The sequence below is a fragment of the Hymenobacter sp. BRD67 genome, assembly GCF_013256425.1.
Classification (GTDB): Bacteria; Bacteroidota; Bacteroidia; order Cytophagales; family Hymenobacteraceae; genus Hymenobacter.
In genome coordinates this window covers 4,319,661-4,374,512 of sequence record NZ_CP053904.1, presented here as the reverse complement: position 1 = coordinate 4,374,512, position 54,852 = coordinate 4,319,661, and the positions used below count along the sequence as shown (strand labels likewise).

The following is a 54,852-nucleotide window of genomic DNA, read 5'->3' as shown; positions in this document are numbered from 1 at the left end:
CTTTCAGCTTCGCATTGGCCTGCTTGGTCACGGGGCCACCGTGTCCAAAAACGGCTTGGTCAAACGAAAGCCCGGCGGCTTTCAAAAGGCTCTGCCGGCCCAGCGCCATATCCTCGTACACGGTGCTGTAGGCCAGCCCCGACATATTGGCGCAGATATCCCCCGCAATCAGCACCCCATCCTGCTCCAGCAGCAAGGCGATGTGCCCCGCGCTGTGCCCCGGCGTATGAATGACGCGCACGCCGCCCGCCACCGGAATCACGTCGTTATCAGCCACCTGCTCGTCTATTTTCACGGCGGGAATTGTCCGCGCCACTTTCTTAATAAAGATGTTAAAAACCAGCCAGTTCCTTACCCCTGGGGTCAGGTAGCGGGGCCGCTCGGCTCCTCCTTGCTCCAGGGCGGCTGCCTCATCGGCGTGTGCATACACGCGGGCCCCAGGCGCTGTTTCAGGTCGGCCGCGCTGCCGGCATGGTCGGGGTGCCAGTGCGTAAGAATAATCTGCTTGATGGCGTCCGGATTTTTACCTCCCTTGCGGATAGCCGCAAACAGCTTCTCGGTGCTGCCCGGCACGCCGGTATCGACCAGTGTCAAGCCATTGTCTTCGATTACAAAGGCATTGGATGCGCCCAGGCTGATTTGGTAGAGACGCTTGCTAATCTGTTTCATAATAGCGGGTAGTTACTGGCTTTCTGGCAGCTAAGCTAAGCGGCTAAAGTAGAAAGTGCGCCCGGCCCGCTAGCCACCAACGCCGACAGCCGCTACCGGAGGCGGCAGCGGTTATGGATAAGACTTGTTCCTGAATCAGTAAAAAGTTAAAAGAACGTCATGCTGAGCTTGTCGAAGCATGACCGACGTTTTTTCTTGATTTTCTTAATTCAGGAACAAGTCTATAGCCTAAATCCATGATAGTTCGAGTCCCAATTGCAGCAACTCCACTTTGTCGTCTTTGTATCATGCTCGCCCGATATGCTGCAAGTCCATAACAGGCTCTGGCCCCCAGAAACACGGCAGCCGCTACCAGGGCGGCAGCGGCTGGGAAACTGTCCTTACTTTAGCTCTATGGAAGCTGTCCTGTCTCGCATCACCACCAACCCGCGCCAGTGCGGCGGCCGACCCTGCATTCGGGCATGCGCATTCGCGTGGCCGATGTGCTGCAACTCTTCGCCGCGGGCCTTACTGCTGAGCAAATTTTGGCCGAAATGCCCGATTTGGAAGCGGCCGACTTACAAGCCGCCTTGCAGTACGCTGCCCGTCAGATTGATTACCCCCGGCTGGCGGCATGACCATCTGGCTCGACGCGCAACTGTCGCCCTTGCTAGCCGCTTGGCTCAATTGGAAGTTCGAGGTGCAAGCCATTCCCGTTCGCGACCTAGGCCTGCGCGATGCCGATGATGAGGAAATCTTTCAGGCCGCCAAACTAGCGGGCGTAGTGGTCCTGACCAAAGACGCCGACTTTCCGCGCCTGCTCGACCGCTTCGGCCCACCGCCGCAAGTGCTTTGGCTTACTTCGGGCAATACCTCCAACGAGCGCCTGCAACACGTGCTGCTGCCGGTGCTGCCCGCCGCCCTGGAGCTACTGGCAGCCGGTGAGCCACTGGTAGAAATCGGCAATACGCTGACCTAGAAACGCCACCTACACCCCACCCGCCAGCCCCAAAAACACGGCAGCCGCTACCGGGGCGGCAGCGGCTGGGGGCTTATCGATGCGTAACTAGCAGCGTCCGCGATATTTCTACGTAAGAATGATGCGCAAGCACTTTGGTAAGCTGCGGCAGAAACTGCCGAAATAGCTCTAGCAAATCGGTCGTACTAATGTTGCCTGTCGAAACCAACAGCAGCTTGTGGGGCTGGCCGTGCAGTAGAAAGCTATTGACAAAGTCAGCGTCCTTGGTAATCACAATGCGTTCTTCCTCCATCGACAGCCGCGTGATGGCGCCGTCCTGCGTGCGATTGGCGGCGGGCAGGTCGAGCGTATGCACACAGTCGTAGCCCGCGTGAAAAGCCAGGAAATGCGCCAAACGCCTGGGCAATTGCGCATCGACCAGCACCCGCAGCGGCGGGGCTGGCTCACGAGGCTAGCCGGTAGATGGAGCGCACTTGCAGCATATCGGCCGCGTAGGCCTGGCAGGCGCGGAGGTCCTCGGCTTCCAGGTCTTCGTAGTCAGCCAGGATTTCGGCCTCTGTCATACCCGAGGCCAGGTATTCGAGCACATTTTGAACCGGGTAGCGCAGGCCGCGCACTGTGGGCTGCCCGTGGCAGATGTTAGGGTCAAGGGTGATGCGCGGGTGCGCCGCCGAAGCCGGAGTTTCCATGCGGCTAAGTTACAAAGTGCGCCTTGCCCGCTAGCCCCAAAACACGGCAGCCGCTACCGGGGGCGGCAGCGGCTGGGGAAACTTAAGAATTCAGATGCGGATTAAGCGACCTGCCGCCACGGCTGCGCGATGGCGGCCACTTCAGCGGCGGGCAGCGTCAGGACGGCCTGCGTGTGCCCGTCAAGACCGATAAACTCTACTTCGTAGGCTTCGCCTTGGGCGTGCACTAGCACGACAGTACCCAATGCGCCAGCAGCCAAGCCGCACTCCGGGTGGGCTTTTTGTAACTGTACGGTATCCAGTTCGGCGAAGGGGTTCATTAGCGGTCGAGTAAATGGGCGGTGATTAGCAAAACGAGGATGCCCGGCGATTGTTCCATCCACACGGTGCGGATGGGGTACTCCCGGCCGTTGGGGGCTAGTAGCGGGCCATCTACCACAAACTTAACGCCGTAGGGCGATGCTTTTTCCTCCGTCACGGTGCCACTGTGGCCGTGCGCTACCAAGTCGGCTATCAGCTGCTCGTAGTGCTGCCGCGAATACCCGATACCTAGGAAAAACCGCGCCTTGGCCCCGCCAACCGGGTGGTCAGGATTAAGCAAGTAATCCTGCACCTTATTGGGTGCCACAAATAGCGGCTTGTCGTGAAGCGTCATGCGGCAAAGCTACCGCCCGGCCAGCCCGCCGCCGAAGCCGGCGTTTCCATGCGGCTAAGGTACCATGTGCGCCCCGCCCGCTAGCCCCCCAAAACGCGGCAGCCGCTACCGGGGGCGGCAGCGGCTGGCAAAACTCATGATGCTTGTTTTAATTCGGTGCCGGGTGGCACCTTACCAGTTTTCAGCAGAAACGCCAGAAACTGTTCCCGCGTGAGTGGGCCGCTTACGTGTCGGCGCTCCGCTTCTTCTACCAACTCGCCCCGGCTGGTATAATCAGCCGGCCTAAGCGGCGAGGAATTGGTTAAGGACGACTTCTCTAATTCGGCCATAGCTAGGGAGGTTTACAGATTCAACTACTACGGTGTGTTCGGTCAGCGTGAAGGTAACGGTCACAAACTTATGCAGCTTCGTGTAGCCGGTAATTTCATACTCGCCGCCTTCGCTTATATACAGCCAAGCCTGGGAGGATAATTCCAGTAGCTCGTTCAACTCCTCCAACTCAATGCGGACACTGTGCGCCCAGTTGAGGTTGAGTTTACCGAAATCGACTTCGTAGCTTTCAAACATATACAAATGTACCGCCCCGCTAGCCCGCCGCCGAAGCCGGCGTTTCCAGGCGGCTAGGGTACAAAGTGCGCCCCACCCGCCAGCCCCCAAAACACGTCAGCCGCTACCGGGGCGGCAGCGGCTGAGGATGCTTAGTGTTACTGCCACAAGGCTTCCTGTTCCCACCCCACTGGAAAACCCATTGCCTGCACAGGTACGGAGGCAAACATGCTGAATAGTGCCTTCATTTCCTGTATAAAAGCAATACCCTTTTGCTCATCAACTGCCCGCAACAAGTAAACAAGACATGCTAGCAGACCATACAGATTGGCATTCGTCTGAGGAACGGCAGTTAGCCAAGTGTTTGCTGCCTTTATAGATAGCACTGGCTTTACAGTCAGCTTACGGTTCCAGGTGCGGCTGTGGTGTGCGCAGCGATTACGCAAGCTGCATAAAGCCGTTATCCAACTCACCAATACTGGCTGGCCCACGCCAAAAAACCGAGCTACATCGTTGGTAATAGCCGGGCGCAAGTGGCTGAGCACTTTTGAGAGCGTACCAAACGAAACCACCTCAAACACCATCCAGGCAGGTGGAAGCGCGGGCGACGAATACCTATGATAGTAGTGCTGGATAAACGTTTCGCCCGAGCGCTTCACTTCCTTGCGAATGTGCCGGATGTTGCCGTTGTGAATATCCTGGCCCTTATGGTCGCGCCGGCCTAGCGTATACTGCCGGTCCTTGTACCAGAACGGCCCCGCTTTCAGTGCCCCTTGATAAGCCAGCTGCGCACGTAGCGCAATTTCAATCGGCACTATCCCCTTAAAGAGCAGCAGGCGCAACGCCTCATCGAAGTGGTACAGGTCCAACACCTCCTCCAGCGTAGTGCCTGCCCGAAACTGGTGCCCAGCACCCCCTTGAAAGTAAAGAAAGTACCCCGCTAAGCGATAGTAGCTCAGTCGCCCCAGCTCCCGTTCGGCAACGCCTACATCGGCAATCTGTAAGCCCCGACTTACCAACAGACTCACTTGGTCAGTTAGCGTCAGCGCGGGCTTTCTATACTTCATAAAAGGGCAAAAAATAACCCGCCTGGTGCGCGTAAGTCGTGAAACCTAGAGGCGTGGCGGGTTTTGTTGTTGCAAATATAGAACGGCTGGCCACGAAAACAAGTTTCGCCCCGCCCGCTAGCCCCAAAAACACGGCAGCCGCTACCGGGGGCGGCAGCGGCTGGCGTGCTACTTTAGTGCCCTTACTAATCACAATCAACATGCAAGCAGAAGCCTTTCGTTTGTACCTACGTAACAATGTAATAAATCCTCGCGCCAACCGACCGTTGACTGAGCGTACCATTGAGAAGTACGTGAGTGATATTGAAGACATTGAGAAGTACAGTAACCGAGACATAGATTCTATATCAATCAATCAGCTTTCTAATCTCATATTGGACTTGAACCAGTATATGCCAGACTTGTCCCAAAAGTCAGTCAACAACTATCGTTCACCAGCTAACCACTACGTTCGATTCCGTCAGCAAGCTGCATAAACACCCCAGCCGCCCCGGCGCCGTAGTGGCTGAGGAAGCTTTGGTTTTTATAAAAACAAACCAGCCGCTCATGGGGCGGCTGGCGAAATTTAGATTTTTTGCAAAAAATTATTTCTAACTGAAACCTCCGCGAGAGAACATCGTATTATCCCTCATTCAACACCCCTCGGTGGTGGAATTGGTAGACGCGCCGACCTGGAAAGTTGGTTTCTGAAAGGAAGTACGGGTTCGAATCCCGTCGGAGGGGCAAAGACCTGCTAATAAATTAGCAGGCCTTTTTTTATGATATGCTCCCCATCTTACGCCCCACGGCCCACAACCGCAGCGGCTGGCGAAGCTTAGGTTTCAAAAACCCACCAGCCGCTACCCGGGCGGCAGCGGCTGAGGAAGTTTAGAATCATCGAACTACTGATAAAACGTTGGCTTCTCTTTCGACTTTCTCCTCAAGACTTTTTAGAAGAAAGTCAGCTGTGGCACAAGCCAAATGAGCAACGTACTCGGCATGTCGTGTTGATGGTTTAGCTTGAGTAATCGCCTTACCATGAGCATCACCATAGCGGTTTCTGATGCTTGCTAATCCTCCAACTATGGATACGACCCCACTCAGAATCTTCTTGAATACTTGCTCTGTATGTTGCTCTGGTGCCATGTTTAGCTCTCTACAAGCCTTGCGGTACAAGTCCTGTAAATCATGAGCTTCCTCGCTCTCTTGTCCGCACTCCGATAGAATGTGTTTGCATACGCATTCCAGCAGTGTGCGCGCAGAAGTTATTGCTGCTTCTGGGTCTGTTAAGACGCGCGCCTTGATTTTAGTCCATTCGTTCAGAATGTAGTTCGAGTCTACGTTTTCGATAGCAATGAATAAGCTGGAACTATCCGAAAAAATAGTTCCTTGGTCCAAGAAGTTGATTAACTCATCAAACGAGTCGCGCAGGAATTTGCGTCGCTCTCGATAGCTTGGAATTTCCTTGATAAAGTACCAGAATTCCTTTATGTCTCGACACTGACGGAGAAACTCCGGTGCCTTATCCATAACATATGGAATACGCATCATTTCTGCCCGTAACTGAGCATACTGCTGTTCTTGTTCATCGGCAATATTCCCGATTGCTCTCTCAATTAATAATGAGCAAAGCTGATTGACCTTTTCTCTTGGCATGACTCAAGATTCTGTTAAATGTTAAAAAAAGAAGGCTGGCTTTTTCTGCCAGCCTTCTTTTTAGCCTACGACCCACACGCCTCGCAGGCGTCCGGGTTATCGAGCGAGCAGGCCATGTCGCTTTGGTTCTGGGCGTACATGGGCTCCAGGGTTTCGGCGGCTTGCTTTTCCACCGTGAACTTGATGGCGTCGGCGGCGGCTTTGGTGCGCAGGTAGTACATGCCGGTTTTGAGGCCCTTCTTCCAGCTGTGGAAGTGCATGCTGGTGAGCTTGCCGAAGTTCACGTTTTGCACGTGCAGGTTCAGGCTCTGGCTCTGGCAGATGTAGGCGCCGCGGTCGGCGGCCATGTCGATGATGGTGCGCTGCGAAATCTCCCACACCGTCTTATACAGGTCTTTGATGTGCTGGGGCACCCTAGCGATGTTCTGCACCGAGCCATTAGCCGCGATGATGTCCTGCTTCATCTGCTCGTTCCAGAGGCCCAGCTTCACCAGGTCCTTCAGCAGGTGCTTGTTCACCACCATAAACTCGCCGCTGAGCACGCGGCGCACGTAGATGTTGCTGGTGTAGGGCTCAAACGACTCGTTGTTGCCCAGAATCTGGGCGGTGCTGGCGGTAGGCATGGGCGCCACCAGCAGCGAGTTGCGCACGCCGTGCTCCATTACCTGGGCGCGCAGCGTGTCCCAGTCCCAGCGGCCCGATTGCGGCGTCACGCCCCAGAGGTCGAACTGAAACTTGCCCTGGCTGAGCGGCGAGCCGGGGAAGGTCTCGTAGTGCCCGTCCTTGATGGCGAGGTCCTTCGAAGCCGTCATGGCCGCGAAATATATGGTTTCGAAGATATCGGTGTTCAGGCCCTTGGCCTCGTCGCTCTCGAAGGGCATGCGCAGGGCGATAAACGTATCGGCCAGGCCCTGCACGCCCAGCCCGATGGGCCGGTGGCGGAAGTTGGAGCGCTCGGTTTCGGGCACCGGGTAGTAGTTCACGTCGATTACCTTGTTCAGGTTCAGCGTGGTCTGGTACGTCACGTCGTAGAGCGTCTGGTGGTCGAAGCGCAGGTTGCCGTGGCCGTCTTCCACCAGGTAGCGGGGCAGCGCCAGCGAGGCGAGGTTGCACACGGCAATCTCGTCCTTGTCGGTGTACTCCATTATTTCCGTGCAGAGGTTGCTCGACTTAATCGTGCCCAGGTTCTGCTGGTTGCTCTTGCCGTTGGCGGCATCCTTGAAGAGCATGTAGGGCGTGCCCGTCTCGGTCTGGCTTTCCAGAATGGCAAACCACAGCTCCTGCGCCTTGATGGTTTTGCGGCCACGGCCTTCGCGCTCATACTTGGTGTAGAGCTTCTCAAACTCGGGGCCCCAGGTGTCGCTCAGGCCGGGGCACTCGTGGGGGCACATCAGCGTCCAGTCGCCGTTGGCTTCCACGCGCTTCATAAACAGGTCGGGCGTCCAGAGGGCGTAAAACAGGTCGCGGGCGCGCATCTCCTCCTTGCCGTGGTTCTTCTTGAGGTCCAGGAACTCGAACACGTCGGCGTGCCAGGGCTCCAGGTAAATGGCGAAGGCACCCTTGCGCTTGCCGCCGCCCTGGTCCACGTAGCGGGCCGTGTCGTTGAAGACCTTCAGCATCGGCACCAGGCCGTTGGAGTTGCCATTGGTGCCTTTGATGTAGGAACCGGTGGCGCGCACGTTGTGCACGGCCAGCCCGATGCCGCCGGCCGACTGCGAAATCAGGGCGCAATCCTTCAAGGTGTCATAAATACCCTCAATCGAGTCGTCCTTCATCGTGAGAAGGAAGCACGACGACATCTGGGGCTTGGGCGTGCCGGCATTGAAGAGCGTGGGCGTGGCGTGGGTCATCCAGCGCTCCGACATCATGTTGTAGGTCTTGATGGCCGACTCGATGTCCTCCTTATGAATGCCCACCGACACGCGCATGAGCATGTGCTGGGGTCGCTCCACCACCTTACCATCAAGGCGCAGCAAATACGAGCGCTCCAGGGTCTTGAAGCCGAAGAAATCGTAGTTGTAGTCGCGGTCGTAGATAATGGCTGAGTCCAGGGTGTGCGCGTGCTTGTGAATGACTTCCCACACGTCCTTGGCAATCAGCGAGGCGTTGTCGCCGTTCTTGGGGTCCTCGTAGGTATACAGCCGCTTCATGGTGCTCGAAAACGACTTCGAGGTCACCTTGTGCAGGTTGCTCACCGCGATGCGGGCCGCCAGAATAGCGTAGTCCGGGTGCCGGGTCGTGAGCGAAGCGGCGGTCTCAGCCGCAAGGTTGTCGAGCTCAATGGTTGTCACGCCATCGTAGATGCCATCGATGACCTTTTTGGCCACCTCAATCGGCGACACGAAGTTTTGATTCAGCCCGTAGCAGAGCTTCTCAATGCGGGCGGTGACTTTGTCGAACTTGACCGACTCGCGGCGGCCATCGCGTTTGATTACGAGCATATTATCTAGAATGCTAGGGTGAGCAACGAATACTAAATAGAAGCTGCCGTGCTAAAGGCAGTGGCTTTCAAAGCTGGAAATTAGTTCCCAGGTTTTAGCAGGCCAAAGGAAATTTTTATAAGTTTTCCACACCCCCTGAAAATGAGGCCGCCGGGCCATTTTTGTAAAAAACGACCCGGCGGGGTGCGCGGCGATTAGGCTTTTATGGGTTATATAAACGAGGTCTGCCCCGGCAATAAGCCGCCGGAAGCACGTTTATTTTTTAAGATATATCGTTTTCCCTTCTTTTGCCGATTGCCGGGCGGCGTCCAGAATCTCGACCACGACCATATTGGTGCTCAGGGCCGACAAGACATCTTCCGGCGCCTGGCCTTTGATTACCGCCGCCAGGTACGCAAACGGGTCGTCGTAGGGGGCCGGCGGCGCGGGAGCCGTCACGTCCTCGGCCGGCTCGCTCTCCTTGAGCCGCACGCGCAGATGGCTGCGGTCCAGGGCGAACACCGCCCCCGTCTGCCCGTAGATTTCCAGGTCCTTGCGGGCGTAGGGCCAGTTCCAGGAGCCCTGAATAATGCCCTGCGCTTTCGGATAGGTCAGCAGAATGGTCGCGTCGTCGTCCACTTTCGGGTATACCTCCGGCTTGATGTGCAGGGTAATCGCCGTCACCGACAGCGGGCGCTCGCCATGCATCAGCCAGGTCATGATGTCGGCCCCGTAGCAGCCGAAATCGGTGAGCGCGCCCCCGCCGTTCTGCACCGGGTCGGTCAGCCAGTCCAAAAACTCCTTGTTCACCCCGATTTCCTTCGGGCCCTGGTGGCCGTCGTGCGCCACCATCTTGCGGATGTCGCCAATCGCCTTGTCCTGGTCTACCAGCTGATACGCGCGCCGGTTGGAGCCGTACCAGGTAGTCTCGTAGTTGGTAAGCAGGTGAATGTGGTACTGCTGCGCCAGCGCCTGCATCTGCCGGGCGTGGTCGAGGCTCACGGCCAGCGGCTTCTCCACCATCACGTGAATGCCGCGCGGGGCACAGGCCTTTACCACCGCCAGGTGCTCGTAGATGCTGCCAAAAGCTGTGACGGCCTGCGGCTTGGTTTTAGCTATCATTTCTTCCAGCGTCGGATACACGAGGGCCATACTCAGGCCGTGCTCCTTAGTGAAGCGCAGGGCCAGTTCATGGTTGGGCTCGGCAATCCCCACTATCTCGATGTCGCCGCGCTTTTCGCGGCCCAGCAGTCCGTGGACGTGCGTATGCGTCAGCCCCGCCACACCCACGCGTAGCGGGGCCGGGCCAGCCTGGGCCGCCGCCACGGCAGCCAGCAGCATAAATAGAAACAGTACGGTCAGGCAGCGCAGGGAAGCAGGCATTGGCCAGGAGTAAAAAGGAGGGGCTGAAAGATAGCGGGCCGCAAAGATTACGGGCGCTGGCCGCTTCATTGCGCACAAAAAAGCCCTGACCTTTCCTAAAGCCAGGGCCTCTTGCGTGTATCTTGGCTGCCTCTCTCTGTGCAGCAAGCCTGCGCGAACACGGGGTTTGCGCAGCTTAAAAATCCTCGTCGAGCGAGAACATGTTGTCGGCTCGCTCGCTCATCACGCCCGACTTCTGATACTCGGCCACGCGCTTCTCGAAGAAGTTGGTTTTGCCTTGCACCGAAATCATCTCCATGAAATCGAATGGATTAGATGAGTTGTAAATCTTGGCGCAGCCCAGCGACACCAGCAGGCGGTCGGCCACAAACTCGATATACTGGCTCATAGTGCGGGCGTTCATGCCAATGAGGCTCACGGGCAGCGCGTCGGTCACGAATTCCTGCTCAATCGTCACCGCATCGCGGATAATGGCCTGCACGCGCTCCTCAGGCAGCTTGTGTTGCAGGTAGCTGTAGAGCAGGCAGGCGAAGTCGCAGTGCAGCCCCTCATCGCGTGAAATCAACTCGTTGGAGAACGTCAGGCCCGGCATCAGGCCACGCTTCTTCAGCCAGAAGATGGAACAAAACGAGCCCGAGAAGAAAATGCCCTCCACGGCCGCGAAGGCGATGAGGCGCTCGGCAAAATTCTCCGAGTTAATCCACGTCAGCGCCCACTGGCCCTTGCGCTGCACGGCGGGCACTGTTTCGAGCGCGTTGAAGAGGTAGTCTTTCTCTTTCGGGTCTTTGATGTAGGTATCAATCAGCAGCGAATATGTCTCGCTGTGAATATTTTCCATCATAATCTGGAAGCCGTAGAAGCAGCGCGCCTCAGGCATCTGCACCTCCTGCATGAAGTTGATGGCCAGGTTCTCGTTCACGATGCCATCGGAGGCCGCGAAGAAAGCCAGCACGTGCTTAATGAAGTGCCGCTCATTGTCGTTCAGGCCGTTCCAGTCTTTCTGGTCCTGCGAGAGGTCGATTTCCTCGGCGGTCCAGAACGAGGCTTCCGCCTTTTTGTAAAATTCCCACACCTGCGGATTCTGAATGGGAAAGAGGACGAAACGGTTGGGGTTTTCGGCGAGTAGAGGCTCCATAAAACGGTACGGGTTTCGGGGTTAAAAGGCAAGCTAACGGGCTAACCAAATCCACTAGCGGTTGTTCAGCCTCCGCCCGGCCGGTTTCCAAAGATACCCGTGCAACCTCATAACGGAAAGCTACGTTTATACTTCCCTGCTTTCTGTCAGCTGTCCAGCTTAGGCTGAGTAACGCATGAACCAAGCGTAGCAAAACAGCCGATTTATAGCTAGTTATCCACATTATAACTGTGGATAACATCAGTTTTCCACAAAAGCAGGGGCGCATCAGGCACTTTCTTGTTTTCAGCCACTTAGCGACTCAAGTCTAAAAAGCACTTTAAGCAGCGCCACTTTTAGGGAGTTAATGAAGATTAACGACTTAGACTTGCTTTTACCGAAAAGCTACCGTACTTTTGCGTTCCCTTTTGAGAAACCACCAGCGGAAATAAGATGTACGCCATTGTCAATATCGCCGGCCAACAGACTAAGGTTGAGGCTAATAAATTTGTTTACGCCCAGCGTCTGGCCGGCAATGTCGGTGACTCGGTAGAGTTGGGCAATGCCCTGCTGACCGATGATAACGGCACTATCAGCATCGGTGCTCCCGAGCTGAGCGTTGCTGTAAAAGGCACCATCATGGCCCACGTTCAGGGCGATAAGGTCCTGGTCTTCAAGAAGAAGCGCCGCAAGGGCTACAAGAAGCTGAATGGCCACCGCCAGCAGTTCACCAAAGTAATGATTAACAGCATTGGGTAATTAATTAGGAGTTATGGGTCGGCTAACGTCACTCATACGCAGATTGAAAACTCCTAACTTTTAACTCATAATTCTCTCCTAACATGGCACATAAAAAAGGCGTCGGCTCGTCTAACAACGGCCGTGAATCGCATAGCAAGCGCCTCGGCGTGAAAATCTTCGGTGGTCAGTCGCTCATCGCCGGCAATATCATCGTGCGTCAGCGTGGTACCAAGCACCACCCCGGCACCAACGTCGGCATCGGCAAAGACCACACGCTGTTTGCGCTGGTCGATGGCACGGTGCTGTTCAAGAAAGGCCGCGACGAGCGTTCGTTCGTATCGGTAGTGCCGGCCGCTACGGAAGCCACTGCTGCTTAATTGCTGCTTCGTTTTACCAAAAAAGGGTTGCTTCCTCCGAAGCAACCCTTTTTGCGTTGGCGCTGATTCAGTCAGTCGGGTTTCTTCTGAAGTAAGGGCGTAGAAAGCGGGGAGCGGGCCGATTTGCCAACAGTTGGCTTTCAATTGCCAAAGTAAAGCCGAATATTTACCTGGCCGCCCACGTTCCAGTGGCTGGTGCCGCCAAGGCGCTCAAAATTGTAGTAGGCCGGAGCCAGCAGGCCGGCCCCGGCATTGAGGTCATACAGCAGGTGCGGGTGCAGGCGGTGCTGCACCCCCAAAGCACATACACACCGGGCGTAAGCGCAGCGGGCGTGCTGCGCCTGCGGCCACCGCCCATGACCACCACGCCGGGAGCCGCCAGCTGTTCCCAATCGGCGCTGCCCTCCAGGGCCAGGTAGCGGCCAAATACGGGCGCCGCCTGATGCGCGTGGCCGTAGTAGTAGCGCACTCCCACCGCAACCGAGGCAGCTGGCAGGCCCCCGCGCTGGCCGCCCCGCCGCCGGGCAGCGGTATAAGTAGTTAGCATATCGGCCTCAAAGTGCGTGTAGAAGCTGGCGCGGGGTGCCACCCGATACTCGGCACCAAGGGAAAGCGGCAGCAACAATTGCCACGACTGGCTATCGTGCGTGTAGCGCAGGTGGGTAAGGCGCAGGCCGGCCTTCAGAAGCAGCTTCGGAGGGTGCAGCACCGAATCGGCGGCCGGCTGCTGCGCCTGGCTGCGAGCGGCTGTAGCCAGCAGCAGGCTACTACCCAAGATGGTCGTCAGTAAAAAGTAGCGTTGCCCCATCAGCTTATAAAATAACGGGTTATAATTGCCGCTAATTTACTGATTTATACTTGGAAAGCGCGCTGACTGCCATTTTTTGTTTACTGCTGCGCCAGCTCATTCAGTATGCGGCTTACCTGGGCGGCGTGGCTAACGATGAGAAAATGCCCCGCGCCGGCCAGTTGAAAGTCGACAGGGGCGCTCCCGGCCGGCAGCAGGTGGTCGCGGGAACCGTGCAGGCGCACTACGGCCGGCAAGCCGGGTCCGCGCCAGGCCAGCAGCTGCGCAGTGGCCCAGCGGGCGAAGCCGGTGTCGGTATCGCGCAGTATCTGGCGCAGCAGCCGAAACTCGGAGCCATTTTGCGCCCCAAAAAACCACTGGGCCAGCCGGGGCAAGTGCCCGAGCAGCCCGAAGGGCACCAGCCGATGCAGGCCCGTGGCCCTGGCCAGGCGCAGCAGCAGTGGCAAATCGGCCGGGCTGCCGAGGCTGGAAATGAGCACTACCCGCGCCAGCGGCCGCAGGCGGCCTACCTCCTGGGCCAGCAGGCCCCCAAACGATACGCCCACGACCCAGCACGGCTGCCCGGCCGGCACGGCTTCGGCCAGGCGGGCGGCGTAGTGAGCCAGTGGCTCAGTAGGCGTTTGTGGGGGCAGCCACTGGAGCACTTGGCTGGGGCCTGCAGCCGCAGGCGGCGGAAAACCCGCTCGTCGGCGCCCAGGCCGGGGATAAGATACCACATTGGCTGCTTGGTAGCCGGCTGTCATATACGAGTGCCATGCCAGCCGACTTATCGCGGGCTACGAGTTGAGGCGGGCGTAAATACCTTCCAGATAGAATATATTGTGCGGCTGGGGGTCATCGGCCTCGTCGGCATCGGCCGGAAAAGTGACTGCCAGCTTAAGCGCCACGCCGGGCAGCAGCACGGGTGGCGACTCCTCGGTCGTGTATTCGAGCAGGCAAGGCCACTGCTCGGCAGAAGCCAGCGCATCGGCCACTTCTTCGGCCAGGGCCTCGGCGCGGTCGCCGGCTACGCGCAGCAGCGTGTCGAGGTCGTGGAAAGGCAGGCCAAGGTGAAAAAAGTGGTCGTCGTCTTCGCGAAACGTAGTTGCCCACACGGTTACGTCGTCGGTATTATCGAAGACAATGGCCGTAAGGTGGACCTGCTCCACAAAAAAGTCGTCGTTACTAACCAGGGCATCGCTCAGAAGCTTCACGGCTGCGCAGGGGAATAAGGTGCGAAAGAAAAGCGGCGCCCCGCCCGGCTGCCGCCGCAAGCTACACTACGGGGGCCACCGCATCGGCAAACAGCGCCAGCGTGATGTGGTCGGCCAGCAGCTTTCCGGCATCGGTCAGGCGCAGCACGTCGCGCTCCAGCGTGGCCATACCCTGCGCGGTGAGGCTGGCCAGGTAGTCGGCCCGCCCGGCCAGCAGGTTGAGGTCCAGCACGTCGCGTAGGTAGGCTAGGTCGCAGCCCCGGCTGGTGCGCAGGCTGGTGAGCAGGTACTCGTTGGCCTGGTCGAGCGGCGAAAGGATTTCCACGGTAAGCGGCACTTCGCCACGCTCCAGCACGGCGGCCACGTACTGCGGATTATTGGCCACGGCATATTGCCGGCTGTAGCCATCAAACGAGTGCGCGCTCGGGCCCAGGCCCAGGTAGGGCACGCCGCGCCAGTAGTTGGCATTGTGGCGGCTCTCGCGGCCGGGCTGGCAGAAGTTGCTGATTTCGTACTGCTCGTAGCCATGAGCGCGCAGCTGGCTGAGCATTATTTCAAATTGCCGGGCCACAAACTCCTCGGGCGGGCCACGAAGGTTCCCTTTTTGAGCCGGCGGCCGAAAGCCGTATCGGGCTCAATAGTCAGGGCATAGGCCGAAACGTGCGGCACACCCAGCTCAAAGAGCCGCGCCAGGTCTTCTTCCCAGATGGCGTGGCTGGCAGCGGGCACGCCATAAATCAAATCAACTGAAATATTCTCAAAGCCTGCCGCCTGGGCCTGCCGTACGGCCTGCCCCGACTCCCGGGCCGAGTGAGCGCGGTTCATCAGGCGCAGATGCGGCTCGTGGAAGCTCTGCAGCCCAATACTGAGCCGGTTGATGGGCGAGGCCGCCAGCTCGGCCAGCTTGGCGGCGGTGAGGTCGTCGGGGTTGGCTTCGAGGGTGATTTCAGCTCCGGATAATATAGTGAAATTACCATGTATTGCCGCAAAAATCCGTCGCAGCTCCTCCCCCGTCAGCAGGGAAGGCGTGCCGCCGCCAAAATAAATTGTTTCGAGGGGGCGTCGGGGTCGGGCAGGTAGCTACGCCGCAGGGCCATTTCCTTTAGCAAAGCTTCCACAAACTGTCCTTTCAGCCCCATCGAGGTGCTGAAGTGAAAATCGCAGTAGTGGCAGGCCTGCTTGCAAAACGGAATGTGGAGGTAGAGGCCAGCCATATGCGAAAGAGAAACGCGACTTTTGCGGGGCAACAACCGTCGCCCGCCCATGATTCAACAAAAATCGGGCTGCTGAAATTAAAATCGGTCCGGTGCGTTTGCTTTCCGACGATGGCCCGACTCGCTACCCTTCTTTGCTGGTGCTGCTGGCTGGCGCTGGGTGCCGGGCCGCTGGGGGCTCAGACGCCGGCCGCCGCGCCTGGCGTAGCTGTGCCCAGTGCGCCGCCGCTGGCCTCGCCCCCGCTGCCCCTGCGGCTCCGCCGGCCGCTACGCGCCGCCCAGGCAATGTGCGCGTGCTCAAAATTGAAGCCGAGCCGGCCGGGCGAGCGCTCGTGCGCCACCTGCACCCGCGGGCCACGGTGCCCGACTCACTCACCGCCCTGCGCATCGTGCGCGAACTGGTGCTGGCCCTGCAGGCCGATGCCTACCTCACCGCCTCGGCCGACAACATCCGCTGGGGCCGCGACACGGTGCGCGTGCGCCTCTACGTGGGCGAGCAGTTTCGCTGGGCCTACCTGCACAACGGCAACCTCGGCGATGGCTTGCTGACCCGCGCCGGCTACCGCGAAAAGTTTTTTCGCCGCACGCCCTGGCGGCCGGCCGATTGGGTAACCTTGCAGGAGCGGGTGCTGACGGAGGCCGAAAACCAGGGCTACCCGTTTGCCACGGTGGGGCTGGATTCGGTGCGTTTGAGCGGGCATGACATTGCCGGGCGGGTGGTGCTCAAGCGCGGGCCGGTGGTGTATTTCGATTCCCTGCAAGTGATTGGCACCAGCAAAACCAAGAAGCGGTTTCTCACGCAGTACCTGCAGATACCGCCCGCCACGCCCTACAGCCAGCAGCGGGTAGATGCTATCAGTGCCCTACTGCGCCAGCTGCCCTACGTGCGCCTGCGCGCCGAGCCCGAAGTGCGCTTTGCCCGCAACCGCGCCCGGGTATACCTGCTGCTCGACGAGCGCTCGTCGAACCAGTTTGATGCCATTGTGGGCCTGCTGCCCAATACCGACGGTACCAGTGGGGTACAGTTTACGGGCGACGTGACCATTGCCCTGCGCAATATGCGGGGCGGCGGCAAGCAGTTAGCTTTGCAATGGCGCAAAACCGATGCCCTCTCGCAGCTGCTCGATGCCAGCTACCTGCACCCCAATATTTTTGGTACGCCGCTGGAAGTCGGCGGCACCTTTAATCTCTATAAGCAGACCGGCAACTACCTCACTATTAAGCCGCGGCTACAGGTGAGCTACCCCACGGCGCGGGCCGGGCGACTCTCCTTCTATGCCGAGCAGCAAAGCTCGCGCCTGCTGCTCGACAGCTTGGGCTATGTTGCCATCAATAACCAGAACGTACTCCCCACTTACGTCGACTCCGGCTATAACTCCTATGGCATTGGCTACTCGCGGGCCAACCTCGACGACCTGTACTTTCCGCACCGGGGTCTGTTTTTTAGCGCGCAGGGCGGCGTAGGCACCAAAACCGTGCGCCGCAACGCGTCTATTAGCGAAACCCTATACAACGGCCTGGCCCTACGCTCAACGCAATATAGCTTTGGGGCACGGGCCGAGCACTACTGGGCCCTGAGCCGGCAGGCCGTGCTGCTGGTGCGCCTGCGGGGCGAGGGCTTGTTCAATCAGCAGCTTTTTCTCAATGACCTGTTTCGGCTGGGCGGCCTCAACTCGCTCAGGGGCTTTAGCGAAAACCAGTTCTATACCAACGCTTATGGCGTGAGTACGGTCGAGCTCCGGCAATTCACCGGCCCCGAGGGCTACGTATTCATTTTTGCCGACCAGGCGCTGCTGCAAGCCTACAACTACCAGGCAACGACCCTGGGAGCCCACACCCCCGATACCCCGACCGGCCTCGGCGCGGGCCTGAGCTTTCGTACGGCGGCCGGGCTCTTCCAGTTTGTGTACTCGGTGGGGCGGTCCAGCTTCCTCAACGCCGGCTTTTCGCTCGCCAGCTCCAAGATTCATTTTGGCCTGACGAGCCGGTTTTAGCAGCGCCGAAAGTAGTCGGCATGCCGCCTACCCTGCCACTTCGGCGGCTTTTCGGCCAGCGTGTCAGAAGCGGGCCAACCTACTCCGTAAAAAGTAGCCATATCGACTGAACAGCAGCGGAGTTAGCCCGTTTTAGAAGCTGGTACGGGGTTTGAGTTAGTCAGGCCGAAGCCACCTAATAAGGCTGCCCATTATGAAACTTATCAGCCGCGAATTTATCCGTACTATCGCCCCTCAGCTCGACTTGCTCAATACCATTGGCGGCGGCGTGGCGCAGCCCAAGCTGCATGTAAATAAGCGGCCCAAAGGCGTGGTGCTGCACGTAGCCATGCCCAGCGTGCCGGCCGAGAGCTTTCACGTCGTACTAAAAGACAGTCAGCTTACCGTGTACGGCGAGTATAAGCATGGCCCTGAAGACCAGCTGGCGGCGCCGCTCTTCGTGCAAACCCTCGACTTGCCCCGCAACCTTGACCTGGCCAGCATCAATGCCAGCCACGAAAACGGCGAGCTACGCGTGGCCATCCCGTTCCGGGATGCCACCAGCCGGGAGATTGACATTCAGCCGGGCAGCTAAGGCTACCTGGCTTGTTGATACGGCCGGGACCGACCGGCCACTCCTCCCCCTTCCATAACGCCGGGACCGACCGGCGCCCGTTAGTTTTTCTACGAAAAAGCCTCTGCGATGAGCAGAGGCTTTTTTATGCCAGGCAAGACTAATATTCACCAAACAAGATATTAAAACCCCAGGTTGATGGCTAACATATGCAGCAAAGCTGTTTAGGAAGTCGGGGCCGAAGCGGGCAGCCCGCCCAATTCGACCTCCTTAACAATTTTACTATATCAAACGCGCAAAATCATTTTAAATCTCATTTATAAAATGTTATTTTTTTTCATCTGCCTTAATAAACGTCAGTAAAACAGCGGAATAAGCAGCCCGAACCCAACAAGCAGGCTCAGATAAAACCAGCCCATTACCTGGCCCCGGTAGCGACGCGGCAGCTTATTGCTGAGCACCAGCACCGCCGCGATAACCACTGCCAGGTGCAGCACCAGAAAAGCCACCGTTTTTACCCAGTTGCTAACGATGGTATTTTCGGGCTGATACTGGTCGGCCTCGCCCAGCCCGGATGTGAGGAATTTCAGCAGCTGGAACGCCACCGTTTCGAAGATAACGAAACTGGCAAAGCCAACCAGCAACGCCAGGGGGCCGGATTTTTCGCGCAGCTCAGCCATAGGGCAGATAAATTATAGAATGGGCAGGCGCTAAGGTATCGGCCGCCCCAGCACCTCGGCCGTGCGCAGGCGGATGTATAAATCCTCTACCTTTGCCCGCGCCCAGGGCGTGCGGCGCAGGAAAGTCAGGCTCGACTTCAGGCTCGGATTAACGGCAAAGCAGTTCAGCCGCAGCCGCTCGTCGAGGCCTGGAAAGCCGTAGTGTGCTACCAGATAATCGAGGATAACGGCCAGCGTTACGCCGTGCAACTCGCGGATGAGATGGCCGTTAGCATCACGGGCGTCGGGCATAGGAATAGTAGCTAAAGGGAACCAGCAGGCCACCGGTTGGCATTGCGGCTGCAAGCTACGGCACCCGCTGGCATACGCACAGCCGCCCGGCGTGCGTTATTTTTGGCTCGCTGCCCATGCCCGACCCTGCTTCTCCTCTGCTCCCTGCCCCGGCCCTGGTGCCGCGGCCGGCCCGCGCCGGCCCTGGCGGCGCTGGGTACTGGCGGGGCTGCTGCTGGGGCTACTAGGCAGCAGCGTCTACTACCTGCGCCACCAGCGGCAGGTCAATCGCTACGCCCGCCGGGCCTGGGCCACGCTCACCATGCGCTACCTCACCGGCCACGAAAGCACTCCGCTGCTGGCGGGCTATTCGGTGCACGGGATTGACGTATCGGCGTATCAGGGGCATATCGACTGGCCCCGGGTGGCGCAGCAGCAGGTGCGGTTTGCGTTTATTAAAGCAACGGAGGGGGCCACGCTCCGCGATGCCCGCTTTGCCCGCAACTGGCGCGAGGCACGGGCGGCGGGTATTCTGAGCGGCGCGTATCATTATTTTCAGCCCAACCGCAACGGTGCCGAGCAGGCCGATTTATTCATTGGTACGGTTCCGCTTCGGCCTGGCGACCTGCCGCCCGTACTCGATGTGGAGGCGCCCCGCTTTCACGATGTGGCCGAGCTGCGCAGCGAGATACGCCAATGGCTGGAAGTGGTCGAGGCGCATTATAAAGTGAAGCCCATCCTGTACTCCAACTACACCTTTTACCGGCGCTACCTGGCCGGGCATTTCGACGACTACCCGCTCTGGCTGGCCCACTACGAGGTCGAGCGCCCTGCGCTCCCGTCCGAGCGCTGGATTATTTGGCAGCACTCCGACGAGGCCTACGTGCCCGGTATTCGCGGCACCGTCGATTTCAACGTTTTTCAGGGCAGCTACGCGGCGCTGGAGGCGCTTCGTATTGCCCCACCCGCCCCGCCACCCGCCAAAAAAGCCGCCCGGCCCAACAGCTTTCGCAAGCTGCTGAACCGGGCGGCCGAGTTAGTAAGGCGTTAGCCTAAGAACTACATCTTAGCCTTCATTTTCTCGTCGCCCATTTTCTCTTTGTGCATTTTGCCGTGCATCTTGCCTTCCTTCATTTTGTTCTCTTTCTTCTCTTCCATTTTGCTTTCTTTCTTCTCCTCCATTTTGCTTTCTTTAGCAGGAGTAGTCTGAGCGTGGGCAGTGAAGAACAGGCCTGAGAGGGCAAGACCGGCGGCGAGTTTCAGTGTATTGTTCATAATAAGGGTGGTGAAAGAAAAAAGGTGAGAACTTGGTTTCGCCTCAAAGATGAGCTTTTATTTTCATTCCTCAAGTGAAGTCTGCATGAAGGATATAATTATGCTTTCTCCCTTTCGCCTGCTTTCAGGCAAACTTCTCGCCTTTAGCATCTTATTGCTAGGGATTTCTGCCTGCGGCAGTAGCAAATCGGCCTTCACCCAAACCGGTGAGGGCTCGTACTACGCCGATAAGTTCGCGGGCCGGGCTACGGCCAGCGGCGCGCCCTATCGGCCGGGCAAGCTCACCGCCGCTCACAACACCCTGCCCTTCGGCACCAAAATAAAAGTAACGAATGTGCGCAACGGCCATTCGGTGAAAGTGGTCGTTACCGACCGCGGGCCGCATGCCAAAGGCCGTATCGTGGACGTATCGAAGCGCGCGGCCCGCAAGCTCGACCTCATCGACGCCGGCGTGGTACCCGTGAAGCTCAAAGTGCTGCGAATGGGCCCGGCGGCGCACAGGAAATAATATATATTTTATATATAATTCCCATCAAATAAAAGCGGCCCCTGCCGGGTAGCACGGGCCGCTGCATGCCATCTTCGCAGCATGAATATTCGCAAGCAGCTAATTTGGGCTCCGCCGGCCGGGGCCAACCGCTTTACCGCCCTCAACAGCTTTGTGCACGCCGCCGAAGACGAAGGCTGGACCGAGGCCGAGGTGCAGTTCGTCATCGACGAAGTAGTGGAGGCCGCCGACGACGCGGCCGGCCTGGAAGTACTGTTGAGCTACACCCGGCGGCCTTAGCGACCAGCTTTCGCTTTGGCTTTAGCGGCTTCCTTTTCGGCTTTTTCGCGCTCTTTCTCTACTTTTTCACGGGCTTTTTCCAGCTCCTTGCGCTTGCCGGGGTGCTTCAGGTCGTAGGCCACGAGCTTGCGCACGCTGTCGGCTTCCACCATCTCGCGCTTGCTGGTGAGGCGGCCGGTTAGCGACACGTAGTCGCCTTCGGCCATTTGCGAGGTTACGCCTTCCACATTGGTAATCTGACCTTTGGTAGTAATCAAGGTACCGTTCACCAGGCGCTTGTCCTGCTCAATGGGCGCGGTGCGGCCTAGCTCCGTCAGAATAACCTGGCCATTCTGCATAGTCAGGCCATCCTTGGCCATTACCCCGCTCGTTTTGGGGCGGGCAGTGGGCGCAGCACCCGTATGGCGGGGCGCTACCACCCGGCGCGGCGCCACTGAACGGCGCAGGGGGTCGGTAGCTGGCGCGGCGGGCGCGGGCGTAGTAGAGGCGGCCGGGGCAGGCTGCGTCTGGGCCTGGCTCGCACGAGCCAGCAACAGCGCACCACCAAGCAGCAGAACTTGCGTAACTACTTTCATCGGATTTAAGAAGTATTGTAGGAGAAAAAAGGTAGTATGGGCGGGCAAACAGGAAAAGTGCCACACTGCGCAACGCAGCAGCTAAGTACGTTTTTTAGTTGCGGCCGGCTTTTACCAGAATACCAAAAAGATGCTGGCTATTTGCAAAATGCAAATTTACTCCACACTCCACACTTTTGCGAGCCCCAACACAACCAGCCTCGCCTACGTTCAACTAAGGCAGCGGTCACGTACCTTGTCCTGACCTTGCTTTCCCTCTAAAATGGACTATAAAGACTATTATAAAGTATTGGGCGTTGAAAAAACGGCAACGACCGAGCAGATTAAAAAAGCCTACCGCAAGCTGGCCCGGCAGTATCATCCCGATGTGAATCCGAACGACGCCACGGCCGAGCAAAAATTTAAAGAAGCCAATGAAGCCAACGAGGTGCTTTCGGACCCCGAAAAGCGCCAGAAATACGACCAGCTGGGGGCCGACTACCAGCGTTACCAGCAGGCGGGCGGTGGGCGCGGCCAGGGCACCGGCGGCTTCGACTGGAACCAGTATGCGGCGGGTGGCGGGGCCGGAGGCTTCGGCGGCAGCCAGTTTGGGGGCGAGGGCGAAGATTTTTCTGATTTCTTCAGCTCGCTGTTTGGCGGTATGGGCGGCGGGCGCAGCGGCCGGCCCGGCGCGGGCTCCGACTACCAGGCCGAACTGGAGCTGACGCTGGCCGAGGCTTACGAGGGCGGGCCGCGCACGATTACTGTTAACGGGCGCAATCTGCGCCTTACCATTCAGCCAGGCGTGGCCGACGGGCAAACCATCCGGCTGCGCGACCAAGGAGCACCCGGCCGCAACGGCGGCCCCAATGGCTCGCTGCTCATCACCTTTCGGATTGCCCCGATGCCCACTATGCCCGCACCGGCGACGACCTTACCCAGGATGTGCCCGTGCCGCTTTATCGGGCCCTGCTCGGCGGTGAGCAAACGGTTGAGACGCTCGGTGGACCGGTCAAAATCAAGCTTAAGCCCGAAACGGCCAACGGCAGCCGCCTGCGCCTGCGCGGCAAAGGCTTTCCGGTATACCGCGAGGCCGGCAAGTTTGGCGACCTCTACCTGCGCCTGAACGTGCAGCTGCCCACCAACCTTACCGACGAGGAACGGGCGCTCATTCAGCAGCTGGCCAAGCTGCGGGCTATAGAATAGGTTTTACTATATATTATCAAGCTGCCTGTTTACAGAAGCCATTCCGACAATCAGCCACCGACACCTAGCAACTCTATGGAAACCCGCGTTTTGCTCCTTACTTATCAGGAATGTGACGCTCGCTATGGCCTGGGCCGCACCGAGCTGCGCCAGTTCGTGGAGCTGGGCCTGCTGCGTCCGGCCCCAGCCCCGACACTCTCGAAGTAGAGGAACCCGACGAGCTGCTGCCCCGGCTGGCGCGCCTGCACCACGGCCTGGGCCTGGCTCCCGAAGCCATCGACCTGGTGCTGCTCATGCGCCAGCGCCTGCTAGGCCTGCAAGCCGCCTTAGCCCGCGAAACCACCCGCGCCCGCGAACTTGAGCATTTCCTGCGCGGCCTGGGGCCAATAGAGGAATTGTAGTCGCCAGACCCCTGACTTCAAAATGGCTACCCAGGCGCTTAATCGCGCTTGAAAACCGTCTGGTTTTTACCGCGCTTCATCACCAGGGTATTGGGCGGCGGCCGGCGTACTAGGCGAAACTTCAGCACTGTACCAGCGGCGTACGCCGTACCATCGTTAGGCGGCAGCTCCAGGCGGTAGGCAGTGCTACCAGGCGGGCAAGCCTGCCGCCAGGTTACAAAGCCCAGGCTTTCTACACTTATCTGGGCTGTGCTAGGCGGCACTCGCAGGCTGGCCCGCCCGGCGGCGTTGCTGCTTACGGCTGCTACCGGCTTACCCTTTTCGTCACGGGCAGCAATAGTGGCACCTGATACCGGAGCTGCTTCGGCCGTACCAACTACCGGGCGGCCCAGTATGGTGAATGTCAGTAAAAGCGAATCGGGCGGCAAAGCGAGCTGCTGGGCCTGCACCCCAACAACTATGGGTGGAGATTCCTGAAACTGCAGAAGCAGCTTAGTGCCAGTGAGCTGGTACGTGCCGGTGCCGTAGCGGCCGCTATTGATATCGTCGCTCCATCGGCTGTAGGCAAACGTATGGTTGCTGGCTATTTGCAGCGTTTTACCTTCCCACATGATGACGCCCAGTCCGCGCGTTTCGCTATAACTGCCGGGTGGGAGGCGCACCGAAGTACAGCCGACTGCGCCAATGACTAGCAGTAGGGCCAGCAACCGGCATTGGGCAAAGCAAGGGGAAAGGCCGGACATATTGTAAATATAATAAACCCTATGCATTATACCAATGCTAGGTCCGCTAGCCTACGTGGCGCTCACGGCCAGCGCCAGCAGCAGGCCGCCCAGCGTAGCGCCTAGCTTGGGCCAGTTGAGGCGGTGCTCGGGGCTGGTTTCAAACAGGATAGTAGTCGAAACGTGCAGAAACGTGCCGGCCACGAAGCCCAGTAGCGCCGCATAAATACCACTACCCAGCAATTGCTGCAACACTATATAATTGCTGAATACCAGCCCGGCGGGCGAGGCCAGTGCAAACACCAGCAGCCACGGCCACGCCCGCCGCAGTGAGCCCAGCCGCAGGCGCAGCAGCGTAGCCAGGGCTACCGCGGCCGGCACATGGTGCAGCGCAATGCCCAGCACCAGCGCGTAAAAGTGCTGCCCTACTTCGCCGCTGCCGGCCCCGCGCACCAGAATACTGCCCTCCAGCAGGGAGTGCACCACCAGTGCCAGCACCAGCAGCAGCGGCACGCGGCCCCGCTCCGTGGCATCCGGCGCATGCACATGGCCGTGCTCGATGCCCTGTGAAAGCACTTCCAGCAGCAGCTGGCCAAAAAAGCCCGCCAGCACCCAGTAGCCCACGCGCTGCGGCGCCTCGGGCAGCAGCGTCAGGGCCTCGGGCAGTAAATGCGTGATGGTGAGCGTGAACAGATAGGCCCGCTGAAGGCCAGCAGGGGCTTAATCCACTGCCCGGTGCGCACGGCAGGCACCAGGCTTACCATTGCGCCAGCCACCAGTACGGTGGCCGCTAATAAAAGTACTGCAATCCACATAGAGCTATTAAACAGAAATTCTTGCAGCAATGTTGCGAATAAATTCGCAACATTGCTGCAAGAATTTCTGCCGGGCAATGGCAAACTGCCGGCGCAGGCTTAGCAGTTGACTGGCTTACTGCGCCGGAGCATTAGCCGGGCCCTCACCGGGGTTAGGATTAAAGCTTGGGTTGGCTCGGCGGGTAGCTTCGCTACCACCTTTTTTCACGGCAGTACCTTCCTGAGTGTCGGCCGTCATGGCGGCAGCAGGGGCCGGCGGAGCCTGCTTTTCAAGGTCCGTACCCGAGCTAACGGGGCGGCTGATAGCTCCACCCTTTTCCTGGTTGGGCGCATAGTCCGTATTCTGGTCGAAGTTGTCGCTGACGCGGGTTCCGGGAGGAACCAGGTCGAGCGATACCTTATTCTCGGGCGCCAGTCAGACGGCTCACTGCTGCACGAGGCAAGTAGCAGAACGGCAGCGGCGGGAGCCAGGTAGGAAAGCAGCTTTTTCATACGGTGAAAATTCTTACGGAAACTAAAGATTGTAACGTCAAAAGGGCCTGTATACGGTCGTTATCAAGCCGTGGTGGTATCAACCAGCAGACCTTTGCGGCGCAGCAGCGCCTCAAAAAGCTTGCGGTCGTTGTCGTTGTTGAACAAACGCAGCGGCAAATGTAGAAACACCGGCACGTCAAACGTGCTGGCAATCCAGCGGCGCCACGTAGCCAGCTCGGCAGGTGGCGCGGCGGGCTTTAAATAGAGTAGAAAGGCATCCGGGTCGCGGCGCACCCGCCCAATCTGGTCCCAGGGCAATGCCATGGCCCGCTGCTCACTCTGGCGCAGAATGAGCTGGCGCTGGTCGGCCTCGTAGTTCATGCGCTCAAACAAGGGCTTGCTTTGCTCCATCTGCGTTACGCCGGTTACCAGCGACGAGCGCACCAGCACAAACAGAGCGGCCAGCACCACGCCCAGCAGCAGCCACCACCACGAATGCCAGATGGCCGCCGGCAGCACGCCTAGCGCAAACGGAATAAGGGCATACCACCACTGCTTGCGCCACACCTCGCCCATCGCAATCCGGGTATAGGTATTGGGGTCAAATTGGTATTTCTTGGTCTTGATGGTGCCGGGCAAAGACTGCGGCGCCTGTTGCTGGCGATAGCCACTGCCACCGCCGCGCTGGTTGGGTTGATTCATATATAATGGTTAATTTAATACTGGCTAATGGTCAATTATGGGCAAGGGATACGTCGAATATCAAAGAATTAATCATTGACCAGTAAGCAATTAATTATTACCTTAATAAGCTTTCAGGCTCAGGTCCAGAATGCTGGCCGAGTGCGTGAGCGCCCCGACCGAGATATAATCGACGCCCGTAGCCGCTACTTCGGCAATGGTTTGCTCGGTGATGCCGCCGCTGGCCTCGAGGGGCAGGCGGCCGGCTACCAGCGCCACAGCCTCTCGCAGTGCCGGGGCGGCATGTTATCAAGCATAATGCGGTCGATACCGCCAGCGGCCAGGGCCTGCTCTACCTCGGTCAGGGTGCGGGTTTCGACGACGATGGGCAGCTGGCGGCCGGTGCGCCGCAGGTAGTCGTGCGTGGCGGCAATGGCCGCAGCTACGCCGCCCGCATAGTCGACGTGGTTGTCCTTGAGCATTATCATGTCGAACAGCCCGTAGCGGTGGTTGACCCCGCCGCCAATGAGCACGGCCCATTTCTCGCAGATACGAAAGTTGGGCGTCGTCTTGCGCGTGTCGAGCAGGCGCGCTTTGGTGCCGGCCAGCTGCGCCGTCAGGTTTGCCGTGCAGGTGGCAATGCCGCTCATTCGCTGCATACAGTTGAGCACCAGGCGCTCAGCGGTCAGAATACTGCGGGCCGGGCCCTCCACGGTAAAGGCAATATCGCCGTGGCGCACCCGCGCGCCATCTTCGAGCTGCACAGTGAGGGTAAGGCCGGCATCTACCTGCCTGAAAATCAGCTCTGCGAGCTGCACGCCAGCCAGTACGCCTTCGGCTTTCACCAGTAGCTTGGCGCGGTTGCGGGCCTCGGCCGGAATGGCGGCCAGGGCCGAGTGGTCCCCATCGCCGACATCCTCGGCCAGGGCCGTGCGGATAAACGTGGTGAGCGCTTCGGGCGTGAGGTAAGGGGCGGTAGTAGCTGACACTCCGCAAAGGTACGCCGGCCGGCCGGCGCATAAAAAACCCCGGTTGCCAGCAGCAACCAGGGAAAGTACGATTATTCTTTTGTGAAGTCGAGTGTATCTATCATGGGCGTGCTCTGCTTGGGCTTGAGCTTGATAAACACCTGATAGTTGCCATTGCGGCCTACGTAGTGGCCGATAGCGTACGGAATACCTTCGTTGCTGGCTCCCTGATGCACAATATCGAAGCTGGCCGGCGGGTTCTTGGTGAAGAAATTCTTCATAACCAATTCGGTTTGCGTGGCATTGTAGCTCTGCTTGTCGCCATCGAAGCCCACTTCCACGGAAGGGGCCAGGTATTGCGCCAGGCTACGCGACGAGCCGCTGGCAATAGCCGAGCGCACGGCGGGCAGCTGGTCGGCTGCCTGCGCCTTGCCACTCAGCACAAAGGCCATAAACAGGAAGCTAGCTAAAAATACTTTTGTAAAAATTACTTTCATAAAAACAAGCTTCGCGAGCAGGTCGGAGGCGCTTGGTGAACAATAAGCCAAAACTATGCCAGCCGCAGCTATTTTGAAGACATTCTGAAGTTGTAAGCATTGGCCGGCCCTACTACGGTAAGAAGAGGCATTAGGGTGCGGGGCGTACTTTTGCTGGCATGAACAAGCAGGTCCTTTTAGTTATTCTGGATGGGTGGGGCATCGCCCGAACGCAGAAGTTTCGGCCGTTGATAAGGCACAGACGCCTTATTTTCATGAGTTGTTGCAGCGCTTTCCGCACAGCACGCTGCAAGCCTCGGGCGAGGCTGTGGGGCTGCCGGAAGGCCAGATGGGCAATTCCGAAGTAGGCCATATGAATATTGGCGCGGGCCGCGTGGTAGACCAGGAGCTGGTGCGCATCGGCAAGGCCATTCGGGAGCGCAAGCTGGGCCAGGTACCCGCCCTGAAAGAAGCGCTGGACTATGCCCGCCTCAACAATAAACCACTGCACCTGATTGGCTTACTTTCGGACGGTGGTGTGCATTCGCACATCGAGCACGTAAAGGCGCTGTGTACCATTGCCCACGAGGCCGATGTGCACAAGGTATTTGTGCACGCCTTTACCGATGGCCGCGACACCGACCCCAAGAGCGGCGTGCACTTTGTGAACGACCTGGAGCAGTACAACGAGCGCACGGGCGCCAAAATAGCGTCTATTGTGGGGCGCTACTACGCCATGGACCGCGACCAGCGCTGGGAGCGCGTCAAAATCGCCTACGACCTGCTGGTAAACGGCGTGGGCACGCCTTCGCAAAACCTGATTCAAAGCGTTCAGGAGCAGTATAAAGAAGGGGTTACCGATGAGTTTTTGAAACCCATTATAAAGGTGGGTGCCGACGGGCAACCGCTGGCCACTATTCAGGAGGGCGACGTGGTGCTGTGCTTTAACTTTCGCACCGACCGGGGCCGCGAAATCACGGAGGCGCTCACGCAGCAGGATTTCAACGCCTACCAGATGCACCGCCTGAACCTGCATTACCTCACCATGACGAGCTACGATGCAACGTTTGTGGGCGTAACGCCGATTTTTGAGAAAGACAACCTCGATAACACACTGGGCGAAGTGCTGGCGGCGCATCATAAAACGCAGATTCGCATGGCCGAAACGGAAAAGTATCCGCACGTAACCTTCTTTTTCTCGGGCGGGCGCGAAAAGGAGTTTGCCGGCGAGTCGCGCATCCTGCGGGCCTCGCCCAAAGTGGCGACCTACGACCTCGCTCCCGAGATGAGCGCCTACGAGTTGCGCGACGCGCTGGTGCCCGAGCTGCAAGCCAACTCGGCCGATTTTATCGTCATCAACTTCGCCAATCCTGACATGGTGGGCCACACCGGCGTGTTTGAGGCCGTGGTACGCGCCGTGGAAACGGCCGATACCTGCGCGCATGATGTGGTAGAGGCCGCGCTGGCGGCCGGCTACGCTACCATCGTGATTGCCGACCACGGCAATGCCGAGTTTATGCGCAACGAGGATGGCTCGCCCAACACGGCCCACACTACCAACCTGGTACCCTGCATCCTGGCCGACAACAGCTACCACGGCACCCTGGCCAGCGGCAAGCTCGGTGACATTGCCCCAACCATTCTGGAGCTAATGGGGGTGCCTCAGCCTGCTGATATGACCGGCCAGAGCTTATTGCGGCCGTAACAAACGGGCGACTTTTTTATTTTACGCAGCATCCCGCCGTGTTGAAACGCTGCGTTTGGCGGCGGTCTTCACGGCGGGATACTTCATTCTATGAGTTGTAAAACGAGCTTCTTTTTTGCTGCTGGCTGCTTGCTGGTGCTGGCCGGCTGCGGCCAGGGCACCACGGCTACTGAGGAAGCCGCACCGGGAGCGGCCCACCTGAAGGGGCCTTATTTTGATATGCGCGGCCTGCTCGATGCGCAGGCCAGGCAGCTGGCCACCCAGCGCCGGGGCGTACAAAAGCAGGTGAGCCTGCGCGGGGGCGCCACCGAAACCGTGCAGGTGCCTGGGGTAAAATGGGCCGATGAGCTTCAGATTTTTTACCAGGCCGACATCAATAAAGCTGCCCTGCGTGGGGCGTACGCCGTCGATTCGGCCAGCCTGCCGGGTGGCGAGATGCGCCATAGCTACCAGCTGCGGCCGGGCCATGACAACGCGCCCGTGCTGCGCCTCGACGTAACGAGCCGGGCCGGGCAGCCCCAGGCCATTCGGGCTACGCTGCGGCAGGATAATGCGTTGTTTTTCGGGCAAAAAGACCTGCGGCTGACGTTGAAAAATGGTCAGCTGAGCCAGTACAGCGCCCAGGGAGTGCAAAAGCTGCTGCTGTTCGACACCTTGCGCTACCAGACGGCGGCACGGGTGCTTTAGCGACGCGCTTGAGCTATTGCTTAGTGAGCTGGCCCGACTGCGCCGGCTACTCTCCGAGCAGCGTGGCAACTACCCAGCGGCGGCCACCGTGGCGGCGGTGCTCGCCCAGGCATAGGCCTTGCCAGGTGCCCAGCAGCAGCCGGCCATCGGCGATGGGCACCGTAACGGAGTTCCCCAGCAGGGCGGCCTTCAGGTGGGCCGTCATGTCGTCGGGACCTTCGAGGGTGTGCTGAAAGTACGGCGCGTTATCGGGGGCCAGGCGGCGGAAATACTCCTGAAAATCGCGCCGCACGGTAGGGTCGGCATTTTCGGTAATGAACAAACTGGCCGAGGTGTGCTGAATAAAAAAGTTGGCGGTGCCCACGCGCATCGTCTCCAGCTCGGGCAGCTCACTCAGCAGCAGGTCGGTGATGAGGTGAAAGCCTTCGGCCACGGCCGGCAATCGCAGCCTTTTCTGAATATATTTCATACCCAATATTTAACCTGCTTACTTGGTAGCCCGGTAGGCTCCAAGGTCGGGCGTGCTGGCGTTGCGGAGTAGGTTTAGCAAGTCGCGGGCGATAAGCGACGGCGCGGCATTTTTGCTGGCCAGTGCAGGAGAACCTGTGCCCAGGCGATAGTCGTTGCTGGATACCGTATTGATTCTCACAAACATCGGGTCCTTATTCAGAACATTACCCAGCCCAGCCTGGGCCAGACCAGGCGCATTAGCAGCATCGGTGCTGGCTTTGTAAAGCTGGGTTTTCAGCAGGGAGTTTTTAATAGTTACCGCCGCTTTGTAATCAGCGTAGTTTTCCAGAAACAGCTCATCGTCGATGGAGCCCCACACGATAGAGTTAAGTACCGTAAGCGTTTGCCCATTGGTATATTTTACGGTACCATCCAGCGACATATTGGTAAAAGCCAGCGAGGCGGTTTTGCGAACTGCCTCCACCGCCGGATAATTAGCTATCGTGCAATAATTCATCGCGATAGCGCTGGCACCATAGCCGAGCACGGTATACTCGTAGCAGTCCGACAGCAGCGTATTTTCCAGCGTCACGTCGCCCGATACACTTAGCACGCCCGCGCCTGACAGGCCCAGGTTGCTAGCCGCGGCTGCGGCACTTACCCCGGAACCGGAGATGTAGCGGATGACCGAGTTCTGAATCGTCACATCGGGCCGAAAGCTTTGGCTCTGCGGCGTTGGATTATACAGGAAAGCGCCAAAAGTCGCATTCTGAATGAGGGCGTAGCGGATGACATTGCCCCGGCTGCTGGCATCAAACTCGATACCTGTCCACTGGCCGGGCGCGGTGGCATACTGGGTTTCGCCGCTCCGGTCGCCCATAAAGCGCACGATGTTGGCGTTGGTCGCCTTCACCGTGTCGGTGGGGCCGGTACCGGGGTATAGTCGGCAGTGCTGTTTACCAGCAGCGTACCCTGCACTACCAGCCGGGCCCCGGCGTGGGCGTAGATGCGCGTACCGGGCTTGATACGCAGCGTGCAGTTGGCGGGCACTACCACCAGGCCATACAGCACGTGGGGCCGGTCGTTGGTCCACACCTCACCGCAGGGCAGCGTGGCATCCTGGTGCAGGTAGATATTCTGGCCGAATGAGCGCAGCAGCACGTGCTGGTCCTGGCCGTTGGTGCGGAAGTTCAGGTTTTCCTGCACCACCAGGTTTTTGGCCAAGCCGTTCTGGCCGTTATCCTTGAGCAGCGCCCGCACCAGGATAAGCAGACTATCGTTGCCCCGAATAAACAGGTTGGTAGCCGTCTGCTTCAGGTCGCCGTTGATGAGGAGCGTGTAAGGTGAAGTGGCCGGGCTGTCGAGGCTCACCAGGTCTACGTTTACCGCTTTGGGGTTGCGGTTGTACACCCACAGTCGCTTAGTGACCGTGCGGATGGTGGTAAAAACCGTGTCGAACTTCACCGTATCGGCCGAAAAAGCCAGCCCGCCGGTGGTTTGCAGCTCTTCCTCGCGCGGCTTGCAGCCGGAGATAGTCAGGCTGGCAATACCGCTAAGCAGCAGGAAGACGGGCAGTAGGTAGCGAATTTTAAGCACGATAGGGTAACGCGGAAAAGTCGTCTATCATTGCGAGCGCAGCGAAGCAATCGCATCAGAACAAGCTAGGCGAACGACTGGCGCGGCGTTCGTTCGGGGCGATTGCTTCGCTGCGCTCGCAATGACAGACGACTTTTCGTTTTTACGATACGCCTACTTTCAGGCGCTCGGCACTTTCGGCCAGGCGCAGCTGCTCCACAAAGTCGTCGATGTTGCCATCCATCACGTTGGGCAGGTTGTGCACGGTGTAGCCAATGCGGTGGTCGGTCACGCGGCCCTGCGGGTAGTTGTAAGTCCGGATTTTATCGGAGCGGTCGCCGCCGCCAATCATGCTCTTACGGATAGCGCCTTCGGCTTCGTTTTTCTTGGCCAGCTCTATCTCGAAAATGCGCGAGCGCAGCACGGCCAGCGCTTTATCAAAGTTTTTGAGCTGCGATTTCTGGTCCTGGCACTGGGCCACGATGCCGGTGGGCAAGTGCGTGAGGCGCACGGCCGAGTAAGTCGTGTTGACCGACTGCCCGCCGGGGCCGGAGGACATGAACAGGTCCTTACGAATATCATTCATATCCAGGTCGATATCAAATTCCTCCGCCTCCGGCATCACCACGATTGAGGCTACCGAGGTATGGATACGGCCCTGGGTTTCGGTGGCTGGCACGCGTTGTACGCGGTGCACGCCCGATTCAAATTTGAGCTTGCCGTACACATCTTCGCCCTTCACGGCCAGCACAATTTCCTTGTAGCCGCCGGCGGTGCCTTCCATGGCATCTACCAGTTCCATTTTCCAGCCCTGCTTTTCGGCAAAGCGCAGGTACATGCGCTGCAAGTCGCCGGCAAAAAGCGAGGCTTCGTCGCCACCCGCTCCGGCCCGGATTTCCATAATAACGTCTTTGGAATCGTTGGGGTCTTTCGGAATCAGCAATTCCTTGATGGCTACCTCCATGCGGTCGGCCTCGGGCAGCAGCTCGTCGAGCTCAGCCTTGGCCATCTCCCGAAAATCCTCATCCTTTTCGGTCGACACGACCTGACGCGCCCCTTCTATATTACTGAGCACCTGCTGGTAGGCACGGTACGCTGTCACAATTTTACCTAGTTCCTTGTACTCCTTATTAAGGGACTTGAAGCGCTTCATGTCGCTCATCACCTCGGGCTGCATCAGCTCGTGGTTCACGGTTTCGTAGCGCTCGCGGATGGCTTCGAGTTTATCCAGCATTTTGTGGTCGGAAAAAAATAGTCAGTAGTTTGCAAAGATACGGCTTGGTAACAACGTCCTTTGCGGTCGGCGTTCCGCGCCACTTCTTCACGCTGGCCTGGGGTTGCCCTTCCCACCCTCACCAGGCCCTCTCCTACTGCGCGGCCGGTTGCGGCTAGCCGGGCTTTCGACACCTGTTTCGTATGCAAGTATTGAAGTTCGGGGCACGTCGGTGGCCTCTGCCGAAAACATCGGGAAGGTAATCGCCATCGTGACGAGCGCGCTGGCCCAGGGGCCGGTGGGGCTGGTCGTGTCGGCGCTGGGCGGCACTACCGACGCCCTTATCAGCATCGGCCGCACGGCGGCGGCCGGCAACGAGGCTTTCCGCACCACGCTGCGGCAGCTTGAAACCCGCCACCTCACCGCCGCCGAAGCGCTACTGCCCACCACCGAGGCGCAGGCCGCTATCCAGCCCTGGCTCACCGCCCGGTTTACCGAGCTGGCGCTGCTGGCCGACGGCATTTTTGCGCTGAGCGAGCTCTCGCCGCGCACCCTGGATAGGCTGATGAGCTACGGCGAGCTGCTGTCGTCGCGCCTTGTGGTGGCCGCTTTCCAGGCGCGCGGCATTGCCGCCGTGTGGGCCGACAGCCGGCAGCTCATCCGCACCAACTCACGCTTCGGCATAGCGCAGGTAGACGAAGAAATCACCCAGCGCCAGGTCACGTATTTTCAGCAGGAAAACCCGGCCAGCTTGTGGGTAGCGCCCGGCTTTATCGCTGCCGATGCCGAAGGCCACACTACCACGCTGGGCCGCGGTGGCTCCGACTACACGGCCGCCATCCTGGCCGCCGCGCTGGGCGCCGGGAAGCTCGAAATCTGGACCGACGTGAGCGGCATGCTCACCGCCGACCCGCGCCTGGTGCGCTCGGCGCGGCCTATTCCGCGCATCAGCTACGAGGAGGCAATGGAGCTCTCGCACTTCGGGGCCAAGGTGCTGTACGCGCCCACGGTGCAGCCGGTACGCCGGCGCGGCATCCCGCTGTGGATTAAAAACACCTTCGCACCCCAGGACTACGGCACGCTGGTGGAAGTGGCCCCGCCGCGCAGCATCGGCGTGGTGCGCGGGCTGTCGAGCATCAGCCACCTGGCGCTGCTCAACCTGGAGGGCAGCGGCATGGTGGGCGTGCCGGGCTTTGCGGCGCGGCTGTTTGCGGCGCTGGCGCGGGCGCGACTCAACGTGGTGCTCATCACCCAAAGCTCGTCGGAGCACTCCATCTGCGTGGGAGTGAGCGAGGGCGACGTGCCGGCTGCGCAAGAAGTGGTGAACGAGGAGTTTGCCGGTGAAATCGCGGCCGGGCGCCTGGAGCCGCTGCGGCCCGAAACGGGACTAGCCATCGTGGCGCTGGTGGGCGACAACATGCGCAACCACCCTGGCATCAGCGGGCGCTTGTTTAGCGCGCTGGGGCACAATGGGGTGAATATCCGGGCCATCGCGCAGGGCGCGAGCGAGCGCAACATCTCGACCGTCATTCGGGCCGACGATGTGCGTAAGGCTATCAACGTGCTGCACGAGGAGTTTTTTGAGGCGACGCATAAGCAGGTGAATTTGTTTATTCTGGGTCCTGGCAACGTGGGCGGCAAACTGCTGGGCCAGCTCACGCAGCAGCAGGGGTACTTGCGCGACAAGCTGGGCCTTGACCTGCGCGTGGTGGCCATTGCCAACAGCCGCCACTGCCTCGTCAGCGACGAGGGCGGCCTCGACCTGCGCACCTGGCCCGAAGATTTAGATAAAGCTTCTAAGCTCTCGCTTGCTGAGCTGACGCAGCTCATTATTGACAAGAATCTTAGAAACTCTATATTTGTCGACGTAACGGCCAACCCGGCTGCCGCCGGCCAGTACGCGCCGCTGCTGGCCCGGAGCGTAGCCGTGGTGGCCTGCAATAAAATCGCGGCTTCGGCCGACTATGCGAGCTACCGCCAGCTTAAGCAGCTGGCCCAGGATTTCAACACCAAGTACCTATTTGAAACGAACGTGGGCGCGGCGCTGCCCGTCATCGGTACGCTCGGCGACCTTACCCGCAGCGGCGACGTGGTGCGCCGAATGCAGGCCGTGCTCTCGGGCACGCTCAACTTCGTGTTTAACAACTACGACGGCACCCGGCCCTTTGCCGAGGTGGTGGCCCAGGCCCAGGCCGAGGGCTATACCGAGCCCGACCCGCGCCTCGACCTCAACGGCTCGGACGTGGCCCGCAAAATCCTCATCCTGGCGCGCGAAGCCGGCGAAAAACTGGAAATGAGCGACGTAGCCAACGAAAGCTTCCTGCCCGCGAGCTGCCTCGAAGGCGACGTGGCGGCCTTTTACAAGCAGCTAGCCGTGCACGAGGCGCACTTCCGCTCCCTCTACGATGCAGCCGCTGGCCAGGGCAAGCGCCTCAAGTTTGTGGCCCAGTACGCCGACGGCCAGGCCTCGGTGGGCTTGCAGCAGATTGCGCCCGGCCACGACCTCTACGAGTTGCGCGGCAAAGACAACGTAGTGCTTTTTTACACCGACCGCTACCCCGAGCAGCCGCTGGTGGTGAAGGGTGCGGGGGCAGGAGCCGTGGTCACGGCCAGCGGCGTGTTTGCGGATATTATCCGGGCCAGTAACATTTAACAATTATCAATTAATGGGCTGTTATAGCGGCGGCTTCGGTTATGATTGGGGGTAAGCCGAAGGTACTTTATGAAAAGGCCTATGCCTTTGGGGTGCGCGTAGTGTGGGCCTACCAATTCCTTTCGCAAGAAAAGCGGGAGTACGTGCTCTCAAAGCAACTCCTACGCTGTGGCGCCAGCATAGACGCGAACATAGCCGAAGCCAACGGCGCACTGTTCAGATGCAGAATTTTCGGCTAGAATCTCCATCAGCTACAAGGAGTGCTTGGAAACCAAATACTGGCTGCGCTTGCTACATGACACTGATTATCTGACAGTAATCATGTTCAAAAGCCTGCACAGCGATGCCGACGAACTAGGCAAAATGCTTTTTACTATCCTGCGTTCCACCAATCGTCTAAAAAGCCCAAACCGCCAACAGCCCAACGACTGTTAATTGTTAAATGTGAAATGTTAAATGAAGTAACCGTTCAGGCCCCGCCACCATTGCCAATGTCGGCTGCGGCTTCGACGTGCTGGGCCTGTGCCTCACTGCGCCCTACGACACCGTGCGCCTAACGCGCCGCGACCAGCCGGGCCTGACCATCCGGCACCTCGACGACTACAACCTGCCCACCGACCCCAGCCGCAACGTGGCCGGCGCGGCGCTGCTGGCGCTGCTGCGCGCCGTGCCCGAGCCGCTGGGCTTTGAGGTGGAGATTACCAAGGGTATCCGGCCGGGCAGCGGCATTGGCAGCAGCGCGGCCAGCGCGGCGGGCGCCGTGGTGGCCGCCAACGCCTTGCTGGGCAACCGATTCAGCCCCACGGAGCTGATTGACCTGGCCATGTACGGCGAGGCCGTGGCGTCGGGGGTGCGCCACGCCGACAACATAGCACCTGCCATATATGGTGGCTTCACCCTGGTGCGGGCCGTGCTGCCCACGCTCGACGTGGTAGCCCTGCCGGCCCCGCCGCTGTGGGTGGCGGTGGTGCACCCGCAGTTTGAGGTGAAAACCAAGGAGGCCCGCGCCGTGCTGCCCGCTACCGTGCCCCTGGCCCTGGCCGTGCGCCAGTGGGCCAATGTGGGCGGCTTGGTGGCCGGGTTACTTACCCACGACTGCGCGCTCATCAGCCGGGCGATTGAGGACTACGTCGTGGAGCCGGCGCGGGCCTCGCTCATCCCCGGCCTGGGCGAAGCCAAGCGGCTGGCCCTGGCCGCCGGCGCGCTGGGCGGCGGCATCTCGGGTTCGGGACCGTCAATTTTTATGCTGAATAAAACCGAAGCTACCGCCCACGCCGCCGCCGAAGCGCTGGGTAGCGTGTACCGCAAAATGGGCATCGACTTCCACCTGCACGTGGGGCCGATAGCCAGCCAGGGCGCGCGGGTAGTAGCTTAAATGTGAAAATATAGTAAATGTGAAAATGTGGCTGACATACACCTGCACCTCAAAAACTAGTCGCCTTTGAGGTTTAGCCAACGCCCTAATTTTCACATCCAGCACATTTTCACACCTCCACATTCTACATTATGCTTTACTACAGCCTCAGCCGCCAGTCGCCGCCCGTTGATTTTCGCGCGGCAACCATTGCCGGGCAGGCTCCCGACGGCGGCCTGTACTTCCCCGAAGCCATCCCACAGTTTTCGGCTGACTTTCTGCAGAGCCTGTCGGCCCGCTCGCGGGCCGACATCGCCTACACCGTCATGCAGCCCTACGTAGGCACTACCATCCCGGAGGCCGACCTGCGCCGCATCTGCGCCGAAACGGTTGATTTTGACTTTCCGCTGGTGCCAGTGGCGGAGCGCATTGGGGCGCTAGAGCTCTTTCATGGCCCCACGCTGGCGTTTAAAGACGTGGGAGCGCGGTTCATGAGCCGCTGCCTGGGCTACTTTTCGCGGGGCGAAACCAAGTCGGTGACGGTGCTGGTGGCCACCTCCGGCGATACGGGCGGGGCCGTGGCGCACGGCTTTCTGGGCGTACCGGGCGTGGAGGTGGTTATTCTTTACCCGGCGGGCCGGGTGAGCCCGCTGCAGGAATTGCAGCTCACCACGCTGGGCCATAATATTACGGCCCTCGAAGTGCAGGGCAATTTCGACGACTGCCAACGTCTGGTAAAGCAGGCATTTCGGGATGAGGAGCTGACCCGCCGCTGCCCGCTTACGTCGGCCAACTCAATTAATGTGGCGCGCTGGCTGCCGCAGCAGCTCTACTATCTTTTTGCCCTGCAGCAATGGCAGCCCGCCGCCCCCCGGTGGTAGCAGTGCCCAGCGGTAACTTCGGCAACCTTTGCGCCGGCCTGCTGGCCCACGCCTCGGGGCTTCCGGTGGGCCATTTTATCGCGGCCTGCAATGCCAACGACGCCGGGGCCGAATATCTGCGCACTGCGATATTTACACCCCGACCCGCCGTCGCGACTATCTCTAACGCGATGGACGTTGGCCACCCCAGCAATTTTGTCCGGATTCTCGAGCTGTTTAAGCATGAGCACGCCGCCCTGAGCCAGCTGCTGAGCGGCTACACGGTGAGCGATGCCGACACCCGCGCCACCATTCGGCGGGTGGAAGCCGAGCACCACTATCTGCTCGACCCGCACGGCGCGGTGGCCTTTTTTGCGCTGGAAAAATACCTGGCCGAGTACCCGGCCGCCGCGGGCTTTCTGCTGGCGACGGCGCACCCGGTAAAATTCCCGGAAGTAGTTGAGCCGCTCATTGGCCGCAAAATCGACCTGCCGGATTCTTTGCATTATTTACTGGAAAAGCCCAAGCACAGTGTTTTGCTGCCCCCAGCTACGCGGCGCTGCGCGGCTGGCTGCTGCGCTAGCGCAACCTTCAACCTGCCAAAGCAGTTGCCGCAGTATGGTTGTGTCGAAACTCAAGCTCCTTCTCCCCTTCTTTCTGATACTGGCGGCCTGCCGGCCCGACCAGGTAAAGCATCTGCCCGGCACCAAGCAGATAGCCGAGGAAACTGCCAACTGGGAGGCTATCCGTATTACACCCACCGACTTGCTGCACGCCACGCGCTGGGCCGGCGACTCGCTCACGGCCTACGCCGATACGCTGCTGCGCCGCACCCTGGCCCGCGAATTGAAGAAGGGCGGCTTGGCCCAGGCTGCTAATTTTTGCCGGCCACAAAGCTACCCGCAGGTCGATTCGATGGCCCGCAAGTGGCAAGCCCGCCCGCGCCGGGCCGAATGGCAGACGAGTACAGCGCCTGCGGCTGCCATTGCCGCGGCGGGCCTGCGCCCCGACACCATGCGCCTGATTGGCCGCCCCGCCGTCGATACGTTTTTCTACCAGCGGCCCATCACTCTGAACAATAACCTGTGCCTGCGCTGCCACGGCCAGCCCGGCCGCGACCTCTCCGCGGCCGAAGCGGCCCTGCTGCAACAGCAGCACCCCGGCCTGAAATCGGTAGGCCGCCAGCCGGCCCAGGTGCTGGGAGCGTGGCAGCTTACCCTGGAGCGCAGTGGCGTGGCGGAGTTTTATACCATGAAAACCCGCAAGAAGTGGAAAGAGCACAAGATGCCCAAGCTGTTTTAGTCGGGTATCACTACAAAGTAATTCTTACTTTCGCAGCCTCTCTTAGGCAGCTCTATGTCAGCAAACATTGATTTCGAGCTGCTTCTATCTTTCCCTTTTCGCTTTGCGGAATGAAGCAAGCTCTACGCCTTGTCGCTCTGTTGGGGCTGCTGACCAGCCTTTTCTTTCAAGTCGAAGCGCAGACACCTTCGCACCTTGTGCTCCCTGCTAAAGCTGTTCTGACAGACTGTTATCGCATTATTTCCGGTGACAGCGTCGCTATGTATTATAGCTACGGGTATTATTTGACGCCAGTAGCTTGCGCTGATGTGCGCCGGCTAACTATCATTGATTCTGAAGGCAATTTTGAGGGAGCAACTCAGGACTATGATTTGAAGGATAACCACCTGATGTACCGCCAGCATTATCTCCATGGCCAGCGGCAGGGAGCCTTTGAAGCATTTTACCCAAATGGACAGCGCTCTATTGCGGGTAGCTTTAACCAGGGCCAACCCGCCGGGGAGTGGCATTTTTGGCGTCCCGATGGTCGTCCGCAGCAACAATTGGCCTGGGAGAATTTACCCTTGCCGACCATGCGCCTTATTGCTTGCTGGGACAGTACTGGCCAGCAAATTGTCCACGATGGCAATGGGCAATGGCTCCAAATTCAGCCTCAGTTACGCCGCTTGGTCACGGGTCCAGTAGTTAATGCCTTAGCACAAGGTACCTGGGAGTGCCGGGAGTTGAAAACCAATAAGCTTCTGGCGACTGAAGTCTTTGAAAAAGGAAAATTTAAGGGCGGTCAGAGTTTGACAGGCCGCTTTGCAGGACGTTATAAAGACCACTCAACCCTCGAACCCGTTGTAGACGACCCCAGTGGGGTAGCCGAGAGATACGTCTTAAATAACACTTGCGCTGAACTACTGGCTATGCGGCAACAGAGCGACGACATTCGCACTGCTCAACCCAAGCAGCCTAAGCCCCCTGGCGAGGCCAGCAGCTACTACAGCCGGTGCCTAGCCAAGCTAATGGCCCGCCCCGAACTGCGGCAGCAACTCAACAACCCTTATTATACTACTACCATCACGGCCACAATAACAGAAAAGGGAAGCCCCACCGACTTTAGTGGTGGCGATGAGCTGTTACGACATGCTATAGCCGATTTATTACCTCAAATGGGCCGCTGGGAGCCGGGAACAGTCAGGGGCCAGCCAGCGGCCAGCCGCGTAGTCTTCTTTTTGAAGATAGTAGAACGTCAATGGCAAATGGGTCATCAAGTATTATCAGTTGGCAATTACAGCTTTATCTCTCTTCACTAATACCAAGACAATCAGCGCTCTTTATTAGGAAAGCAATTTGGCAATAGTCTTTTTTATTTCTCATTAGCTTATGCAATCGTCACCCATTATCATTATCGGCGCGGGCATGGCCGGATTGGCCTGCGCCAACTGGCTGCACCGCGCCGGCCGGCCGGTACTCGTGCTCGAAGCTGCTGACGCCGTGGGTGGGCGCGTGCGCACAGACATCACACCCGATGGGTTTCGGCTTGACCGCGGCTTTCAGATTTTGCTGGCCAACTACCCCGAGGCCCGCCGCATGTTCGACTATGGCGCGCTGAACCTGCGGGCTTTTCGCTCGGGAGCAGTTATCCGCCTGGCCGACGGGCGGGAAACCACGCTTGAAAATCCGCTTCAGGCACCGTTGCGGGCATTTGAGGCGCTGGCCTCCCCCATCGGCACGCTTAAGGACAAGCTGCTGATTGGCAAGCTGGCCTCGCAGCTGGCGGGCCGCTCACCAGAACTGCTGCTGGCACGGCCCAGCCTGACCACGCTGGATTACCTGCGCCGCTTTGGCTGGAGTGAGCAGATTATCAACTCCTTCTTTAAGCCTTTCTTCGGCGGTGTATATCTCGACCGCGAGCTGAACACCGCCAGCAACTTCTTTGAATTTATTTTTCAGCAGTTTATGCAAGGGCCGGCTACGGTGCCGGCCCTCGGCATGCAGCAGCTGCCCGAGCAGTTGGCGGCCCGCCTGCCGGCCGGCAGCATACGCCTCCAAACACCCGTGGCGGCCGTCGCGGATGGTGGCCGCCTGGTGCACCTGGCCAGCGGCGAAACCCTGGCTGCCGCGGCAGTGGTACTGGCAACCGACGGTCCGTCGGCCGCTCGTCTGCTCGGAACCGCTGCTTCGGCTGTGTCGGCTGCCCGCCTCACTACCTGTACGTATTTTGCTACTGCGGGCGCGGCCCCCAGCCACGGCCGCCGCCTGCTGCACCTCAATGCCCAGCCCCAGGCCCTGGCTCACAACGTAGCCTTTCCGGCTGAAATCAGCCCGGCGCTGGCTCCGGCCGGGCAGGGACTGGTATCGGTAAGCACCCACGGCGAGCATGGCCTTTCAGAAGAAGAGCTTACGGCGCGCCTGCGCCAGGAGCTGACCGCCTGGTTTGGACCGGTAGCCACTATGTGGCGGCACCTGCGCACCTACTACATTCCGCAGGCGCTGCCAGTATATAGTCCTGGCCAGCCCGCCCAACAGGCCTTGCAAGTAGGCGATGCCCTGTTTCGCTGCGGCGACTGGGCCAGCTACCCTTCTTTGAACGCCGCCCTGGGTACCGGCCGGCAGGTGGCGGAATTGCTAACGAGACCTTCTTAACTCCAAACTCACTCTATACCAACGCCACCAGCGCTTGCAGCAGCGGGGCCGGCCGCTCGGCCAGCCAGGCTACGCACTGCGTGAGGACGACGTTTTCGCCGCCCGGCACGCGCAGCGGGCGGGCGACCACCCCCGGCACCTGGCCCAGGTCGAAAAACGAGGGTACGAAGGCCACACCCAGCCCCAGTCGTACGAGGTTGCTGAGCAACTCCAGCGACGAAACTTCCTGCACGATGGCTCCGCGCCGGCTGAAGCCGGCCTGCTGGCAGAGGTGCTCAATCTCGTCGTACACCGGGTGCAGCGGGCGGCTGATTTCCACCCATTTTTCGTGGGCCAGCGCTTCCAGCGGCACTTCGGCCAGGCTTGCCAGCGGGTGCGCCACGGGCAGCGCCACGGCCAGGCCACCCTGGCCAAAGGGCCGGGCCGCCAGCTCGGGGTGCAGCAGCGGCAGCATGGTCAGGCCCAAATCTATGCGCCCGGCCACCAGCGCCTCCTGCACGGCCCGGAACGTGGGCAGCTCGTGCAGGTGAAACTGCACGTCGGGGAAGCTGCCGTTGAAGCGCTGCACGATGCCCACCAGCCGGTCGGGCCGCAGCAGCTGGTAGTAGCCCAGCTCCACCGTTTTTTGCTTAGAGCCCACGCGGCGTACGTTTTCGACGGCCTGGCGGCTGAGGTGCAGCAAATGCTGCGCCTCGGTCAGAAACGCCGTCCCGGCCTCCGTGAGCACTACCCGGCGCTGGCGCGTGCGCTGCTGATGGTCAAACAGCTCCACACCTAACTCGCTCTCCAAAAGCTGTATCTGCTGGCTCAGCGCGGGCTGCGATACGCATAGCCTCTCGGCAGCGCGGCCGTAGTGCAGCGCGGTGGCAACCTCAGTAAAGTAGCGCAGCTGGCGTAGTTCCATGCAGCAAATCTCCATAAGAAAATCTTATCGGCACCATAAGGAACCGATATTGGACAAGCGGGCTAACGGGCGTTAGTATTGCGGGTAAATCAGCGTCATCCCCCCGTATCTTCTTATGGAAACCCTCGTCGCCCAGGAGCTGCAACAGCGCGCCGCCACCGATTTTTTGCCCCTGCTGGGCACCGACCACCTCGAACTTTACGTCGGCAATGCCAAGCAGGCGGCGTACTACTACAAGGCGGCGTTCGGCTTCCAGACGGTGGCCTACGCCGGCCCCGAAACCGGCGTGCGCGACCGCGCCAGCTACGTGGTGCAGCAGGGCAAAATCCGGTTGGTGCTCACCACCGCCATGCACTCCGACCACGAGATTTCGCAGCACGTGCGCCAGCACGGCGACGGCGTTAAAATTCTGGCCCTGTGGGTCGATGACGCCTACGAAAGCTACGAGAAAACTATGAGCCGCGGCGCCCGCAGCTTCCAGGAGCCCCGCACCCTTACCGATGAGTTTGGTGAGGTGCGCACGGCCGGCATCTATACCTACGGCGAAACGGTGCACCTGTTTGTGGAGCGCAAAAACTATCACGGTGCCTTTCTGCCCGGCTACGTGGCCCAGAAATCGGATTTCAACCCCAGCGAGGTAGGCCTGCTTTACGTAGACCACTGTGTGGGCAACGTGGGCTGGAACCGCATGAACGAAACCGTGAAGTGGTACGAGGACGTGATGGGCTTCGCCAATATATTAAGCTTTGACGATAAACAAATCACCACTGAGTACTCGGCGCTCATGAGCAAGGTGATGAGCAACGGCAACGGCTACGTAAAATTCCCCATTAACGAGCCGGCCGAGGGTAAGAAGAAATCGCAGATTGAGGAATACCTCACCTTCTACGAAGGCGAAGGCGTGCAGCACATTGCGGTAGCTACCAACGACATCATCAGCACCGTGCGCGAGCTGAAAGCGCGCGGGGTGGAGTTTTTGAACACGCCCGACTCGTATTACGACAACCTGCGCGCCCACGTCGGCCACATCGACGAAGACGTGGAGGCGTTGCGCGCCCTGCGCATCATGGCCGACCGCGACGAGGAAGGCTACCTGCTTCAGATTTTCACCAAGCCGGTGGAGGACCGCCCCACAGTATTCTTCGAAATCATCCAGCGCAAGGGAGCCAAGAGCTTCGGCGCCGGCAACTTCAAAGCCCTGTTCGAGAGCCTGGAGCGCGAGCAGGACCGCCGGGGCAACCTTTAATAATGGTTAATTACTCAATGGTTAATGGTTAATTTTTTTGTTCAACAGGCCGCTAGGCTACGAAACGAAAGAAATACTCATTAACCAGTAATCATTAAAAAATTAACCAGTAGAGAAATGCCTATCTACCACAAGCTTGGCCGGCTGCCGCACACGCGCCATACGGTGTTTGAGAAGCCAGGGGGCGGCTTATACTACGAGCAACTGTTCGGCACCATCGGCTTCGAGGGAATGTCGTCGCTGATGTACCACCTGCGCCGGCCTACCACGGTGAAGGAGATTGTGGGCGAAACCGACCTTACGCCCACAATTGCGGTCGAGAAAAGCATTAAGGCGCGGCTGCTCAAGGGTTTCGAGGTGCCGCCGCAGGACGACTACTTGGCCGCCCGCACGCCGGTGCTGGTAAACAGCGACGTGCACATCGTGCTGGCCGCGCCCCGCCACTCGCTCACGGCATATTTTTATAAGAATGCCGATGCCGACGAGCTGCTGTTCATCCACCGGGGCACGGGCAAGCTGCGCACGCAGCTCGGCAATATCGCGTTTGAGCCGGGTGACTACCTGCTGGTTCCGCGCGGCATTATCTACCAAATCGAGTTCGACTCGGAGGATAACCGCCTGTTCATTGCCGAGTCGTTTCACCCTATTTATACGCCCAAGCGCTACCGCAACTGGTTTGGCCAGCTGCTGGAGCATGCGCCCTACTCGGAGCGCGACTACAAGCTGCCCACCGAGCTCGAAACCCACGACGAAGAGGGCGACTTCACGATTAAAATCAAGAAGCAGGGCGTGCTGCACGAGCTGGTGTACCCTTCGCACCCGTTCGACGTAGTGGGCTGGGACGGCTATAATTATCCCTACGGGATGAATATCCGTGATTTTCAGCCGATAACCGGCAAGGTGCACCAGCCACCGCCCGTACACCAGCAGTTCGAAACCAAGGCGTTCGTAGTGTGCTCGTTCGTGCCCCGGCTCTTCGACTACCACCCGCTGGCCATTCCCGCTCCCTATCATCACTCCAATATCGACTCGGATGAGGTGCTGTACTACGTAGATGGCAACTTCATGTCGCGCAACAACATTGCCCAGGGCCACATCACGCTGCACCCCGGCGGCATTCCGCACGGCCCCGCGCCGGGCGCCTACGAGCGCAGCATCGGCAAAACCGGCACCGACGAGTGGGCCGTCATGATTGATACCTTCCGTCCGCTTATGCTCACCGAAGCTGCGCTGAAGCTCGACGACGGCCTGTATTATAAGTCGTGGCTGGAACCCGCCACCGCCCCGCCAGCGGGCGAAGGCCAGCGCCTCGAACGCATTGAATAACAAAGATTTTTACCTTTTCCACTCCGCAACGCGGGCCGGCCAGACAGGCCGGCCGCTTTTTAGGTAGTACCTGATTACATGAAAGATTTACTGGCTCAATTCGAGCAGAAGCGCCCGAAATCGTTTTTGAGTGGCAGGACCCCGAGACGGAAGCCGAAGGCTGGGTGGTGATAAACTCGCTGCGCGGCGGTGCGGCCGGCGGCGGCACCCGCATGCGCAAGGGCCTCGACAAGCGAGAGGTCGAGAGCCTGGCCAAAACGATGGAAGTGAAGTTCACCGTCTCCGGCCCGGCCATCGGCGGCGCCAAGTCGGGCATCAACTTCGACCCGCAGGACCCCCGCAAGCGCGGCGTGCTGGAGCGCTGGTACAAGGCCGTAATTCCCTTGCTGAAAGCTTACTACGGCACGGGCGGCGACCTCAACGTAGATGAGATTCACGAAGTAATTCCGCTTACTGAAGATTACGGCCTCTGGCACCCGCAAGAAGGCGTGGTCAATGGCCACTACCGCGCCACGGAGCCCCAGAAAATCCAGAAGCTCGGCCAGTTGCGCCAGGGGGTGGTCAAGGTGCTCGAAGATGCCACCTACACGCCCAGCCTGGCCCGCAAGTACACCGTGGCCGACCTCATCACCGGCTACGGCGTGGCTGAAGCAGTTCGTCATTACTATACCCTTTGGGGCGGCCGCCCGGTGGCCGGCAAGCGCGTCATCATCCAAGGCTGGGGCAACGTGGGTGCGGCAGCCGCCTACTACCTGGCCAGCCAGGGCGCGCGTATCGTGGGCATCATCGACCGGGCCGGCGGCCTGCTTCGCCCCGCAGGGCTGAGCCTGGAAGAAGTGCGGGCGCTGTTTCTGGGCCGCGACGGCAACGCGCTGCACGCGCCCGATTTGCTTTCTTTTGAGGAAATCAACCAACAGGTCTGGACGGCCGGTGCCGAGATTTTCGTGCCCGCTGCCGCCTCGCGGCTCGTGACGCAGGCGCAGGTCGAAGCCCTGGTGGGCGCCGGCCTCGAAGTAATATCGTGCGGGGCTAATGTTCCTTTTGCCGACCCAGCCATCTTCTTCGGCCCCACCGGCGAGTGGGCCGACGCGCACTGCGCCGTCATCCCCGACTTCATCGCCAACTGCGGCATGGCCCGCGTCTTTGCCTACCTCATGGAAACGGGCGCCGAAATCACCGACCAGGCCATTTTCTCCGACACTTCGCGCATCATCGAAGCCGCCCTGGCCCGCACCCGCCAGCAGAGCGCCGAAACGACCGGCATTGCTCAGCGCTCGTTCGAGATGGCCCTGCGGCAGCTGGTATAGGCTGCTTTTTGCTGGCAGGCGCTAATTTTACGTTTGTCCTTGCGAGCGCAACGAAGTGGAGCGCGCCCCTGGAACGATACCCGATTGAGTCGTTCCAAGGCGTTTGCCGCGCTCCACTTCGTTGCGCTCGCAAGGATAAATTATTTTATATATTGCTAATGAGCGCCCCTATCTCTCTGCGCACCGTCGAAGTAACCCGCTACATCACGCCCCTGCGCGAAGGCGGCTCGCTGCCCGCGCTGGTCGAGGCCGACGACGGCTTCCTGTACGTGCTGAAGTTCCGGGGCGCGGGCCAGGGCATCAAGGTCTTGATAGCCGAGCTGCTGGTGGGCGAGCTGGCCCGCACGCTGGGCCTGCGCGTGCCCGAGCTGGTATTTGCGGAGCTGAGCGAAGCCTTTGGCCGCACCGAGCCCGACGAGGAAATTCAGGACCTGCTGCGTGCCAGCACCGGCCAGAACCTGGCGCTGCACTTCCTGTCGGGCGCCAGCACCTTCGACCCGCTCGTCACGACCGTGGAAGCGCACCTGGCTTCGCTCATCGTCTGGCTCGACTGCCTGACGCTAAATGTAGACCGCACCGCCCGCAACACCAATATGCTGCTCTGGCACAAGGAGCTGTGGCTGATTGACCACGGGGCCGCGCTTTACGTGCACCACACCGGCCCGCAGTGGGTTAAGTCGGCCACCCGGCCTTTTCCGCAAGTGAAAGACCACGTATTGCTGCCCCAGGCCACCAGGCTGGCAGCCGTTGATACGGAGTGCCGCGCCCGCCTCACGCCTGCCGTACTGGCCGGCATCATCGCCGTCATTCCCGACGAGTGGCTGCACGAGCCTGACCATTCGCCCGCCGAGCAGCGCGCTGCCTATCAGCAGTTTCTGGAAGCCCGCCTGGCTGTATCTACCACCTTTGTTCAGGAAGCCGACCATGCCCGCCAAGCACTTGTTTGAGTACGCCGTGCTGCGTGTGGTGCCCCGCGTCGAGCGTGAAGAATTTTTGAACGTAGGGATTATCCTATATTGTGCCGGTCAGGGCTTTTTACAAGCCACCTGCGAGCTGAACAGCGCTCGCCTGCAAGCTTTCTCCAACGCGCCGCTCGACCTGGCCGACCTGCACGAGCGCTTGTGCTCGTTTCAGCGCATCTGCCAGGGCCGCGCCGAGGGCGGGCCCATTGGTCAGCTGCCCATTGCCTCGCGTTTTCGCTGGCTCACGGCGCAGCGCAGCACCATTGTGCAAACCTCTGCCGTTCATCCCGGCCTCTGCGAAGATGCCGCTGCTACCCTGGCCCGGCTGCACGCCGAGTTAGTGCAGTAATCCAGCCTATTAGAAAAGGCCACTCAGTCAGCTGCTCAGCTGCCAGCCGCCGCCCGCCACTACCGAAATCCCAACTGCTTCCCCGACGCTTGTAGCTACCGAGCCAGCCCACACCCGCACCACATTCGCGGACAGTTGAACCTCCACTTCGTAAAAGCTCCCAAAAAAGCGGATTGCCCGCACATGCCCCATCAGTGCGCTGGTAGCCGGCCCCAGCCGAAACTGCTCGGGCCGCACCAGGAAGGGGCCGGCTCCGTGGGCATGGGGTGCCAACAGCAATTTATCGGCCCCGCTTATCAGATTGTAATCGCCAAAAAGCCCCGCCGTGTATTCATCTACGGGCTGCTTGTACACCTGCTCGGGCGAACCCTCCTGCACTACCTGGCCCCGACGCAGCACCATGATTCTATCGGCCCAGGAAAGTGTATCGGCAGCATCGTGCGATACCAGCAGACAAGTAATACCCAGCTGACGTCCCATCGCCTCCACAATGCGCTGCATTTCCTGCTTGTGCCCCGGTCGAGGTTAGAAAAAGGCTCATCGAGTAATAACAGCCGCGGTTCTCCCACCAATAGCCGGGCCAGCGCTACCCGCTGCTGCTCGCCCCCGATAGCTGGTCGGTACGCCGCCCCAGCAACTGGTCGATACGACATAGCTTAAAAAGCGCCTGTGTTTCAGCTACCGGCCGCTTGCTGGCATACTGCAGCACCTGCTCCACGCGCAAAAACTTGGGCAAATCTGACTTTTGCGATAGATACGCTACCCCCGGATGCCCTGGCACCAGGGCCACGGCCGGCCCACGCACCTTGCTGCCCGCAATGCGTACTTCCCCGGTACTAGGCTCCACCAGCCCCGCTATTATCTGCAATAAGGTGCTCTTGCCCGCCCCGCTTTCCCCGGTCAAAGCCAGCTTCTGCCCCATAGGCAGGCTAAAGCTCAACGTTGACAGTACAGTAGCTCTCCGCTCCTCCAGACTAATACCTGCTACCCAAACCAGCTCCATATAAAAGAATTACCATTCTAAATCACCTGTTCCGTACTCAATCGCCATCGCTGCTAATCTACCAACCCACCAAAAGTACCCCCCTACTAAGCAGGCATCCAGCCAGCATGGATACAACCCAATCATTTCATAGCACTACCTCGCTACTAGCCCTGCCTGAAGCTGCTCCAGGGCTGGTCCGCAGCCGACACTTATACCTTATCACTACCCACCTGCATAGATTCAGCAGTGTCTGTAGCAAACAAAGCAACTTTCAAAAGTTTCTCGCCCAGCTTTCAAGCACTTAGCGTACCCTCGGGCAAAACTTCATCGCCACAAGCTGCCCAGCTAGCTAAAAGCAGTACCTTTGCAGTCCCAAACGGCAACCGGCCCACTGGAAACGCCCAAAATCGTCAGCTTTCGGAAAAATCCTTCTCAGCAAAGGAACTCTGAAAAAGACCGGAATGTCTGATTTATCGGACTGCAAAAACAGCCACCGCAAATTTATTTTTGCCTAAGCTGTGAGAAGCTAAAAAAGCTACCTACCTTTGCACCCCGCTTCAAAAGGAAGTAGGAAGGACTTAAAAAAACAAAAGTAAAAACAATAATTTTTTTGCTTAAAACTTGGAAAGTCAGAAAAGTTAGCTACCTTTGCACTCCCAATTAAAACAGGGGCTTGCAAACAGCAGGAAAAGTCTAGCTAGACTAGTCACCAGGTTACTTCAACAGGAAGTAACACATGTTCTTTGAATGTTGGAAATAGACAAAATAGGTAGGCGCTTGCCTACTAAGCATTGCTTCGGCAACGCCGCAGAGGCAAGCAACTAAGCTAAACGAATTAGATTACAAACGTCAAATAGAGCACAAGGCAAGCATCTCGACATCGTTCCTACTACGGTAGTGAATTTGGAATATTTTACAATGGAGAGTTTGATCCTGGCTCAGGATGAACGCTAGCGGCAGGCCTAATACATGCAAGTCGAACGGGGTGTAGCAATACATCTAGTGGCGCACGGGTGCGTAACACGTAACTAACCTACCCAGCACTGGGGGATAGCCCGCCGAAAGGCGGATTAATACCGCATAAGATAATAGTCCGGCATCGGGCAGTTATTAAAGATTTATTGGTGTTGGATGGGGTTGCGGGTCATTAGCTAGTTGGTTGGGTAACGGCTGACCAAGGCGACGATGACTAGGGGAGCTGAGAGGCTGGTCCCCCACACGGGCACTGAGATACGGGCCCGACTCCTACGGGAGGCAGCAGTAGGGAATATTGGGCAATGGGCGAGAGCCTGACCCAGCCATGCCGCGTGCAGGACGAAGGCTTTCTGAGTCGTAAACTGCTTTTGACAGGGAAGAATAAGCACTACGTGTAGTGTGATGACGGTACCTGCAGAATAAGCACCGGCTAACTCCGTGCCAGCAGCCGCGGTAATACGGAGGGTGCGAGCGTTGTCCGGATTTATTGGGTTTAAAGGGTGCGTAGGCGGCTCTTTAAGTCCGGGGTGAAAGCCCGTTGCTTAACAACGGAACTGCCCTGGATACTGGAGAGCTTGAGTACAGACGAGGTTGGCGGAATGGACCGAGTAGCGGTGAAATGCATAGATACGGTCCAGAACCCCGATTGCGAAGGCAGCTGACTAGGCTGTTACTGACGCTGAGGCACGACAGCGTGGGGAGCGAACAGGATTAGATACCCTGGTAGTCCACGCCGTAAACGATGGATACTCGCTGCGGGCTAAAGATTGTCCGTGGCTTAGGGAAACCGATAAGTATCCCACCTGGGGAGTACGCCGGCAACGGTGAAACTCAAAGGAATTGACGGGGCCCGCACAAGTGGTGGAGCATGTGGTTTAATTCGATGATACGCGAGGAACCTTACCTAGGCTAGAATGCGCGTGACCGGCTCAGAGATGAGCCTTTCCTTCGGGACACAAAGCAAGGTGCTGCATGGCCGTCGTCAGCTCGTGCCGTGAGGTGTTGGGTTAAGTCCCGCAACGAGCGCAACCCCTATGGTTAGTTGCCAGCACGTAATGGTGGGGACTCTAGCCAGACTGCCTGCGCAAGCAGTGAGGAAGGCGGGGACGACGTCAGGTCATCATGGCCCTTACGCCTAGGGCGACACACGTGCTACAATGGACGGTACAGCGGGTAGCTACTGGGCGACCAGATGCCAATCTCGAAAAGCCGTTCTCAGTTCGGATCGGAGTCTGCAACTCGACTCCGTGAAGCTGGAATCACTAGTAATCGCGCATCAGCCATGGCGCGGTGAATACGTTCCCGGGCCTTGTACACACCGCCCGTCAAGCCATGAAAGTCTGGTAGACCTGAAGCTGGTGCTCCGCAACGAAGCCAGTTAGGGTAGAACAGGTAATTAGGGCTAAGTCGTAACAAGGTAGCCGTACCGGAAGGTGCGGCTGGATCACCTCCTTTCTGGAGCTGCCTTGTACTCGACGTTTTTAAGTTAACTTTAGTAGCTGATAGCTACTTATTTTGTCTATTTCCTCCATTCAATATTATCAGAAGTATAGGTCAAGTCTATACTTCGCCTCACTACCAATTGGGTAGTAGATGTTCTTTGACGTAAGGGAAAACAAGAGAGAGAAGTAAAAAGCGGGGGTAGGTATTTTAGGATACCTACTCAACTTGGCTCAAGCAATTGAGCAAGTCGCAAGCGAGAAGTAAGCAAGAGCACACGGGGGATGCCTAGGGTCTCAGAGGCGAAGAAGGACGCGATAAGCTGCGATAAGCCGGGGGAGGGGCACATACCCGTTATATCCCCGGATGTCCGAATGGGGCAACCCCGCTGGTTGAAGACCAGTGACTCTTCTTTTAGGAGAAGAGGGCAAACGTTGGGAACTGAAACATCTCAGTACCGACAGGAACAGAAAATAACAATGATTCCCCAAGTAGTGGCGAGCGAACGGGGAGGAGCCCAAACTAGGGCGGTTACGGCCGCTCTGGGGTTGTAGGACTGCAAGATCTGATTGAATCGAGTTAGCTGAAGTGTGTGGGAAAACACGCCAGAGACGGTGAGAGCCCGGTAAGCGACAATTCTGATTCACGGTAGCAGGATCCTGAGTAGGGCGGGGCCGGAGAAACCCCGTCTGAATCCAGCGGCACCATCCGCTAAGGCTACATACTCCTGAGACACCGATAGTGAACCAGTACCGTGAGGGAAAGGTGAAAAGAACCGCGGATAGCGGAGTGAAAAGAACCTGAAACCGTGTGCTTACAAGCAGTTAGAGGACTTTTGTAGTCTGATAGCGTGCCTTTTGCATAATGAGCCTACGAGTTACTCCTCCCTGGCAAGGTTAAGCGCTTAAAGGCGCGCAGCCGCAGCGAAAGCGAGTCTGAATAGGGCGCGTAGTCAGGGGGGTAGACGCGAAACCTAGTGAGCTACCCTTGAGCAGGATGAAGGAGCGGTAACACGCTGTGGAGGTCCGAACCAGTTTCCGTTGAAAAGGATTTGGATGACTTGAGGGTAGGGGTGAAAGGCCAATCAAACTAGGAAATAGCTCGTACTCCCCGAAATGTATTGAGGTACAGCGTCGTGGTTAGGTTACAGGCAGGTAGAGCTACCAATAGGACTAGGGGTGTCAGAGCCTACCGAATCCTGATGAACTCCGAATGGCCTGTAATTCATACACGGCAGTGAGGCCTGGGGTGCTAAGGTCCCCGGCCGAGAGGGAAAGAACCCAGACCCGCCGCTAAGGTCCCTAAGTTCTAGCTAAGTTGAACAAAGGAGGTCCAGTTGCTTTGACAGCCAGGAGGTTGGCTTGGAAGCAGCCATTCCTTTAAAGAGTGCGTAACAGCTCACTGGTCGAGCGACCGGGCATCGATAATACGCGGGCATCAAGCTAGGCACCGAAGCGCGGGATTTGACATGTATGTGTCAAGTGGTAGGGGAGCATTCTGGTTGCGGAGAAGCCGTCCTGTCAGGGCATGGTGGAGCGTCCAGAAAAGCACATGTAGGCATGAGTAACGATAAAATAGGTGCGAAACCTATTCGCCGATAGACTAAGGTTTCCAATTCAACGCTAATCGGAATTGGGTTAGGCGGGACCTAAGGGAGAGCCGAGAGGTGTACCCGATGGCAAGCCAGTTGATATTCTGGCCCCCGGAACAGAAAGTGATGCAGGGACGCAGGAATGAACGTACCGCGAGCGGACGGAAGTGCTCGTTAAAGCCCGTACCTAGTAGGATGGTAGTTAAGTACGCCAACCTAGGGGAAAGGTGATAGTACCACACGGCCTTCGGGCCACGTGGATAGTGTACCTAAGGACTGCCAAGAAAAGCTGCTAAACGTTGTATTCTGTTTCGGCCCGTACCGCAAACCGACACAGGTAGTCAAGGAGAGTATCCTGAGGCGCTCGAGTGAATCACGGCCAAGGAACTCGGCAAAATGGTCCTGTAACTTCGGGAGAAGGGACGCTTCCTCTAGTGATAGAGAAGCCGCAGTGAAAAGACCCAAGCGACTGTTTAACAAAAACACATGGCTTTGCTAACGCGTAAGCGGACGTATAAGGCCTGACACCTGCCCGGTGCTGGAAGGTTAAGAGGGGAGCTTAGTCGCAAGGCGAAGGCTTGAATCGAAGCCCCAGTAAACGGCGGCCGTAACTATAACGGTCCTAAGGTAGCGAAATTCCTTGTCGGGTAAGTTCCGACCTGCACGAATGGTGTAACGATTTGGGTGCTGTCTCAGCCGTGAGCTCGGTGAAATTGTAGTCTCGGTGAAGATGCCGAGTACCCGCCACGGGACGGAAAGACCCGTGCACCTTTACTATAGGTTGCCATTGGTGATGGGTTCAGTATGTGTAGCATAGGCGGGAGGCGTCGAAGCAGGGCCGCTAGGTCTTGTGGAGCCAACGTTGAAATACCGCCCTTACTGTGCCTGTTGCCTAACTCTGAGTCTTCAGAGAACAGTGGCTGCTGGGTAGTTTGACTGGGGTGGTCGCCTCCAAAAGAGTATCGGAGGCTTTCAAAGGTCCGCTCAGTACGCTTGGTAACCGTACGTAGAGCGCAATAGTAGAAGCGGGCTTGACTGTGAGACTGACTAGTCGAGCAGGGTCGAAAGACGGATATAGTGATCCGGTGGTTCCGCATGGAAGGGCCATCGCTCAAAGGATAAAAGGTACGCCGGGGATAACAGGCTGATCTCCCCAAGAGCTCATATCGACGGGGAGGTTTGGCACCTCGATGTCGGCTCGTCACGTCCTGGGCTGGAGAAGGTCCCAAGGGTTCGGCTGTTCGCCGATTAAAGTGGCACGCGAGCTGGGTTCAGAACGTCGTGAGACAGTTCGGTCCCTATCTGTGGTGGGCGTTGGATGATTGAGAGGACCTGACTTTAGTACGAGAGGACCGAGTTGGACCAGCCGCTGGTGCGCCGGTTGTCCCGCCAGGGGCAGCGCCGGGTAGCTACGCTGGGAGCAGATAAGCGCTGAAAGCATCTAAGTGCGAAACTCACCTCCAGATGAGTCATCCCAAAGAAAGGTTCGTGGTAGACGACCACGTAAATAGGCCGCAGGTGTAAAGTCAGAAATGACACAGCTGAGCGGTACTAAGGAACCGAGGACTTACGCTTGTCCCACACAGTCTTTCTACTTCTTTCTCTTTTCCCTTATGTCAACGGTTTTGTAGCTGTCCTGAACACGACAGCCACGCCAGCAATGGTGGCTTTAGCCCGGGTGTTCACCTCTTCCCATTCCGAACAGAGTCGTTAAGCCCCGGTGCGCCTATGGTACTGCCTTCACCGGTGGGAGAGTCGGTCGCCGCCAACTTTACAACAAAAGCCCTGCTCCTTGCGCTTTCATCAGCGGCCCGGAGCAGGGCTTTTGTGCGTCCCGGCCTAATGCGTCTAGCCCAGCTCTTACCCGAGTTATTGGTGCTGAAGGGGAATCTTAAGCCTGAATAAATTATACTGGAAGTAATTGCTGTTTCAGCGAAGTTATCTGCCTTGTACATTCACCATGACTTCCTTCGCCCAGCATGTGAGGCATACGGATTGGTCTACATGGAACC

At 58.8% G+C, this 54,852-nt stretch carries 56 protein-coding genes, 1 tRNA gene, 3 rRNA genes and 5 pseudogenes (1 of these 65 cut by a window edge); 30 read left to right on the top strand and 35 right to left on the bottom strand.

All coding sequences use genetic code 11. From position 1 onward, the window contains the following. Positions 1-669: pseudogene (locus GKZ67_RS20490) on the bottom strand (MBL fold metallo-hydrolase); it reaches 53 nt to the left of the window's first position. A gap of 434 nt (positions 670-1,103) precedes the next feature. On the opposite strand from GKZ67_RS20490, the gene GKZ67_RS20485 reads away from it, so the two are divergent. Next, positions 1,104-1,286: a DUF433 domain-containing protein gene (locus GKZ67_RS20485; protein ID WP_254244972.1), complete on the top strand. Its 183-nt coding sequence runs from the start codon at positions 1,104-1,106 to the stop codon at positions 1,284-1,286. Further along, complete coding sequence (locus tag GKZ67_RS20480; RefSeq protein ID WP_173246239.1) at positions 1,283-1,627, top strand: DUF5615 family PIN-like protein; 345 nt, start codon at positions 1,283-1,285, stop codon at positions 1,625-1,627. The genes GKZ67_RS20485 and GKZ67_RS20480 overlap by 4 nt, the downstream gene beginning before the upstream one ends. A gap of 73 nt (positions 1,628-1,700) precedes the next feature. Here the strand turns inward: GKZ67_RS20480 and GKZ67_RS20475 are convergent, their stop codons facing one another. From GKZ67_RS20475 to GKZ67_RS20450, 6 genes are all read right to left on the bottom strand, one after another. Continuing rightward, on the bottom strand, positions 1,701-2,021 hold the full coding sequence (locus GKZ67_RS20475; RefSeq protein ID WP_217278650.1) for a DUF5615 family PIN-like protein: 321 nt from the start codon (positions 2,019-2,021) through the stop codon (positions 1,701-1,703). Between the two features lie 49 nt (positions 2,022-2,070). Then, positions 2,071-2,316, bottom strand: coding sequence for a DUF433 domain-containing protein (locus tag GKZ67_RS20470; RefSeq protein WP_173246236.1), 246 nt, complete (start codon positions 2,314-2,316; stop codon positions 2,071-2,073). A gap of 101 nt (positions 2,317-2,417) precedes the next feature. After that, on the bottom strand, positions 2,418-2,636 hold the full coding sequence (locus GKZ67_RS20465; protein WP_173246233.1) for a DUF4926 domain-containing protein: 219 nt from the start codon (positions 2,634-2,636) through the stop codon (positions 2,418-2,420). Then, positions 2,636-2,971, bottom strand: coding sequence for a DUF6883 domain-containing protein (locus tag GKZ67_RS20460; RefSeq protein WP_173246229.1), 336 nt, complete (start codon positions 2,969-2,971; stop codon positions 2,636-2,638). The genes GKZ67_RS20465 and GKZ67_RS20460 overlap by 1 nt, the downstream gene beginning before the upstream one ends. 282 nt (positions 2,972-3,253) lie before the next feature. Next, the gene (locus tag GKZ67_RS20455) at positions 3,254-3,538 is read right to left on the bottom strand and encodes a hypothetical protein (RefSeq protein WP_173246226.1); all 285 of its coding nucleotides are present in this window, start codon (positions 3,536-3,538) and stop codon (positions 3,254-3,256) included. Positions 3,539-3,675: 137 nt separating this feature from the next. Further along, positions 3,676-4,584 (bottom strand): Abi family protein, encoded by a 909-nt coding sequence (locus tag GKZ67_RS20450; RefSeq protein WP_173246223.1) that lies wholly within the window; start codon positions 4,582-4,584, stop codon positions 3,676-3,678. 639 nt (positions 4,585-5,223) lie between these two features. Between GKZ67_RS20450 and GKZ67_RS20445 the strand changes: the two genes are divergently transcribed. Beyond that, positions 5,224-5,307, top strand: a tRNA-Ser gene (locus GKZ67_RS20445). 150 nt (positions 5,308-5,457) lie between these two features. Here the strand turns inward: GKZ67_RS20445 and GKZ67_RS20440 are convergent. The 4 genes from GKZ67_RS20440 to GKZ67_RS20425 form a co-directional block, all read right to left on the bottom strand. Further along, a complete protein-coding gene (locus GKZ67_RS20440) occupies positions 5,458-6,219 on the bottom strand; it encodes an abortive infection family protein (RefSeq protein ID WP_173246220.1) in 762 nt (253 codons plus the stop codon). A 65-nt stretch (positions 6,220-6,284) separates the two neighbouring features. Continuing rightward, positions 6,285-8,660 carry a ribonucleoside-diphosphate reductase subunit alpha gene (locus GKZ67_RS20435; protein WP_173246217.1) on the bottom strand — a complete coding sequence of 792 codons (2,376 nt, stop codon included), beginning with the start codon at positions 8,658-8,660 and terminating at the stop codon, positions 6,285-6,287. 255 nt (positions 8,661-8,915) lie between these two features. After that, positions 8,916-10,022 carry a Gfo/Idh/MocA family protein gene (locus GKZ67_RS20430; protein WP_173246215.1) on the bottom strand — a complete coding sequence of 369 codons (1,107 nt, stop codon included), beginning with the start codon at positions 10,020-10,022 and terminating at the stop codon, positions 8,916-8,918. 175 nt (positions 10,023-10,197) lie between these two features. Beyond that, the gene (locus GKZ67_RS20425; RefSeq protein ID WP_173246212.1) at positions 10,198-11,157 is read right to left on the bottom strand and encodes a ribonucleoside-diphosphate reductase small subunit; all 960 of its coding nucleotides are present in this window, start codon (positions 11,155-11,157) and stop codon (positions 10,198-10,200) included. 432 nt (positions 11,158-11,589) lie between these two features. Here GKZ67_RS20425 and rplU point away from each other — a divergent pair, with 432 nt between their 5' ends. Together rplU and rpmA are read left to right on the top strand one after the other, a co-directional pair. Further along, positions 11,590-11,895: a 50S ribosomal protein L21 gene (gene rplU, locus GKZ67_RS20420; RefSeq protein WP_151087180.1), complete on the top strand. Its 306-nt coding sequence runs from the start codon at positions 11,590-11,592 to the stop codon at positions 11,893-11,895. Positions 11,896-11,978: 83 nt separating this feature from the next. Next, a complete protein-coding gene (gene rpmA, locus GKZ67_RS20415; protein ID WP_173246209.1) occupies positions 11,979-12,254 on the top strand; it encodes a 50S ribosomal protein L27 in 276 nt (91 codons plus the stop codon). A 166-nt stretch (positions 12,255-12,420) separates the two neighbouring features. Here the strand turns inward: rpmA and GKZ67_RS20410 are convergent, their stop codons facing one another. The 6 genes from GKZ67_RS20410 to GKZ67_RS24840 all read right to left on the bottom strand — a co-directional run bounded on the left by GKZ67_RS20410 (position 12,421) and on the right by GKZ67_RS24840 (position 15,469). Then, a complete protein-coding gene (locus tag GKZ67_RS20410) occupies positions 12,421-13,062 on the bottom strand; it encodes a hypothetical protein (RefSeq protein ID WP_173246206.1) in 642 nt (213 codons plus the stop codon). A gap of 80 nt (positions 13,063-13,142) precedes the next feature. Next, the gene (locus GKZ67_RS20405) at positions 13,143-13,805 is read right to left on the bottom strand and encodes an alpha/beta fold hydrolase (RefSeq protein WP_173246203.1); all 663 of its coding nucleotides are present in this window, start codon (positions 13,803-13,805) and stop codon (positions 13,143-13,145) included. Positions 13,806-13,838: 33 nt separating this feature from the next. After that, on the bottom strand, positions 13,839-14,255 hold the full coding sequence (locus tag GKZ67_RS20400) for a hypothetical protein (RefSeq protein ID WP_173246200.1): 417 nt from the start codon (positions 14,253-14,255) through the stop codon (positions 13,839-13,841). 61 nt (positions 14,256-14,316) lie between these two features. Beyond that, positions 14,317-14,826, bottom strand: coding sequence for a hypothetical protein (locus tag GKZ67_RS24850; protein WP_317172199.1), 510 nt, complete (start codon positions 14,824-14,826; stop codon positions 14,317-14,319). Next, positions 14,805-15,272: a radical SAM protein gene (locus tag GKZ67_RS24845; protein ID WP_410505096.1), complete on the bottom strand. Its 468-nt coding sequence runs from the start codon at positions 15,270-15,272 to the stop codon at positions 14,805-14,807. Before GKZ67_RS24845 ends, GKZ67_RS24850 begins: the two co-directional genes overlap by 22 nt. Continuing rightward, positions 15,269-15,469 (bottom strand): hypothetical protein, encoded by a 201-nt coding sequence (locus GKZ67_RS24840; RefSeq protein ID WP_317172198.1) that lies wholly within the window; start codon positions 15,467-15,469, stop codon positions 15,269-15,271. Before GKZ67_RS24840 ends, GKZ67_RS24845 begins: the two co-directional genes overlap by 4 nt. 92 nt (positions 15,470-15,561) lie before the next feature. Between GKZ67_RS24840 and GKZ67_RS20390 the strand changes: the two genes are divergently transcribed. Continuing rightward, complete coding sequence (locus GKZ67_RS20390) at positions 15,562-17,463, top strand: BamA/TamA family outer membrane protein (RefSeq protein WP_173246197.1); 1,902 nt, start codon at positions 15,562-15,564, stop codon at positions 17,461-17,463. A 193-nt stretch (positions 17,464-17,656) separates the two neighbouring features. Beyond that, entirely contained in the window at positions 17,657-18,037 is a 381-nt protein-coding gene (locus GKZ67_RS20385) for an Hsp20/alpha crystallin family protein (RefSeq protein WP_173246195.1), read from the top strand. A gap of 335 nt (positions 18,038-18,372) precedes the next feature. Here the strand turns inward: GKZ67_RS20385 and GKZ67_RS20380 are convergent, their stop codons facing one another. Then, positions 18,373-18,696 carry a hypothetical protein gene (locus GKZ67_RS20380; RefSeq protein WP_173246192.1) on the bottom strand — a complete coding sequence of 108 codons (324 nt, stop codon included), beginning with the start codon at positions 18,694-18,696 and terminating at the stop codon, positions 18,373-18,375. 30 nt (positions 18,697-18,726) lie between these two features. Beyond that, positions 18,727-18,987: a VF530 family DNA-binding protein gene (locus GKZ67_RS20375; protein WP_173246189.1), complete on the bottom strand. Its 261-nt coding sequence runs from the start codon at positions 18,985-18,987 to the stop codon at positions 18,727-18,729. A gap of 91 nt (positions 18,988-19,078) precedes the next feature. Here GKZ67_RS20375 and GKZ67_RS20370 point away from each other — a divergent pair, with 91 nt between their 5' ends. Then, on the top strand, positions 19,079-20,017 hold the full coding sequence (locus tag GKZ67_RS20370) for a glycoside hydrolase family 25 protein (RefSeq protein WP_173246186.1): 939 nt from the start codon (positions 19,079-19,081) through the stop codon (positions 20,015-20,017). Between the two features lie 8 nt (positions 20,018-20,025). On the opposite strand, the gene GKZ67_RS20365 is transcribed toward GKZ67_RS20370, so the two are convergent. After that, a complete protein-coding gene (locus tag GKZ67_RS20365) occupies positions 20,026-20,241 on the bottom strand; it encodes a hypothetical protein (RefSeq protein ID WP_173246183.1) in 216 nt (71 codons plus the stop codon). Positions 20,242-20,341: 100 nt separating this feature from the next. On the opposite strand from GKZ67_RS20365, the gene GKZ67_RS20360 reads away from it, so the two are divergent. Together GKZ67_RS20360 and GKZ67_RS20355 are read left to right on the top strand one after the other, a co-directional pair. After that, positions 20,342-20,749: a septal ring lytic transglycosylase RlpA family protein gene (locus GKZ67_RS20360; protein ID WP_173246180.1), complete on the top strand. Its 408-nt coding sequence runs from the start codon at positions 20,342-20,344 to the stop codon at positions 20,747-20,749. Positions 20,750-20,830: 81 nt separating this feature from the next. Continuing rightward, positions 20,831-21,028, top strand: a complete 198-nt coding sequence (locus tag GKZ67_RS20355; RefSeq protein ID WP_173246177.1) for a hypothetical protein — start codon at positions 20,831-20,833, stop codon at positions 21,026-21,028. Here GKZ67_RS20355 and GKZ67_RS20350 read toward each other — a convergent pair. Next, complete coding sequence (locus GKZ67_RS20350) at positions 21,025-21,603, bottom strand: DUF6799 domain-containing protein (RefSeq protein ID WP_173246174.1); 579 nt, start codon at positions 21,601-21,603, stop codon at positions 21,025-21,027. The two genes, GKZ67_RS20355 and GKZ67_RS20350, sit on opposite strands and share 4 nt — an antisense overlap. A gap of 262 nt (positions 21,604-21,865) precedes the next feature. On the opposite strand from GKZ67_RS20350, the pseudogene GKZ67_RS25405 reads away from it, so the two are divergent. Together GKZ67_RS25405 and GKZ67_RS24180 are read left to right on the top strand one after the other, a co-directional pair. After that, positions 21,866-22,788, top strand: a pseudogene (locus GKZ67_RS25405) (DnaJ C-terminal domain-containing protein). Positions 22,789-22,863: 75 nt separating this feature from the next. Further along, entirely contained in the window at positions 22,864-22,995 is a 132-nt protein-coding gene (locus GKZ67_RS24180) for a hypothetical protein (RefSeq protein ID WP_262889621.1), read from the top strand. A 232-nt stretch (positions 22,996-23,227) separates the two neighbouring features. On the opposite strand, the gene GKZ67_RS20340 is transcribed toward GKZ67_RS24180, so the two are convergent. The 6 genes and pseudogenes from GKZ67_RS20340 to GKZ67_RS20320 all read right to left on the bottom strand — a co-directional run bounded on the left by GKZ67_RS20340 (position 23,228) and on the right by GKZ67_RS20320 (position 27,346). Further along, a complete protein-coding gene (locus GKZ67_RS20340) occupies positions 23,228-23,932 on the bottom strand; it encodes a carboxypeptidase-like regulatory domain-containing protein (RefSeq protein WP_173246171.1) in 705 nt (234 codons plus the stop codon). Positions 23,933-23,983: 51 nt separating this feature from the next. Further along, on the bottom strand, positions 23,984-24,535 hold the full coding sequence (locus GKZ67_RS20335; protein WP_254244971.1) for a ZIP family metal transporter: 552 nt from the start codon (positions 24,533-24,535) through the stop codon (positions 23,984-23,986). A gap of 306 nt (positions 24,536-24,841) precedes the next feature. Beyond that, entirely contained in the window at positions 24,842-24,964 is a 123-nt protein-coding gene (locus GKZ67_RS24175; protein WP_262889620.1) for a hypothetical protein, read from the bottom strand. 317 nt (positions 24,965-25,281) lie between these two features. Next, positions 25,282-25,902 carry a YcxB family protein gene (locus GKZ67_RS20330; RefSeq protein WP_173246168.1) on the bottom strand — a complete coding sequence of 207 codons (621 nt, stop codon included), beginning with the start codon at positions 25,900-25,902 and terminating at the stop codon, positions 25,282-25,284. 102 nt (positions 25,903-26,004) lie between these two features. Continuing rightward, positions 26,005-26,870: pseudogene (gene nadC / locus GKZ67_RS20325) on the bottom strand (carboxylating nicotinate-nucleotide diphosphorylase). 71 nt (positions 26,871-26,941) lie between these two features. Then, the gene (locus GKZ67_RS20320; RefSeq protein WP_173246165.1) at positions 26,942-27,346 is read right to left on the bottom strand and encodes a DUF4783 domain-containing protein; all 405 of its coding nucleotides are present in this window, start codon (positions 27,344-27,346) and stop codon (positions 26,942-26,944) included. A gap of 193 nt (positions 27,347-27,539) precedes the next feature. Here GKZ67_RS20320 and gpmI point away from each other — a divergent pair, with 193 nt between their 5' ends. After that, positions 27,540-29,030 carry a 2,3-bisphosphoglycerate-independent phosphoglycerate mutase gene (gene gpmI, locus GKZ67_RS20315; protein WP_317172196.1) on the top strand — a complete coding sequence of 497 codons (1,491 nt, stop codon included), beginning with the start codon at positions 27,540-27,542 and terminating at the stop codon, positions 29,028-29,030. Between the two features lie 90 nt (positions 29,031-29,120). Beyond that, positions 29,121-29,717: a hypothetical protein gene (locus GKZ67_RS20310; RefSeq protein ID WP_173246162.1), complete on the top strand. Its 597-nt coding sequence runs from the start codon at positions 29,121-29,123 to the stop codon at positions 29,715-29,717. 46 nt (positions 29,718-29,763) lie between these two features. On the opposite strand, the gene GKZ67_RS20305 is transcribed toward GKZ67_RS20310, so the two are convergent. The 4 genes from GKZ67_RS20305 to prfA all read right to left on the bottom strand — a co-directional run bounded on the left by GKZ67_RS20305 (position 29,764) and on the right by prfA (position 32,976). Next, on the bottom strand, positions 29,764-30,186 hold the full coding sequence (locus GKZ67_RS20305; protein ID WP_173246159.1) for a secondary thiamine-phosphate synthase enzyme YjbQ: 423 nt from the start codon (positions 30,184-30,186) through the stop codon (positions 29,764-29,766). Between the two features lie 18 nt (positions 30,187-30,204). Further along, a complete protein-coding gene (locus tag GKZ67_RS20300; protein WP_173246156.1) occupies positions 30,205-31,080 on the bottom strand; it encodes a hypothetical protein in 876 nt (291 codons plus the stop codon). Then, complete coding sequence (locus GKZ67_RS20295) at positions 31,077-31,763, bottom strand: hypothetical protein (protein ID WP_173246153.1); 687 nt, start codon at positions 31,761-31,763, stop codon at positions 31,077-31,079. Before GKZ67_RS20295 ends, GKZ67_RS20300 begins: the two co-directional genes overlap by 4 nt. Positions 31,764-31,905: 142 nt before the next feature. Beyond that, positions 31,906-32,976: a peptide chain release factor 1 gene (prfA, locus tag GKZ67_RS20290; RefSeq protein WP_151087155.1), complete on the bottom strand. Its 1,071-nt coding sequence runs from the start codon at positions 32,974-32,976 to the stop codon at positions 31,906-31,908. A 211-nt stretch (positions 32,977-33,187) separates the two neighbouring features. On the opposite strand from prfA, the gene thrA reads away from it, so the two are divergent. The 5 genes from thrA to GKZ67_RS22795 all read left to right on the top strand — a co-directional run bounded on the left by thrA (position 33,188) and on the right by GKZ67_RS22795 (position 37,843). Then, positions 33,188-35,608 carry a bifunctional aspartate kinase/homoserine dehydrogenase I gene (gene thrA / locus GKZ67_RS20285; RefSeq protein ID WP_217278649.1) on the top strand — a complete coding sequence of 807 codons (2,421 nt, stop codon included), beginning with the start codon at positions 33,188-33,190 and terminating at the stop codon, positions 35,606-35,608. Positions 35,609-35,649: 41 nt separating this feature from the next. Continuing rightward, entirely contained in the window at positions 35,650-35,847 is a 198-nt protein-coding gene (locus GKZ67_RS25400) for a four helix bundle protein (protein WP_217278648.1), read from the top strand. A gap of 25 nt (positions 35,848-35,872) precedes the next feature. Continuing rightward, entirely contained in the window at positions 35,873-36,043 is a 171-nt protein-coding gene (locus GKZ67_RS25395; protein WP_410505034.1) for a four helix bundle protein, read from the top strand. A 76-nt stretch (positions 36,044-36,119) separates the two neighbouring features. After that, positions 36,120-36,983, top strand: coding sequence for a homoserine kinase (locus GKZ67_RS20275; RefSeq protein WP_217278647.1), 864 nt, complete (start codon positions 36,120-36,122; stop codon positions 36,981-36,983). Between the two features lie 131 nt (positions 36,984-37,114). Beyond that, a complete protein-coding gene (locus GKZ67_RS22795; RefSeq protein WP_217278646.1) occupies positions 37,115-37,843 on the top strand; it encodes a pyridoxal-phosphate dependent enzyme in 729 nt (242 codons plus the stop codon). Here the strand turns inward: GKZ67_RS22795 and GKZ67_RS22790 are convergent. Continuing rightward, positions 37,795-38,328 carry a hypothetical protein gene (locus tag GKZ67_RS22790; RefSeq protein WP_217278645.1) on the bottom strand — a complete coding sequence of 178 codons (534 nt, stop codon included), beginning with the start codon at positions 38,326-38,328 and terminating at the stop codon, positions 37,795-37,797. The genes GKZ67_RS22795 and GKZ67_RS22790 overlap by 49 nt on opposite strands. Before the next feature lie 118 nt (positions 38,329-38,446). Between GKZ67_RS22790 and GKZ67_RS20265 the strand changes: the two genes are divergently transcribed. The 3 genes from GKZ67_RS20265 (at position 38,447) to GKZ67_RS20255 (ending at position 41,755) form a co-directional block, all read left to right on the top strand. Beyond that, positions 38,447-39,124 carry a DUF3365 domain-containing protein gene (locus GKZ67_RS20265; RefSeq protein WP_173246150.1) on the top strand — a complete coding sequence of 226 codons (678 nt, stop codon included), beginning with the start codon at positions 38,447-38,449 and terminating at the stop codon, positions 39,122-39,124. A gap of 110 nt (positions 39,125-39,234) precedes the next feature. Continuing rightward, positions 39,235-40,422: a toxin-antitoxin system YwqK family antitoxin gene (locus GKZ67_RS20260; protein WP_173246147.1), complete on the top strand. Its 1,188-nt coding sequence runs from the start codon at positions 39,235-39,237 to the stop codon at positions 40,420-40,422. Positions 40,423-40,492: 70 nt separating this feature from the next. After that, positions 40,493-41,755, top strand: coding sequence for a protoporphyrinogen/coproporphyrinogen oxidase (locus tag GKZ67_RS20255; RefSeq protein ID WP_173246144.1), 1,263 nt, complete (start codon positions 40,493-40,495; stop codon positions 41,753-41,755). 13 nt (positions 41,756-41,768) lie between these two features. On the opposite strand, the gene GKZ67_RS20250 is transcribed toward GKZ67_RS20255, so the two are convergent. After that, positions 41,769-42,659, bottom strand: a complete 891-nt coding sequence (locus GKZ67_RS20250; protein WP_173246141.1) for a LysR family transcriptional regulator — start codon at positions 42,657-42,659, stop codon at positions 41,769-41,771. A gap of 115 nt (positions 42,660-42,774) precedes the next feature. On the opposite strand from GKZ67_RS20250, the gene hppD reads away from it, so the two are divergent. The 5 genes and pseudogenes from hppD to GKZ67_RS20225 all read left to right on the top strand — a co-directional run bounded on the left by hppD (position 42,775) and on the right by GKZ67_RS20225 (position 47,849). Further along, positions 42,775-43,905, top strand: coding sequence for a 4-hydroxyphenylpyruvate dioxygenase (gene hppD / locus GKZ67_RS20245; protein WP_173246137.1), 1,131 nt, complete (start codon positions 42,775-42,777; stop codon positions 43,903-43,905). A 117-nt stretch (positions 43,906-44,022) separates the two neighbouring features. After that, complete coding sequence (locus GKZ67_RS20240; protein ID WP_173246134.1) at positions 44,023-45,231, top strand: homogentisate 1,2-dioxygenase; 1,209 nt, start codon at positions 44,023-44,025, stop codon at positions 45,229-45,231. Positions 45,232-45,309: 78 nt separating this feature from the next. Further along, positions 45,310-46,538 (top strand): annotated as a pseudogene (locus GKZ67_RS20235) (Glu/Leu/Phe/Val dehydrogenase dimerization domain-containing protein). Between the two features lie 158 nt (positions 46,539-46,696). Continuing rightward, complete coding sequence (locus GKZ67_RS20230) at positions 46,697-47,485, top strand: HipA family kinase (protein ID WP_173246131.1); 789 nt, start codon at positions 46,697-46,699, stop codon at positions 47,483-47,485. After that, complete coding sequence (locus GKZ67_RS20225; protein WP_173246128.1) at positions 47,463-47,849, top strand: DUF3037 domain-containing protein; 387 nt, start codon at positions 47,463-47,465, stop codon at positions 47,847-47,849. Before GKZ67_RS20230 ends, GKZ67_RS20225 begins: the two co-directional genes overlap by 23 nt. A 27-nt stretch (positions 47,850-47,876) precedes the next feature. Here GKZ67_RS20225 and GKZ67_RS20220 read toward each other — a convergent pair whose 3' ends face one another. Continuing rightward, positions 47,877-48,341: a TOBE domain-containing protein gene (locus GKZ67_RS20220; RefSeq protein WP_254245293.1), complete on the bottom strand. Its 465-nt coding sequence runs from the start codon at positions 48,339-48,341 to the stop codon at positions 47,877-47,879. Continuing rightward, positions 48,227-48,771, bottom strand: a pseudogene (locus tag GKZ67_RS25390) (ATP-binding cassette domain-containing protein). Before GKZ67_RS25390 ends, GKZ67_RS20220 begins: the two are co-directional and overlap by 115 nt. Before the next feature lie 978 nt (positions 48,772-49,749). Between GKZ67_RS25390 and GKZ67_RS20205 the strand changes: the two are divergent. The 3 genes from GKZ67_RS20205 (at position 49,750) to rrf (ending at position 54,611) form a co-directional block, all read left to right on the top strand. Continuing rightward, positions 49,750-51,264 (top strand): 16S ribosomal RNA (locus tag GKZ67_RS20205). 241 nt (positions 51,265-51,505) lie between these two features. Further along, positions 51,506-54,415 (top strand): 23S ribosomal RNA (locus GKZ67_RS20200). Positions 54,416-54,499: 84 nt separating this feature from the next. Further along, positions 54,500-54,611: ribosomal RNA gene (gene rrf / locus GKZ67_RS20195) — 5S ribosomal RNA — on the top strand. Together the 16S, 23S and 5S rRNA genes form the textbook arrangement of a ribosomal RNA operon. Positions 54,612-54,852 lie beyond the last annotated feature (241 nt).

Excerpts from the sequence above, each read along its gene's own strand:
- GKZ67_RS20480 (WP_173246239.1), top strand. The coding sequence starts at position 1,283 with ATGACCATCTGGCTCGACGCGCAACTGTCGCCCTTGCTAGCCGCTTGG.
- GKZ67_RS20470 (WP_173246236.1), bottom strand. The coding sequence starts at position 2,316 with ATGGAAACTCCGGCTTCGGCGGCGCACCCGCGCATCACCCTTGACCCT.
- GKZ67_RS20465 (WP_173246233.1), bottom strand. The coding sequence starts at position 2,636 with ATGAACCCCTTCGCCGAACTGGATACCGTACAGTTACAAAAAGCCCAC.
- GKZ67_RS20460 (WP_173246229.1), bottom strand. The coding sequence starts at position 2,971 with ATGACGCTTCACGACAAGCCGCTATTTGTGGCACCCAATAAGGTGCAG.
- GKZ67_RS20455 (WP_173246226.1), bottom strand. The coding sequence starts at position 3,538 with ATGTTTGAAAGCTACGAAGTCGATTTCGGTAAACTCAACCTCAACTGG.
- GKZ67_RS20450 (WP_173246223.1), bottom strand. The coding sequence starts at position 4,584 with ATGAAGTATAGAAAGCCCGCGCTGACGCTAACTGACCAAGTGAGTCTG.
- GKZ67_RS20440 (WP_173246220.1), bottom strand. The coding sequence starts at position 6,219 with ATGCCAAGAGAAAAGGTCAATCAGCTTTGCTCATTATTAATTGAGAGA.
- GKZ67_RS20435 (WP_173246217.1), bottom strand. The coding sequence starts at position 8,660 with ATGCTCGTAATCAAACGCGATGGCCGCCGCGAGTCGGTCAAGTTCGAC.
- GKZ67_RS20430 (WP_173246215.1), bottom strand. The coding sequence starts at position 10,022 with ATGCCTGCTTCCCTGCGCTGCCTGACCGTACTGTTTCTATTTATGCTG.
- GKZ67_RS20425 (WP_173246212.1), bottom strand. The coding sequence starts at position 11,157 with ATGGAGCCTCTACTCGCCGAAAACCCCAACCGTTTCGTCCTCTTTCCC.
- rplU (WP_151087180.1), top strand. The coding sequence starts at position 11,590 with ATGTACGCCATTGTCAATATCGCCGGCCAACAGACTAAGGTTGAGGCT.
- rpmA (WP_173246209.1), top strand. The coding sequence starts at position 11,979 with ATGGCACATAAAAAAGGCGTCGGCTCGTCTAACAACGGCCGTGAATCG.
- GKZ67_RS20410 (WP_173246206.1), bottom strand. The coding sequence starts at position 13,062 with ATGGGGCAACGCTACTTTTTACTGACGACCATCTTGGGTAGTAGCCTG.
- GKZ67_RS20405 (WP_173246203.1), bottom strand. The coding sequence starts at position 13,805 with ATGACAGCCGGCTACCAAGCAGCCAATGTGGTATCTTATCCCCGGCCT.
- GKZ67_RS24840 (WP_317172198.1), bottom strand. The coding sequence starts at position 15,469 with ATGGCTGGCCTCTACCTCCACATTCCGTTTTGCAAGCAGGCCTGCCAC.
- GKZ67_RS20385 (WP_173246195.1), top strand. The coding sequence starts at position 17,657 with ATGAAACTTATCAGCCGCGAATTTATCCGTACTATCGCCCCTCAGCTC.
- GKZ67_RS20380 (WP_173246192.1), bottom strand. The coding sequence starts at position 18,696 with ATGGCTGAGCTGCGCGAAAAATCCGGCCCCCTGGCGTTGCTGGTTGGC.
- GKZ67_RS20375 (WP_173246189.1), bottom strand. The coding sequence starts at position 18,987 with ATGCCCGACGCCCGTGATGCTAACGGCCATCTCATCCGCGAGTTGCAC.
- GKZ67_RS20365 (WP_173246183.1), bottom strand. The coding sequence starts at position 20,241 with ATGAACAATACACTGAAACTCGCCGCCGGTCTTGCCCTCTCAGGCCTG.
- GKZ67_RS20360 (WP_173246180.1), top strand. The coding sequence starts at position 20,342 with ATGCTTTCTCCCTTTCGCCTGCTTTCAGGCAAACTTCTCGCCTTTAGC.
- GKZ67_RS20355 (WP_173246177.1), top strand. The coding sequence starts at position 20,831 with ATGAATATTCGCAAGCAGCTAATTTGGGCTCCGCCGGCCGGGGCCAAC.
- GKZ67_RS20350 (WP_173246174.1), bottom strand. The coding sequence starts at position 21,603 with ATGAAAGTAGTTACGCAAGTTCTGCTGCTTGGTGGTGCGCTGTTGCTG.
- GKZ67_RS24180 (WP_262889621.1), top strand. The coding sequence starts at position 22,864 with ATGGAAACCCGCGTTTTGCTCCTTACTTATCAGGAATGTGACGCTCGC.
- GKZ67_RS20340 (WP_173246171.1), bottom strand. The coding sequence starts at position 23,932 with ATGTCCGGCCTTTCCCCTTGCTTTGCCCAATGCCGGTTGCTGGCCCTA.
- GKZ67_RS24175 (WP_262889620.1), bottom strand. The coding sequence starts at position 24,964 with ATGACGGCCGACACTCAGGAAGGTACTGCCGTGAAAAAAGGTGGTAGC.
- GKZ67_RS20330 (WP_173246168.1), bottom strand. The coding sequence starts at position 25,902 with ATGAATCAACCCAACCAGCGCGGCGGTGGCAGTGGCTATCGCCAGCAA.
- GKZ67_RS20320 (WP_173246165.1), bottom strand. The coding sequence starts at position 27,346 with ATGAAAGTAATTTTTACAAAAGTATTTTTAGCTAGCTTCCTGTTTATG.
- GKZ67_RS20310 (WP_173246162.1), top strand. The coding sequence starts at position 29,121 with ATGAGTTGTAAAACGAGCTTCTTTTTTGCTGCTGGCTGCTTGCTGGTG.
- GKZ67_RS20305 (WP_173246159.1), bottom strand. The coding sequence starts at position 30,186 with ATGAAATATATTCAGAAAAGGCTGCGATTGCCGGCCGTGGCCGAAGGC.
- prfA (WP_151087155.1), bottom strand. The coding sequence starts at position 32,976 with ATGCTGGATAAACTCGAAGCCATCCGCGAGCGCTACGAAACCGTGAAC.
- GKZ67_RS25400 (WP_217278648.1), top strand. The coding sequence starts at position 35,650 with ATGATTGGGGGTAAGCCGAAGGTACTTTATGAAAAGGCCTATGCCTTT.
- GKZ67_RS22795 (WP_217278646.1), top strand. The coding sequence starts at position 37,115 with ATGCTTTACTACAGCCTCAGCCGCCAGTCGCCGCCCGTTGATTTTCGC.
- GKZ67_RS22790 (WP_217278645.1), bottom strand. The coding sequence starts at position 38,328 with ATGCAAAGAATCCGGCAGGTCGATTTTGCGGCCAATGAGCGGCTCAAC.
- GKZ67_RS20260 (WP_173246147.1), top strand. The coding sequence starts at position 39,235 with ATGAAGCAAGCTCTACGCCTTGTCGCTCTGTTGGGGCTGCTGACCAGC.
- GKZ67_RS20255 (WP_173246144.1), top strand. The coding sequence starts at position 40,493 with ATGCAATCGTCACCCATTATCATTATCGGCGCGGGCATGGCCGGATTG.
- GKZ67_RS20250 (WP_173246141.1), bottom strand. The coding sequence starts at position 42,659 with ATGGAACTACGCCAGCTGCGCTACTTTACTGAGGTTGCCACCGCGCTG.
- hppD (WP_173246137.1), top strand. The coding sequence starts at position 42,775 with ATGGAAACCCTCGTCGCCCAGGAGCTGCAACAGCGCGCCGCCACCGAT.
- GKZ67_RS20240 (WP_173246134.1), top strand. The coding sequence starts at position 44,023 with ATGCCTATCTACCACAAGCTTGGCCGGCTGCCGCACACGCGCCATACG.
- GKZ67_RS20230 (WP_173246131.1), top strand. The coding sequence starts at position 46,697 with ATGAGCGCCCCTATCTCTCTGCGCACCGTCGAAGTAACCCGCTACATC.
- GKZ67_RS20225 (WP_173246128.1), top strand. The coding sequence starts at position 47,463 with ATGCCCGCCAAGCACTTGTTTGAGTACGCCGTGCTGCGTGTGGTGCCC.